The organism is Modestobacter sp. VKM Ac-2983, assembly GCF_026967885.1.
Lineage (GTDB): Bacteria > Actinomycetota > Actinomycetes > Mycobacteriales > Geodermatophilaceae > Modestobacter.
Genome location: NZ_JAPVBK010000001.1, coordinates 657,652 through 715,322 on the forward strand (window position 1 = coordinate 657,652; position 57,671 = coordinate 715,322).

At 74.2% G+C, this 57,671-nt stretch carries 45 protein-coding genes and 2 tRNA genes (2 of these 47 only partly in view); 37 read left to right on the forward strand and 10 right to left on the reverse strand.

Annotated elements, in window-relative coordinates:
* Positions 1 to 75 carry the 5' end (the start) of a dolichyl-phosphate-mannose--protein mannosyltransferase gene (locus O2W18_RS03075; RefSeq protein WP_269186099.1) on the reverse strand. 1,449 nt of this gene lie to the left of the window's left edge, so only the first 75 of its 1,524 coding nucleotides appear in the window; its start codon is at positions 73 to 75; its stop codon lies off the left edge, out of view.
* Positions 76 to 129: 54 nt separating this feature from the next.
* Here O2W18_RS03075 and rsmI point away from each other — a divergent pair, with 54 nt between their 5' ends.
* Complete coding sequence (gene rsmI, locus O2W18_RS03080; RefSeq protein ID WP_269186100.1) at positions 130 to 969, forward strand: 16S rRNA (cytidine(1402)-2'-O)-methyltransferase; 840 nt, start codon at positions 130 to 132, stop codon at positions 967 to 969.
* A gap of 94 nt (positions 970 to 1,063) precedes the next feature.
* Here the strand turns inward: rsmI and O2W18_RS03085 are convergent, their stop codons facing one another.
* Complete coding sequence (locus O2W18_RS03085) at positions 1,064 to 1,942, reverse strand: endonuclease domain-containing protein (protein WP_269186101.1); 879 nt, start codon at positions 1,940 to 1,942, stop codon at positions 1,064 to 1,066.
* Between the two features lie 128 nt (positions 1,943 to 2,070).
* A complete protein-coding gene (locus O2W18_RS03090; protein ID WP_269186102.1) occupies positions 2,071 to 3,180 on the reverse strand; it encodes a magnesium and cobalt transport protein CorA in 1,110 nt (369 codons plus the stop codon).
* A gap of 153 nt (positions 3,181 to 3,333) precedes the next feature.
* Between O2W18_RS03090 and O2W18_RS03095 the strand changes: the two genes are divergently transcribed.
* The 20 genes from O2W18_RS03095 to O2W18_RS03190 all read left to right on the forward strand — a co-directional run bounded on the left by O2W18_RS03095 (position 3,334) and on the right by O2W18_RS03190 (position 30,125).
* On the forward strand, positions 3,334 to 3,978 hold the full coding sequence (locus tag O2W18_RS03095) for a hypothetical protein (protein WP_269186103.1): 645 nt from the start codon (positions 3,334 to 3,336) through the stop codon (positions 3,976 to 3,978).
* Between the two features lie 46 nt (positions 3,979 to 4,024).
* Entirely contained in the window at positions 4,025 to 5,845 is a 1,821-nt protein-coding gene (gene metG, locus O2W18_RS03100; RefSeq protein WP_269186104.1) for a methionine--tRNA ligase, read from the forward strand.
* A complete protein-coding gene (locus tag O2W18_RS03105; RefSeq protein ID WP_269186105.1) occupies positions 5,842 to 6,711 on the forward strand; it encodes a TatD family hydrolase in 870 nt (289 codons plus the stop codon). Before metG ends, O2W18_RS03105 begins: the two co-directional genes overlap by 4 nt.
* 87 nt (positions 6,712 to 6,798) lie before the next feature.
* A complete protein-coding gene (locus tag O2W18_RS03110; protein ID WP_269186106.1) occupies positions 6,799 to 7,632 on the forward strand; it encodes a hypothetical protein in 834 nt (277 codons plus the stop codon).
* A gap of 345 nt (positions 7,633 to 7,977) precedes the next feature.
* Entirely contained in the window at positions 7,978 to 9,078 is a 1,101-nt protein-coding gene (locus O2W18_RS03115; RefSeq protein WP_269186107.1) for a resuscitation-promoting factor, read from the forward strand.
* A 118-nt stretch (positions 9,079 to 9,196) separates the two neighbouring features.
* Positions 9,197 to 10,051, forward strand: a complete 855-nt coding sequence (rsmA, locus tag O2W18_RS03120; protein ID WP_269186108.1) for a 16S rRNA (adenine(1518)-N(6)/adenine(1519)-N(6))-dimethyltransferase RsmA — start codon at positions 9,197 to 9,199, stop codon at positions 10,049 to 10,051.
* 68 nt (positions 10,052 to 10,119) lie between these two features.
* Complete coding sequence (locus O2W18_RS03125) at positions 10,120 to 11,088, forward strand: 4-(cytidine 5'-diphospho)-2-C-methyl-D-erythritol kinase (RefSeq protein WP_269186109.1); 969 nt, start codon at positions 10,120 to 10,122, stop codon at positions 11,086 to 11,088.
* A 158-nt stretch (positions 11,089 to 11,246) separates the two neighbouring features.
* Positions 11,247 to 11,322: transfer RNA gene (locus tag O2W18_RS03130), tRNA-Gln, on the forward strand.
* Between the two features lie 51 nt (positions 11,323 to 11,373).
* A complete protein-coding gene (gene glmU / locus O2W18_RS03135; RefSeq protein WP_269186110.1) occupies positions 11,374 to 12,852 on the forward strand; it encodes a bifunctional UDP-N-acetylglucosamine diphosphorylase/glucosamine-1-phosphate N-acetyltransferase GlmU in 1,479 nt (492 codons plus the stop codon).
* 50 nt (positions 12,853 to 12,902) lie between these two features.
* Positions 12,903 to 13,883, forward strand: a complete 981-nt coding sequence (locus O2W18_RS03140) for a ribose-phosphate diphosphokinase (RefSeq protein WP_269186111.1) — start codon at positions 12,903 to 12,905, stop codon at positions 13,881 to 13,883.
* Between the two features lie 410 nt (positions 13,884 to 14,293).
* Positions 14,294 to 14,989 (forward strand): 50S ribosomal protein L25/general stress protein Ctc, encoded by a 696-nt coding sequence (locus tag O2W18_RS03145; protein ID WP_269186112.1) that lies wholly within the window; start codon positions 14,294 to 14,296, stop codon positions 14,987 to 14,989.
* A 95-nt stretch (positions 14,990 to 15,084) separates the two neighbouring features.
* Positions 15,085 to 15,672, forward strand: coding sequence for an aminoacyl-tRNA hydrolase (pth, locus tag O2W18_RS03150; RefSeq protein ID WP_269186113.1), 588 nt, complete (start codon positions 15,085 to 15,087; stop codon positions 15,670 to 15,672).
* Between the two features lie 222 nt (positions 15,673 to 15,894).
* Positions 15,895 to 17,400 carry a sugar transferase gene (locus O2W18_RS03155; RefSeq protein ID WP_269186114.1) on the forward strand — a complete coding sequence of 502 codons (1,506 nt, stop codon included), beginning with the start codon at positions 15,895 to 15,897 and terminating at the stop codon, positions 17,398 to 17,400.
* Positions 17,401 to 17,672: 272 nt separating this feature from the next.
* Positions 17,673 to 18,941, forward strand: a complete 1,269-nt coding sequence (locus O2W18_RS03160) for a glycosyltransferase (protein WP_269186115.1) — start codon at positions 17,673 to 17,675, stop codon at positions 18,939 to 18,941.
* 5 nt (positions 18,942 to 18,946) lie between these two features.
* Positions 18,947 to 19,696, forward strand: coding sequence for a CDP-alcohol phosphatidyltransferase family protein (locus O2W18_RS03165; protein WP_269186732.1), 750 nt, complete (start codon positions 18,947 to 18,949; stop codon positions 19,694 to 19,696).
* Positions 19,693 to 20,403 carry a hypothetical protein gene (locus O2W18_RS03170; RefSeq protein WP_269186116.1) on the forward strand — a complete coding sequence of 237 codons (711 nt, stop codon included), beginning with the start codon at positions 19,693 to 19,695 and terminating at the stop codon, positions 20,401 to 20,403. The genes O2W18_RS03165 and O2W18_RS03170 overlap by 4 nt, the downstream gene beginning before the upstream one ends.
* 262 nt (positions 20,404 to 20,665) lie before the next feature.
* A complete protein-coding gene (locus O2W18_RS03175) occupies positions 20,666 to 25,270 on the forward strand; it encodes a PKD domain-containing protein (RefSeq protein ID WP_269186117.1) in 4,605 nt (1,534 codons plus the stop codon).
* Between the two features lie 192 nt (positions 25,271 to 25,462).
* Positions 25,463 to 26,932: a lipopolysaccharide biosynthesis protein gene (locus O2W18_RS03180; RefSeq protein WP_269186118.1), complete on the forward strand. Its 1,470-nt coding sequence runs from the start codon at positions 25,463 to 25,465 to the stop codon at positions 26,930 to 26,932.
* Entirely contained in the window at positions 26,929 to 29,103 is a 2,175-nt protein-coding gene (locus O2W18_RS03185; protein WP_269186119.1) for a glycosyltransferase, read from the forward strand. The genes O2W18_RS03180 and O2W18_RS03185 overlap by 4 nt, the downstream gene beginning before the upstream one ends.
* Positions 29,100 to 30,125, forward strand: a complete 1,026-nt coding sequence (locus tag O2W18_RS03190) for a glycosyltransferase family 2 protein (RefSeq protein ID WP_269186120.1) — start codon at positions 29,100 to 29,102, stop codon at positions 30,123 to 30,125. The genes O2W18_RS03185 and O2W18_RS03190 overlap by 4 nt, the downstream gene beginning before the upstream one ends.
* 21 nt (positions 30,126 to 30,146) lie before the next feature.
* On the opposite strand, the gene O2W18_RS03195 is transcribed toward O2W18_RS03190, so the two are convergent.
* Entirely contained in the window at positions 30,147 to 31,169 is a 1,023-nt protein-coding gene (locus tag O2W18_RS03195; RefSeq protein ID WP_269186121.1) for a glycosyltransferase, read from the reverse strand.
* A gap of 164 nt (positions 31,170 to 31,333) precedes the next feature.
* On the opposite strand from O2W18_RS03195, the gene O2W18_RS03200 reads away from it, so the two are divergent.
* The gene (locus O2W18_RS03200) at positions 31,334 to 32,428 is read left to right on the forward strand and encodes a glycosyltransferase family 4 protein (protein WP_269186122.1); all 1,095 of its coding nucleotides are present in this window, start codon (positions 31,334 to 31,336) and stop codon (positions 32,426 to 32,428) included.
* Positions 32,429 to 32,444: 16 nt separating this feature from the next.
* Here O2W18_RS03200 and O2W18_RS03205 read toward each other — a convergent pair whose 3' ends face one another.
* Both O2W18_RS03205 and O2W18_RS03210 read right to left on the reverse strand, forming a co-directional pair.
* Complete coding sequence (locus O2W18_RS03205) at positions 32,445 to 34,442, reverse strand: acyltransferase family protein (RefSeq protein WP_269186123.1); 1,998 nt, start codon at positions 34,440 to 34,442, stop codon at positions 32,445 to 32,447.
* A gap of 182 nt (positions 34,443 to 34,624) precedes the next feature.
* On the reverse strand, positions 34,625 to 37,021 hold the full coding sequence (locus tag O2W18_RS03210; RefSeq protein ID WP_269186124.1) for a hypothetical protein: 2,397 nt from the start codon (positions 37,019 to 37,021) through the stop codon (positions 34,625 to 34,627).
* A 245-nt stretch (positions 37,022 to 37,266) separates the two neighbouring features.
* Between O2W18_RS03210 and O2W18_RS03215 the strand changes: the two genes are divergently transcribed.
* The 7 genes from O2W18_RS03215 (at position 37,267) to O2W18_RS03245 (ending at position 47,066) form a co-directional block, all read left to right on the forward strand.
* Positions 37,267 to 38,829: a polysaccharide biosynthesis tyrosine autokinase gene (locus tag O2W18_RS03215; protein ID WP_269186125.1), complete on the forward strand. Its 1,563-nt coding sequence runs from the start codon at positions 37,267 to 37,269 to the stop codon at positions 38,827 to 38,829.
* Complete coding sequence (locus O2W18_RS03220) at positions 38,826 to 39,404, forward strand: arsenate reductase/protein-tyrosine-phosphatase family protein (RefSeq protein ID WP_269186126.1); 579 nt, start codon at positions 38,826 to 38,828, stop codon at positions 39,402 to 39,404. Before O2W18_RS03215 ends, O2W18_RS03220 begins: the two co-directional genes overlap by 4 nt.
* 180 nt (positions 39,405 to 39,584) lie before the next feature.
* Entirely contained in the window at positions 39,585 to 40,043 is a 459-nt protein-coding gene (locus O2W18_RS03225) for an adenylyltransferase/cytidyltransferase family protein (protein ID WP_269186127.1), read from the forward strand.
* Between the two features lie 115 nt (positions 40,044 to 40,158).
* On the forward strand, positions 40,159 to 43,704 hold the full coding sequence (mfd, locus tag O2W18_RS03230) for a transcription-repair coupling factor (RefSeq protein ID WP_269186128.1): 3,546 nt from the start codon (positions 40,159 to 40,161) through the stop codon (positions 43,702 to 43,704).
* 46 nt (positions 43,705 to 43,750) lie between these two features.
* Positions 43,751 to 44,743: a peptidylprolyl isomerase gene (locus O2W18_RS03235; protein ID WP_269186129.1), complete on the forward strand. Its 993-nt coding sequence runs from the start codon at positions 43,751 to 43,753 to the stop codon at positions 44,741 to 44,743.
* Between the two features lie 4 nt (positions 44,744 to 44,747).
* The gene (locus O2W18_RS03240) at positions 44,748 to 45,665 is read left to right on the forward strand and encodes a MazG family protein (protein ID WP_269186130.1); all 918 of its coding nucleotides are present in this window, start codon (positions 44,748 to 44,750) and stop codon (positions 45,663 to 45,665) included.
* A gap of 117 nt (positions 45,666 to 45,782) precedes the next feature.
* Positions 45,783 to 47,066 (forward strand): mechanosensitive ion channel family protein, encoded by a 1,284-nt coding sequence (locus O2W18_RS03245; protein WP_269186131.1) that lies wholly within the window; start codon positions 45,783 to 45,785, stop codon positions 47,064 to 47,066.
* A 16-nt stretch (positions 47,067 to 47,082) separates the two neighbouring features.
* Here the strand turns inward: O2W18_RS03245 and O2W18_RS03250 are convergent, their stop codons facing one another.
* Entirely contained in the window at positions 47,083 to 48,045 is a 963-nt protein-coding gene (locus O2W18_RS03250) for a hypothetical protein (RefSeq protein ID WP_269186132.1), read from the reverse strand.
* A gap of 96 nt (positions 48,046 to 48,141) precedes the next feature.
* Between O2W18_RS03250 and eno the strand changes: the two genes are divergently transcribed.
* Genes eno through O2W18_RS03270 form a run of 4 tightly spaced genes read left to right on the forward strand, consistent with a single transcriptional unit; the run spans position 48,142 to position 51,493 of the window.
* On the forward strand, positions 48,142 to 49,425 hold the full coding sequence (gene eno, locus O2W18_RS03255; RefSeq protein WP_269186133.1) for a phosphopyruvate hydratase: 1,284 nt from the start codon (positions 48,142 to 48,144) through the stop codon (positions 49,423 to 49,425).
* Positions 49,426 to 49,438: 13 nt separating this feature from the next.
* Positions 49,439 to 50,002, forward strand: a complete 564-nt coding sequence (locus O2W18_RS03260; RefSeq protein ID WP_269186134.1) for an FtsB family cell division protein — start codon at positions 49,439 to 49,441, stop codon at positions 50,000 to 50,002.
* A 4-nt stretch (positions 50,003 to 50,006) separates the two neighbouring features.
* Positions 50,007 to 50,546 (forward strand): DUF501 domain-containing protein, encoded by a 540-nt coding sequence (locus O2W18_RS03265; protein ID WP_269186135.1) that lies wholly within the window; start codon positions 50,007 to 50,009, stop codon positions 50,544 to 50,546.
* Positions 50,543 to 51,493, forward strand: coding sequence for a Ppx/GppA phosphatase family protein (locus O2W18_RS03270; protein WP_269186136.1), 951 nt, complete (start codon positions 50,543 to 50,545; stop codon positions 51,491 to 51,493). Before O2W18_RS03265 ends, O2W18_RS03270 begins: the two co-directional genes overlap by 4 nt.
* 145 nt (positions 51,494 to 51,638) lie before the next feature.
* Here the strand turns inward: O2W18_RS03270 and O2W18_RS03275 are convergent, their stop codons facing one another.
* A complete protein-coding gene (locus tag O2W18_RS03275) occupies positions 51,639 to 51,944 on the reverse strand; it encodes a DUF4235 domain-containing protein (RefSeq protein ID WP_164700481.1) in 306 nt (101 codons plus the stop codon).
* Positions 51,945 to 52,006: 62 nt separating this feature from the next.
* Between O2W18_RS03275 and O2W18_RS03280 the strand changes: the two genes are divergently transcribed.
* From O2W18_RS03280 to O2W18_RS03295, 4 genes are all read left to right on the forward strand, one after another.
* Positions 52,007 to 52,768 carry a uracil-DNA glycosylase gene (locus tag O2W18_RS03280; protein ID WP_269186137.1) on the forward strand — a complete coding sequence of 254 codons (762 nt, stop codon included), beginning with the start codon at positions 52,007 to 52,009 and terminating at the stop codon, positions 52,766 to 52,768.
* A gap of 49 nt (positions 52,769 to 52,817) precedes the next feature.
* Entirely contained in the window at positions 52,818 to 54,212 is a 1,395-nt protein-coding gene (locus O2W18_RS03285; RefSeq protein ID WP_269186138.1) for an NAD(P)/FAD-dependent oxidoreductase, read from the forward strand.
* Positions 54,213 to 54,250: 38 nt separating this feature from the next.
* Positions 54,251 to 54,324 (forward strand) — tRNA-Leu (locus O2W18_RS03290).
* Positions 54,325 to 54,443: 119 nt separating this feature from the next.
* Complete coding sequence (locus tag O2W18_RS03295) at positions 54,444 to 55,256, forward strand: Bax inhibitor-1/YccA family protein (RefSeq protein WP_269186139.1); 813 nt, start codon at positions 54,444 to 54,446, stop codon at positions 55,254 to 55,256.
* Between the two features lie 172 nt (positions 55,257 to 55,428).
* Here O2W18_RS03295 and O2W18_RS03300 read toward each other — a convergent pair whose 3' ends face one another.
* Together O2W18_RS03300 and O2W18_RS03305 are read right to left on the reverse strand one after the other, a co-directional pair.
* Positions 55,429 to 56,649, reverse strand: coding sequence for an acetyl-CoA C-acetyltransferase (locus tag O2W18_RS03300; protein ID WP_269186140.1), 1,221 nt, complete (start codon positions 56,647 to 56,649; stop codon positions 55,429 to 55,431).
* Between the two features lie 103 nt (positions 56,650 to 56,752).
* On the reverse strand, positions 56,753 to 57,671 hold the 3' portion of the coding sequence (locus O2W18_RS03305; protein ID WP_269186141.1) for an SGNH/GDSL hydrolase family protein. The gene runs 101 nt beyond the window's last position; only the last 919 of its 1,020 coding nucleotides appear in the window; the start codon falls outside the window, past its right edge; it ends in the stop codon at positions 56,753 to 56,755.

Here is a 57,671-nt window from a genome sequence, read left to right on the forward strand (position 1 = left end):
GGGGAGCGGCGGGAACCGGCGGGGAGCGGGTGCCTGGACCGCAGACTCCGTGCGTTCCGGGACCAGCACCGCCATGCCGGCCAGGGTATGTGGCGGAGCTGGGCGGGCCGGCGTGACAGGCTCGGCCGCATGACCGGACGACTCGTGCTGGGCGGCGCGCCGCTGGGACAACCCGGCGACGTCGGCCCGCGGCTGCGGCAGGCGATGGCCGACGCCGACGTCCTGGCGGTGGAGGACACCCGGCGGCTGCACCGGCTGGCCAAGGACCTCGAGGTCACCCTCAGCGGCAAGGTGGTCACCTTCCACGAGACGGTCGAGCGGTCGCGGCTGCCCGGGCTGGTCGCGGCGATGACCGAGGGCCGCACCGTGCTGCTGATCACCGACGCGGGGATGCCGTCGGTGTCCGACCCCGGCTACACGCTGGTGCGGGCGGCGATCGAGGCGGGCATCGAGGTGACCTCGGTGCCCGGGCCGTCCGCCGTCGTCACGGCGCTGGCCGTCTCCGGGCTGCCGTGCGACCGCTTCACCTTCGAGGGGTTTCTGCCGCGCAAGGGCGGGGAACGGCGGTCGGCGCTCGCGGCGCTGGCGGCCGAGCCGCGCACGATGGTGTTCTACGAGTCGCCGCACCGGCTGGCCGACGCCCTGACCGACGCGGCCGGGACCCTCGGCGCCGACCGGCCCGCCGCGGTCTGCCGGGAGCTGACCAAGACCCACGAGGAGGTCCGCCGCGGCTCGCTGGCGTCGCTGGCCGAGTGGGCGGCCGAGGGGGTGCGCGGCGAGATCACCCTGGTGGTCGCCGGCGCGATCGCCGGCCCGGCCACCCTGACGCCGTCCGAACTCGCCGCCGAGGTCGCCGCCGAGGAGGCCGCCGGCGCCGACCGCAAGGAGGCGATCCGCACGGTCGTGGCCCGAACCGGCCTCCCGAGGCGCACCGTCTACGACGCAGTAATAGCCGCCAAGACCCCCTGACCCCCGTACCCCCCGGACCCCCCGGACCCCCCGGACCTCCCGGACCTCCCGCCGTTGGTCACGGAGTGCTGTCTCCCGGCGGTCGAGACGACGCTCAGCGCCCAACGGCGAGGGCGGCGGCGATCCGGGCGATCAGGCGGTCGGGGCTGTCCAGGTCCCTTGCGGTGACGAAGACCACCTGCCAGCCGGCCTCACGCAGTCGGTTGAGGCGTTCGCGGTCGCGGGCGAACTGACCGGGCTCGGCGTGCCAGAGCCCGTCGTACTCCAGCGCCAGCCGCTGGGCCGGCCAGCCGAAGTCGACCCGGGCGATGAACCGGCCCGCGTCCACGATCCGGTGCTGGGCCACCGGCGCGGGGAGTTGGCTGCGGCCGATGAGCAACCGCACCCGGGTCTCCTGCGGCGACTCGGCCAGCCCATCGGCCAGAGCACAGGCGCGCCGGGCCCGCCTGCTCCCGGGCCCGAGTGCGGCGCCGGCGAGCCAGCGCACCTCGGCCAGGTCGGCTCCGCCCGCCACCACCATCTGGTCCACCGCCGCGACGCCGTCGTCGAGGGGGAGGGTGCCGGCCAGTTCGACCGCGGTCTGCTCGGGGCTGGCGACCCACAGCCGGTCGTGGCGCAGCACGCGCTTGGCGTCCACGTCTGCTCGCCGGACCCGGAGTCCGGGGACCCGGACCTGGTTCGCCGGCGTCGGCAGCGTGATCTCGACGTCGTCGTCCGGACCGGCCAGCGCGACGCCCCAGACGACGGCCGCGCTGCGCCCGGTGACGACGGCGTCCGGCCAGCGCAGCGCCGCTCCCCGGACCCGCAGGCCGTGCGACCAGGGCACGTCCCGGTGGACGTACACGTCCGGCCAGATCCGCCGCCAGACCTGGCTGCGCAGCTGCCCCTGGGTGAGCAGCCCTCCCCGGACGGCATCGGACCCGAGGAAGGCAGCAGCGCGCAGGGGCGCAGGGACGGTGGCAGGTACAGGCACGGCCAGCACCGTGCCCGAAACGGCGCGCCCAGACCGCCGTCGTCCACAGGTCACTGCACCGTTGGTCACCGAGCGCTGCCTCAACGGGGTGCAGGCGGCGCTCAGTGACCAACGGCGAAGCGGGGTCGCTAGAGCCAGCCGGTGCGTTTGAAGCCGCGGTGGAGGGCGACGCAGGCTGCCAGCATGAGGAGCAGCACCGCGGGATAGCCCCAGCGCTCGTCGAGCTCGGGCATGTACTCGAAGTTCATCCCGTAGACGCCCGCGATGGCGGTGGGCAGCGCGATGATGCCGGCCCACGCCGAGATCTTGCGCATGTCCTCGTTGTCGGCCAGGGACGTGCGGGCCAGCGACGCCTGCAGGATCGAGGTCAGCAGCTCGTCCAGGCCGGTCACCTGGTCACGCACCCGCAGCGCGTGGTCCTGGACGTCCCGGAAGTAGGAGCGCATCGCCTCGGGCACCAGCTCGTTGGGCCGGTCGACCAGCGTGGCCAACGGCAGCTCCAGCGGCAGTACCGCCCGGCGCAGCTGCATCAGCTCCCGCTTGAGCTGGTAGATGCGGCCGCTGTCGTCGGTGCGGCTCGGGCTGAACACCGAGGCCTCCACCTCCTCGACGTCCTCCTCGACCGCGTTGGCGACGTCGAGGAAGTCGTCCACGACGTGGTCGGCGATCGCGTAGAGGACGGCGGAGGGCCCGTTGCAGAGCAGGTCCGGCTGCTCCTCCAGGTGGGTGCGGAGCTGCCCGAGCTCGCCGTGCGTGCCGTGCCGCACCGTGATCACGTGGTCGCGGCCGACGAAGACCATGATCTCGCCGGTGATCAGCACCTCGCTGGTGGCGGTCAGCTGGTCGTGCTCCAGGTAGCTGGCCGTCTTGAGCACCATGAACATCGCCTCGTCGTAGCGCTCCAGCTTGGGCCGCTGGTGGGCGTAGACGGCGTCCTCGACGGCGAGCGGGTGCAGGCCGTAGTGCTCCCCGATCGCGGTGAGCTCCGCCTCGGAGGGCTCGTAGAGCCCCAGCCAGACGAAACCGCCCTGGTCACGGGCCACCTGCAACGCCTCGGACGGCGCGACGTCCAGCCGTTCGCCGCGCACGTAGACGGCGCAGTCGACGACCGGGTCGTCGGTGTCCCGCTCGGGCTGCTTCTCGCGGGGCGCCCCCGCCGGGCGGGGGCGCAGCGTCTGCGGGAGTTCGGCGGGCATCCCGGGGGCGCGCTTGCTGGTCCTGCTGTCGGTGTCGGTCACCGGTCCTCCCTCGGGTCTGTCGGGGTCCAGCATCCCCGCCCCCGCCGGCGCGCCTCTCACCCCGGCGGGTGAGACCCGGCCGGCGGCCCCTGCGGCCGGCCGCCGGGACGCCCGACCTGATCAGGGACACCCGTTCCCGGTCAGGAGACCCCCGTGCCCAGCGCCGTCCTCGACGCCCCCCGCCCCACCCCTGCCGCTGCCCGTCCGGTGCGGCTGCCGGCGACCGTGGTCGCAGCCGGTGGGCTCTCCGTGCTGGAGGCGCTCGGTCTGCTCGCCTTGGGGCTGACCAGCCTGGAGGGCGTCTTCGGCTCCGGGGTGCGCCCCTCCGGCTGGCTCGTGGCCGGCACCCTGCTGCTGCTCGCCGGCTGGGTGGTGCTGTGCGCCGGCGGTGGGGCCGGCCTGGTGGACGGCGCCGGCCGGCTGCTGCTGGTCGCCGTCGCCAGCGCGGAGATCGCCCTGCTGGCCGTGCTCTGCGCGGTCGGGCTGGTCGGTGCGGGCGGGACCTGGTTGGTCGCGATCGGCCCGCTCGGCGGTCTGCCGGTGCCCGCGCTGGCGCTGCTGGCCCTCGCCGTCCCCACCGGGAAGCTGTTGCTCGCCACGTCGCCGTCCGCGGTGGCCTGGGTGGCCGCCGGGGGGCGCCCCCGCCCGGCCCGCCGGGCTGCTGCGGTCGAGCACCGCGCGCTGCGGGGCGTCACCCTGGCCGGCATCGGGCTGGCCCTCACCGCCGTCGCGCTGGTGGGCGTGCCCGCCGGCGACGTCCCTGCGCCGAGCACGGTCGCGGTCACCGACGCCCCCTGAGGACGCGCCGGTCAACCGGGTCGACGCCGGTCACTACCCTCAGGCCGTGACAGATCGGCACATCCTCACCGCCGTCGCCTGGCCCTACGCCAACGGCCCGCGGCACATCGGGCACGTCTCCGGGTTCGGCGTCCCCTCCGACGTCTTCAGCCGGTTCCACCGGATGTCCGGTGACCAGGTGTTGATGGTGAGCGGCACCGACGAGCACGGGACGCCGATCACGGTCGCCGCCGACGCCGAGGGGATCACCCCGCGGCAGATCGCCGACCGCAACAACCGGGTCATCGTCGACGACCTGGCCAGCCTCGGGCTGAGCTACGACCTCTTCACCCGGACGACGACGGCCAACCACCGCGCAGTGAGCCAGGAGATCTTCCTCGGGCTGCTGAAGAACGGCTACGTCTTCCCGCAGACCACGCTCGGCGCGATCAGCCCGTCGACCGGCCGCACGCTGCCCGACCGCTACATCGAGGGCACCTGCCCGATCTGCGGCTACGACGGCGCCCGCGGCGACCAGTGCGACAACTGCGGCAACCAGCTGGACCCGATCGACCTGGTGAACCCGGTCAGCCGGATCAACGGCGAGACGCCGAAGTTCGTCGAGGAGGAGCACTACTTCCTGGACCTGCCGGCGTTCACCCGGGCGCTCGGCGACTGGCTGGGCACCCGGAAGAGCTGGCGGCCCAACGTCCTGAACTTCAGCGTCAACCTGCTCGCCGACCTCAAGCCGCGCAGCTACACCCGGGACATCGACTGGGGTGTGCCGGTGCCGCTGGACGGCTGGCGGGACCGGCCGGACAAGCGCATCTACGTCTGGTTCGACGCCGTCGTGGGCTACCTGTCGGCGTCGATCGAGTGGGCCCGCCGCTCCGGTGACCCGGAGGCCTGGCGGCAGTGGTGGCAGGCGCCGGACTCCGACGCCTACTACTTCATGGGCAAGGACAACATCGTCTTCCACTCCGAGATCTGGCCGGCCCAGCTGCTCGGCTACAACGGGGCGGGCGACAAGGGCGGGACGCCGGGCTCCTACGGGCGGCTGAACCTGCCCACCGAGGTGGTGTCGAGCGAGTTCCTGACCATGGAGGGGCGGAAGTTCTCCTCCTCGCGCAACGTGGTCATCTACGTCCGCGACTTCCTGTCCCGCTACGACCCCGACGCGCTGCGCTACTTCATCGCGGTCGCCGGCCCGGAGAACCAGGACACCGACTTCACCTGGGCGGAGTTCCGGCGCCGCAACAACGACGAGCTGGTCGCCGGGTGGGGCAACCTGGTCAACCGCTCGATCTCGATGGCCGCCAAGAACGTCGGCGCCGTCCCGACGCCGGGCGAGCTGACCGACGCCGACCGGGCGCTGCTGGCCACGACCTCCGGGGCCTTCGCGCCGATCGGTGACCTGCTGTCGCGCAACCGGCAGAAGGCGGCCGCCACCGAGGCGATGCGGGTGGTCACCGAGGCCAACCGGTACCTGTCGGACCAGGCGCCGTGGAAGCTCAAGGAGGACCCGGCCCGCCGGGACACCGTGCTGCACACCGCGCTGCAGGCGATCAAGGACTGCAACGCCCTGCTGACGCCGTTCCTCCCGCACTCGGCGCAGCAGGTGCACGAGCTCCTGGGGGGCACCGGCGTCTGGTCGGTGGCACCGCAGGTGGTCGAGACCGAGGACCTGGACGACGGTTCGCCGTACCCGATCATCACCGGTGACTACGCGAGCGGCCAGGCCGTCTGGGCGTCCACCCCGCTGCCGCCGCCGGGCACGCCCCTGGCCCCGCCGAAGCCGGTGTTCACCAAGCTGGACGAGTCGATCGTCGCCGACGAGGTCCGGCGCCTGGAGGAGGGCGGCACGAGCGGGACGGACGGCGAGGCGTGAGCCGGTCGGCGTCCTCGCGGGCGAACCGGCGGGGGGAGCCGCCGCCGTCGCCGGAACCGCTGCCGTCCCCGGCGGTCGACAGCCACACCCACTTCGACATCGCCGTCGGTGGTGAGGACCGGGAGCCCACCGACGCGGAGGTCGACGAGGCGATCGCCGCCGCCGTCGCCGTCGGCGTCCCGCGGCTGGTGCAGGTCGGGGTGGACGTGGCGTCCTCGCGCTGGTCGGCCGAGCTCGCCGCACGGCACCCGAACGTGCTGGCGGCGGTGGCGCTGCACCCGAACGAGGCGGGCGCCGGCGCGGCGACCGAGGCGTCGCTGGCCGAGATCGACCGGCTCGCAGCGCTGCCCCGGGTGCGGGCGGTGGGGGAGACCGGCCTGGACCGCTACCGCACCGGCCCCGAGGGCTGGGCCGCCCAGGAGGCGTCCTTCCGGGCGCACATCGACATCGCCAAGCGGCATGGCACCGCGCTGGTCATCCACGACCGCGACGCCCACGACGAGGTGCTCCGGGTGCTGGACGACGAAGGTGCCCCCGAGCACACCGTCTTCCACTGCTTCTCCGGCGACGCCGGGTTCGCCCGGGCCTGCATCGAGCGCGGCCACGTGCTGTCCTTCGCCGGCACGGTGACCTTCTCCAGTGCCGGTGCGCTCCGCGAGGCGGCGGCGCTGACCCCGCTGGACCAGCTGCTGGTGGAGACCGACGCCCCCTTCCTGACCCCGGCCCCACTGCGGGGGCGCCCCAACTCCGCCCGGCTGGTGCCGCACACCGTCCGGGCGCTGGCCGAGATCACCGGCACCGAGCTCGACCAGCTGTGCGGCGTCCTCACCGCCACTGCGGAGCGCGTCTTCGGCCCCTGGGGCTGACCACCCGCCCGACGCCGGGAGCGACTCACAGGAAGTGGGCAGCCGCTCGTGGTGGCGTTGTCGTCGCAGAGGACGACAATCGACTCCGTGGGCCGCCTCATCGCCATCGTCCTCTTCATCGCCTTGATGGTCCCGGCCGCCATGCTGGCCCGGGGCTGGTCACTCGCGTCCGGTCGCCGGGCCGTCGCCTCCGCCGGGGTCGAGTTCGTCCCGGCGACCCCCGAGGCGACCGCCCAGCTGGCCCGCCAGGCCACCCACGCCCACCGGGTGCGACTCCTCGGGCTGCTGCTCGGGGTGGCGCTGGTGGTCACCACGGTGGTGCTGTTCGCCGAGGCATCGGTCTTCCTCTGGGTGCCTGCGCTCGCCGTGGGCCTGCTCGGCGGGGTGCTGCTGGCCGAGGCGACCCGGCCGCGGCCGCGCTGGGCGACGTCCAGCCCGGCCCGTCGGCCGCGGCGGAGCGAGCAGATCTCGCTGGGGCTGCTGTGGACCATGCGCGCCGCGGTCGCGGGGGTGGTGCTCACCGCGCTGCTGCAGCTCGACGACCTGACGTCCCCGGTCGTGTCCGTTGCGACGGCGGTGCCGCTGGCCGGTTGGCTGCTGGCCGAGACGGCGCTCCTCCGGGTGCTGCTGCGCCCGCTGCCCGCCGGGGGCGCCGACGTGCCGGTCGACGAGGCGCAGCGCACCTGGACCGCGCACCTGTCGGTCGCCGCGGCCAGCGTGCTGGCCCTGCTCCCGCTGGGGGCGCTGCTGCTCCGCGCCGCGATCGACCTGGGCGACCAGGTGAGCTCCGACGGCGCCGGGCTGCTCCCGGTGGCGCTGGTCGCGGGCGGCTTCTCCGCGATCATCGCGGGCCTGGTGGTGGCCGGCTTCCTGCTGACCTGGCTGCGACCGGTGCGGCAGACCTCCCACGCCCTGGCCTGATGCCGCCTGGCCCCGGTGGGCGTGTGTCGTTGCCCACCCGAGCTGAGCGAGCGATCCACCCCGTGCGCGGCGCGTCGTTCACGGCCTGTGTCGGCGCGCCTGCGGAGGGCTGGGTCGACATGGTGATTCCCTGCTCTTGCACCGTTCTCTTCCGTCAGGCGTTCGTTATCGTGCCGTGACCGACAAGCCGGGGTGGGGAACACCCGGGCGCTCGTTCCTGCCCGGGTGACCGTTCCCGGGCCGGAGCTCGTCGGGCCGCACGACGACGGACGCCGCCCTCCGGGTGGGGTCCGTCGGCTGTTGCCCACGTTCCCCTGCCCGGGCCCCGTGACCCGTGGATGTGTTGTGCACCGATCGCTGAAGTCGATTCTCTTCACCCTGGTCCTGCTGGGCCTGGTGGGCGGTTCCGCTGCCTACTTCGCTGCGCAGAAGACGGTGACCCTGACCGTCGACGGCCAGTCGCGCGAGGTGCGCACCTACGCCGGCACGGCCGCTGAGGTGCTGGCCGACGAGGGGCTGCGCCCGGCGTCTCAGGACGTCGTCCTGCCCGACCCGGAGGACGCCATCGGCGACGGCGCCACCATCGTGCTCAACCGCGCCCGGCCGCTGGCCCTGACCGTCGACGGGGTGCGCACCGACGTCTACACGACGGCCCTCTCGGTCGACGACGCGCTCGACGAGCTCGGGTACCGCACCGACGAACTGGTGCTCTCCGCCAGCCGCAGCCAGCGTCTGCCGCTGGACGGCATGGACCTCGCCATCACGACCAACAAGGACGTCACGCTGATCGCGGACGGCCAGCAGCGCGTGGTGACCACCACCGCGGCCACCGCCGGTGACCTGCTGGCCGAGCAGGGCATCGCACTGTCCGCCACCGACCGCACCTCGATCTACCCGGCGCAGCCGCTGCTGGACGCGATGGTGCTGCGGGTCACCCGGGTCGCCGTCACCGACGTGACCGAGGTGCAGCCGCTGGACTACGCGACGGTCGAGACCCCGGACCCGAACGCCGTCCAGGGGCAGCGCACCGTCACCCAGAAGGGGGTCGAGGGCGAGCAGACGATCACCTGGCGGGTCACCGTCACCGACGGGGTGGAGACCGCGCGGGAGCAGCTCGGCGTCGTGGTCAGCACCCCCGCGGTCGACCAGCAGGTGGCGGTCGGCACCAAGGCGAAGCCGGCTGCGCCGGCGCCCGTGGTCAGCGCCGACGGACTGAACTGGGCGGCCCTGGCCGCGTGCGAGTCCGGTGGCCGGCCCACCGCGGTGAGCGGCACCGGCAAGTACCGCGGCATGTACCAGTTCTCCACGAGCACCTGGGCCGCCGTCGGAGGCAGCGGGGATCCGGCCGCGGCGTCGGCGGACGAGCAGACCATGCGGGCGCAGATGCTGTACGCCCGTTCCGGTGCGGGGCAGTGGCCGCACTGCGGTCCCCGTCTCTTCGGCTGATGGAGGTGGGAGGGCCCCGTCGCCCCCCGGCCCTCGCGAGCTCGGGTCGGGACCCTGCGACGGGGCCGGAGCCCCGCCGCTCGCAGGCTCGCGGCGGGCCCCTGCAGCGAGGCCGGAGGTGACGGCCTTGCTCGGTGCCTCCGCGATCCGCGAGCTGGCCCAGCAGCTGGACCTGCGACCGACCAAGGCCCTCGGGCAGAACTTCCTGCACGACGCGAACACGATCCGCAAGATCGTCCGGACGGCCGACCTGCAGGACGACGACGTCGTCTGCGAGGTCGGCCCGGGCCTGGGGTCGCTCACCCTGGGGCTGCTCCCGGCCTGTGCGCACGTGACCGCCGTGGAGATCGACCCCCGGCTGGCCGACCAGCTGCCGGTGACCGTGTCCCAGCGGGCCCCGGACGTGGCCGGGCGGCTGACCGTCGTGACGGCGGACGCCCTGCGGGTGCAGGAGCTGCCCGGCCCGCCGCCCACGGCGCTGGTGGCCAACCTGCCGTACAACATCGCCGTCCCCGTGCTGCTTCACCTGCTGGAGCTGCTGCCCACGATCCGCACCTCGCTGGTGCTGGTGCAGGCCGAGGTCGCCGACCGGCTCGCCGCCGCACCGGGCACACCCGCCTACGGGGTGCCCAGCGTCAAGGCCGCCTGGTACGCCGACGTCCGCCGGGCCGGCAACGTGCCTCGGCCGGTCTTCTGGCCGGTCCCCAACGTCGACTCCGGGCTGGTCGCGCTGACCCGCCGCCCGGCCCCGGCCGGCGACCGGGCGGCCACCTTCGCCGTCATCGACGCGGCCTTCGCCACCCGGCGCAAGGGCCTGCGCGCGGCGCTGGCCCGCTGGGCCGGCAGCCCCGCCGCCGCCGAGGTCCGGCTGCGCGCGGCCGGCATCGAGCCGACCACCCGGGGGGAGCAGTTGTCGGTCACCGACTTCGCCCGGCTCGCGGCGACCGACCCGGTCGACCCGGAGGGGCAGTAGCGCGTGCCGCGGCCGGCAGGCAGGCTGGGCCCGGTGGACGACGGTGGACCGGCGGGCAGGATGACCGGGTGAGCAACGCGACCGCGGGCGGGCCCGGCCGGCTCGCCGGCAACGGCGCCGTCACGGCTCGCGCGCCGGCGAAGGTGAACGTGCACCTCGGGGTCGGGCCGCTGCGGGCCGACGGCTTCCACGAGCTGCAGACGGTCTTCCTCGCCGTGTCGCTGTTCGACACGGTCACCGTGCGCCGCGCCGACGGACTGTCCCTCACCGTCCGCGGTGAGGGTGCCGGGGACGCCGCCGGCCCGGCGAGCGTGCCCACCGACCAGCGGAACCTGGTCTGGCAGGCCGCCGAGCTGCTGGCCCGGCACGCCGGGGTGCGCCCCGACGCCCACCTGGAGGTGGACAAGTCGATCCCGGCGGCCGCCGGGCTGGCCGGCGGCAGCGCGGATGCGGCGGCGACGCTGGTCGCGCTCGACGCGTTGTGGGGGACCCGGGCGACCCGTGGCGACCTGGCCACGCTCGCCGCCCAGCTGGGCAGTGACGTGCCCTTCAGCCTGCTCGGCGGGGTGGCGCTGGGCACCGGACGCGGTGAGCGGCTCTCGCCCGTGCTGGCCCGCCGGCGCTGGGACTGGGTGCTGGGCATCGCCGGGGAGGGGCTGTCGACCCCCACGGTGTACGGCGAGCTGGACGCCCAGCGGGCGGCCGGGGTGCTCCCGGACGGCGAGCGGATGTCCTCCACCGAGCCGGTGCTCGCTGCCCTGCGCAGCGGTCCGGCGTCGGCGCTGGCGACCGCGTTGAGCAACGACCTCCAGGCTCCTGCGCTGCGGCTGCGTCCGGAGCTCGGCCGGGCGCTGCAGGCCGCGACCGAGGCGGGGGCCCGGGCGGCGCTGGTCAGCGGCTCCGGTCCGACGGTGGCCGCGCTGGCCGAGGACGAGGACGGCGCCGTCCGGCTGGCGGCCGACCTCGCCGGGTCCGGGGTGTTCCGGGCGGTCCAGGTCGTGCACGGGCCGGTCCACGGCGCCCGTCTGGTGGGCTGACCGAGGACCCGGTGCTCCCGTCCCCCTGGTGCCCGGGGTGCTCGTGAGCCCCATCGAGCTGTTCTCCCTGGCGCCGGCCGGGTGACCCTGGGTGCCGGCGTCAGGTCGCGGCCCTAGGCTGGCGTGCGGCCGTCGCGGTTCTCCCCGGCGGACCGCGATGGGGGATGGGGTAATCGGCAGCCCGCCGGCCTTTGGAGCCGTGCAGTCTCGGTTCGAGTCCGAGTCCCCCAGCCAGTCAGCGCCGACGCGCGCCGTCGTCCCGTCGCCACCGCGAGGAGCTCGTTCGTGACCCTGCAGGAAACCGCCGCCACAGAGGGCGCCGTCGGCGCCGTCGTCGTCCTCGCCGCCGGGCAGGGCACCCGGATGCGCTCGCGCACCCCCAAGGTGCTGCACCCGCTGGGGGGTCGCTCGCTGCTGGGCCACGTGCTGGCGGCGGCCGCCCCGTTGCGGGCCGCGCAGACCGTCGTCGTCGTCGGGTCCGGGCGGGAGGCGGTGGCCGAGCACCTGAGCGAGGTCGCACCGGGGGCGCTGCCGGTCGTGCAGGAGGAGCAGCTGGGCTCCGGGCACGCTGCGGCCGTCGCGCTCGACGCGCTGGCGGAGGTGACCGGCGCGGTGCTGATCCTCAACGGGGACGCACCGCTGCTGCGGGAGGAGACCCTGACCGCACTGGTCCGGGCGCACCAGCAGGCCGGCGACGTGCTCACCGTGCTCACCGCGGAGGTGGCCGACCCCACCGGCCTCGGTCGGATCGTCCGGGACGCCGACGGCGCGGTGCGGGCCATCGTCGAGGAGCGGGACGCCGACGACGCCCAGCGCGCGATCCGCGAGGTCAACGCCGGGGTGTACATCGGTGACGCCGCCGCCGTACGGGAGGCGCTGACCAGGGTCGGGGCCGCCAACGACCAGGGCGAGCAGTACCTCACCGACGTCCTGGGTCTGCTCGTGGCCGATGGCGCGCCGGTCGGCGGGCACCGGGCGGTCGACCCCGAGGACACGCTCGGCTGCAACGACCAGCGGGAGCTGGCCGCCCGGCGGCGCACGATGAACGACCGGGTGCTCGACGACCTGATGCGGGCCGGCGTGGTCGTGGTCGACCCGCTGACCACCTGGGTCGACGTGACCGTCGAGGTGGCGGCGGAGGTCGTCCTGCACCCGGGCACGCAGCTGCTCGGTGCGACCACCGTCGGTGCCGGCGCCGTGGTCGGCCCGGACAGCACGCTGGTCGACACCGAGGTGGGGGAGGGCGCGTCGGTCGTCCGGTCGCACGTCCAGCTGGCCGAGATCGGCCCGGCGGCGACCGTCGGCCCGTTCAGCTACCTCCGCCCGGGCACCCGGCTGGGCCGCGGGGCGAAGGTGGGCGCCTACGTCGAGACCAAGAACGTGGAGATCGGCGGGGGATCCAAGGTGCCGCACCTGTCCTACGTCGGTGACGCGACCATCGGCGAGCACAGCAACATCGGCGCGGCGACGGTGTTCGTCAACTACGACGGCGTCGCCAAGCACCGCACCACGGTGGGTGACCACGTGCGGATCGGCTCGGACACCATGCTCGTGGCGCCGGTCACCGTGGGCGACGGGGCCTACACCGCCGCCGGGTCCGTGATCACCACCGACGTCCCGCCCGGGGCGATGGCCGTCGCCCGGGCACGCCAGCGCAATGTGGGAGGCTGGGTGGCGCGGCGCCGCCCGGGCACACCCGGAGCAGAGGCCGCAGCTGCGGCTGACGACGCAGCGGCCGCAGCCACCGACACCCGAACCACCTAGTCCGCGGACCGGCCCCCGGCCGCGACGGACGACGACCAGCAGGGGCGAACATGAGCGCGATCAGGCAGACCACCAACAAGAGCCTGATGCTCTTCTCCGGCCGGGCCTACCCCGAGCTGGCGACGGAGATCGCCGGGCACCTCGGCGTCACGCCCACCCCCACCGCGTCCTACGAATTCGCCAACGGCGAGCTGTTCGTGCGGTTCGAGGAGTCGGTGCGCGGCTGCGACGCCTTCGTCGTGCAGAGCCACACCGCACCGATCAACACCTGGCTCATGGAGCAGCTGATCATGGTCGACGCGCTCAAGCGCGCCTCGGCCAAGCGGATCACCGTGGTCGCCCCGTTCTTCCCCTACGCCCGGCAGGACAAGAAGCACCGCGGCCGCGAGCCGATCTCCGCTCGCCTGGTCGCCGACATGTTCAAGACCGCCGGTGCCGACCGGCTGATGACCGTCGACCTGCACACCGCGCAGATCCAGGGCTTCTTCGACGGCCCGGTGGACCACCTGTTCGCCATGGAGCTCCTCGTGAACGAGGTCAAGCGGAAGTGGAGCGGCCACGACCTCACCGTCGTCTCGCCCGACGCCGGCCGCGTCCGGGTGTCCGAGCGGTGGAGCGACAAGCTGGGCGGCACCCCGCTGGCCTTCATCCACAAGACCCGTGACGTCAGCCGACCCAACGAGGTCGTCGCGAACCGGGTCGTCGGTGAGGTCGAGGGTCGGGTCTGCATCCTGGTCGACGACATGATCGACACCGGCGGCACGATCGCCAAGGCCGCCGAGACCCTGTTCGAGTCCGGCGCCGCCGACGTGATCATCGCCGCCACCCACGGCGTGCTCTCCGGCCCCGCGGTCGACCGCCTGAAGAACAGCCGGGTCAGCGAGGTGATCGTCACCAACACGCTGCCCATCGAGCCCGCACGCCGGTTCGACAAGCTCACCGTGCTCTCGATCGCCCCCCTGCTCGGCCGGGCGATCAAGGAGGTCTTCGAGGACGGGTCGGTGACGAGCTTGTTCGGTGGGGACTCGTGACGTGGCGATCCTCCGGATCGCACCGCGGCCAGGAGTCGTTCCCGGCCTGAGTTGAGCCGTTGCCCGCTGCGCCGTCAGGAGCCTCCGGCCCCGTGACGGCGCAGCGGACGGACCCGGCCGTGGTCCCGGACGGGAGCCTTCGGCCCCGCGTCCGCCACCACGGACGCCCTTCGGGCGATGGGTCCGGGATCCGTCCGCTGGTGGCGTTCGGTTCTCCGCTGGTGGCTTTGGTCCGTCATCGCCCACGGCCCGTCCTGGGCCCTCAGCCACTCAGGTACGCTCGTGTGGTTGCCCGGCGAGGGAGACGGTCTGCCGTTCTCCGTGATCGACGTGCGTGTGCCCTCCAGGGGTGTGCCGCGCTCGTGCGCTGAGCACACAGACCCGATCCACCTGTTGAGGAGCACACCACCGTGGCTGAATTCCGCCTCGCCGCCGAGCACCGCACCGAGTTCGGCAAGGGCAGCGCCCGTCGTACCCGTCGTGCAGGCCGCGTCCCCGCCGTCCTGTACGGGCACGGCCAGGACGTCGTCCACCTGTCGCTGCCGGCCCGCGAGTTCGCCGCGGCGCTGCGCAACGGCGGCACCAACGTGCTGCTGACCGTCGAGCTGGACGGCAAGGACCAGCTGGCGCTGACCAAGGCGATCCAGCGGGACCCGATCACCCGCATCCACGAGCACGTCGACCTGCTGCTGGTCCGCCGCGGTGAGAAGACCACCGTCGAGGTCCGCGTCATGATCGTCGGCGAGCCCGCGCCGGACACGATCAGCAACCACCAGCTGAACAGCGTCCTCGTCGAGGCCGACGCCACCGACCTGCCGGAGGCGATCGAGGTCGACATCACCGGCCGCACCGCGGGCAACGGCATCACCGCCAGTGACCTGCCGCTGCCGGCCGGCGCGACGCTGATCACCGACCCGGAGGCGCTGGTCATCGGCTTCCTGGGTGCGCCGTCCGCCGCCGAGCTGGAGGCCGAGCTGGAAGAGGCCGAGGCCGAGGCCGGCATCGAGCGCGACGAGTCCGAGGCCGACGGCGACGTCGTCCCGGAGCCGCAGGACCAGGGCAGCGGCGAGTCGATGGACTCCGCCGAGAAGTCCAGCGACGCCTGACCGGTCCGCTGACCGAGAGCACGACCCGCAGGGGCGCCGGCACCGCCGGCGCCCCTGCGGCGTCTCCCACGCCCGCCCCCGCCCCCGCACCCCCGGTGTCGGAGGGCCCGTTCCTCGTCGTCGGGCTGGGCAACCCCGGCCCCGGCTACGCCGGCAACCGGCACAACGTCGGGGCGATGGTGCTGGCGGAGCTGGCCGCCCGGGCCGGCGTCCGGCTGTCACCCGGCAAGGGGCCCCGCGCCCGGTCGCTGTCCGGTGAGGGCCGGCTCGCCGGGCGGCGGGTGGTGCTGGCGGTGCCCTCCACCTACATGAACGAGTCCGGTGGCCCGGTCCGCGGGCTGCTCGACTACCACCACCTGCCGCCCACCGACCTGGTCGTCGTGCACGACGAGCTCGACCTCGACTTCGACGTGGTGCGGCTCAAGCGCGGCGGTGGGGAGGGCGGGCACAACGGCCTGCGTTCCATCTCCCGGTCCACCGGGACCCGTGACTACCTGCGGGTGCGGGTGGGGATCGGCCGGCCGCCCGGTCGGCAGGACCCCGCCGACTACGTCCTCAAGGACTTCTCCGCGACCGAGCGCAAGACCCTCGAGCTGCTCGTCGGTGAGGCGGCCGACGCCACCGAGCTGCTGCTCGAGCGCGGCCTGGAGGCGGCGCAGAACGTCGTCCACCCCCGCAGCTGAGCGCCGTCCGGGCGCGCCGTCGCCCGGACGGGTGGCAGCGGGCTCGGTCCCGGCCCCATCGGGTGAAGGGGCGCCGTCCGCATTGCCTCCGTTGCTCACCGTCTGTGATGGTTGCTGAGCGTCACCAGTTCAGCGGTTCGGCCGGGTCCGACCCGGGACCGTCCAGCTCCTGCGTGTCGCCAGCGAACTGTGCGTGATCACTGCGGAGAACCTGGGGGGCCCATGCTGCTCGAGCGTGCGGAACTGACCGACACCATCGGTCACGCACCGTCGGGGACGACCCCGTCGACCCCGGCCGCGGGGCAGCTGCCGGCCACCGGTGCTCGCGCCCGGGGCACGGCCCGCTGGGTCCGGCGGCACCGCGCCGGCCTGGTCGTGGGCGAGGTGCTGATCGCGGCGTCGGCAGCGGCCGTGGTGCTGCTCACCCACGACGGGCCGGTGGTGGGCAGCGTCCTGTTCTGGGCCGGGTTGAGCCTCGTGGTCGCCTGGCCGCTGCTGCTCACCGTCACCGGCGCCTACGAGGGACGCTGGTTCGGGCTGGGCAGCGACGAGTTCCGTCGGGTCGGCCGGGCCGGGATGCTGCTGCTGGCCGGGATGGGCTTCCTCAGCTACGCCGCCCAGCTCGACCTCAGCCGCGCGCTGGTGGTCCTCGCCGTCCCGGCGCTCACCGGCGCGACACTGGTCCAGCGGTACGCCGCCCGGCGCCTGCTGCACCGCCGGCGGATGGCCGGGCGTTGCGTCAAGCGCGTCGTGGTCGTCGGACGCGGGGGAGCGGTCCTGGATCTCGTCGACCGGTTGCACCGCACCCGGCACGCCGGTCTGGACGTCGTCGGCGTGTGCGTGACACCGGGCGACCGGAGTCGGGTGGCGCGGGTGGCCGGCCTGCCGGTCGCGGGCCTGGACGACGTCGTCGAGCTCGCCGACCGGGTCGGGGCCGACACGATCGCCGTCACCTCCGCCAGCGAGACGGCGTCCCAGTACCTGCGGGCACTGTCCTGGCAGCTCGAGGGCACCGGCCTGGAGCTGCTCGTGGCCCCCGGGCTGGTCGAGGTGGCCGGCCCGCGGCTGCACATCCGGCCCTTCGACGGGCTGCCCCTCCTCTCGGTCGAGCAGCCCCGGTTCGAGGGCTGGCGCCGGGTGGTGAAGGGCGCTCTCGACCGGTCGGTCGCCTCGCTCGCCCTGCTGTTCCTCACGCCGGTCCTGGTCGCGCTCGCCCTGGCGATCCGGCTGTCGGGCCCCGGCCCGGTCCTCTACCAGCAGCAGCGGGTGGGGCTCGGCGGGCGGCACTTCACGATGCTCAAGTTCCGCAGCATGGTGGTCGGGGCCGACCAACAGGTCTCGGGGTTGTCCGACGGGAACGAGGCCGACGGCCTGCTGTTCAAGATCCGGCAGGACCCGCGGGTGACGCCGGTCGGTCGCTGGATGCGCCGGCTCTCCCTCGACGAGCTGCCCCAGCTGGTCAACGTGCTCACCGGGGACATGTCCCTGGTGGGGCCGCGCCCGCCGCTGCCCGCCGAGGTCGCGCGCTACGACACCTCGGTCAGTCGCCGGCTGCTGGTGAAGCCGGGCCTCACCGGGCTGTGGCAGATCTCCGGGCGCAGCGACCTGCCGTGGGAGGAAGCCGTCCGGCTGGACCTCCGCTACGTGGAGAACTGGTCGCTCGCCCTGGACGTGCAGATCCTCTGGAAGACCGCACGCGCGGTCGTCTCCGCCTCCGGCGCGTACTGAGACCAGCCCGTCCGCGCTGCGCGACGGACGGCCACGCACGAGGTCGGGGGGTCCTCCCTCCGGGTGAGCACATCACTTCGAAAGGCGACGCCACACCGCGATCCGGGCAGGGTCGGTGCGGGACGGCCAGCACGGCACGCCCAGCACGCGCAGGTCGGTCGGTCCCCGCGCCCTCGCCCCGAGGTCCGCACCGACTCGGAGGAACGGAGCCAGCGGACATGCCACCCACGAGGTCGCGCGGACTCAGGATCGCCCTGGTCGGGACGCGTGGCGTGCCGGCGCGGTACGGCGGCTTCGAGACCGCCGTCGAGGAGGTCGGCCGGCGCCTGGCGGAGGCCGGTCACGACGTCGTCGTCTACTGCCGCACCACCACCGGTGGACCTCGGCCGGCGACGCACCTGGGGATGCGGCTCGTGCACCTGCCGGCGCTGCGCCGCCGGTCGCTGGAGACGCTGAGCCACACCGGTCTGTCGGTCGCGCACCTGCTCACCCACCGGGTCGACGCCGCGATCGTGTTCAACGCGGCCAACGCGCCCTGGCTGCCGCTGCTGCGGGCCGCCCGCATCCCGGTCGCCACGCACGTCGACGGGCTGGAGTGGAAGCGCGCCAAGTGGGGCGGGATCGGCAAGCGGTACTACCGCGTCGTCGAGGCGCTGTCGGTCCGCTGGTCCGACGCGCTGATCGCCGACGCGCAGGGCATCGCCGACTACTACCGCGACGAGTTCGCGGCCCCGACCGAGCAGATCGCCTACGGCGCCCCGAAGACCGACGGCGCCGGCTCCGACCGGCTGGCGGCCGTCGACCTGACACCGGGTGGCTACCACCTCGTCGTCGCCCGCTTCGAGCCGGAGAACCACGTCGACGTGATCGTCGACGGCTACCGGCGCAGCGACGCAGAGCTGCCACTGGTGGTGGTCGGTTCGGCGCCCTACGCCGACGACTACACCCGCCGCGTGCACGCGCTCGCCGACGGCCGGGTGCGGTTCCTCGGTGGGGTCTGGGACCAGGAACTCCTCGACCAGCTGTACGTCAACTGCGCGACGTACCTGCACGGGCACTCCGTGGGCGGGACCAACCCCTCCCTGTTGCGGGCGCTCGGGGCAGGAGCGGCGACGATCGCCTACGACGTCTCCTTCAACCGGGAGGTGCTGGAGTCCAGCGGTCGCTACTTCCGGACGCCGGGCGACGTCACCACCGCGCTGCACGAGGCGGAGGACGAGCCCGAGAAGCTCCGCCGCCGGGGCAAGCGCGCGCGCCTGCTCGCCGCCCGCTACGACTGGGACCACGTCGCCTCCCGCTACGAGGAGCTGTGCCGTTCCCTCGCCGCCCGGGCGTTCCCGCGGTCCCGCCCGAGCGGCCGGCGGCTGCGGCTCGGCCCGGCTGCCGGTACCCGGACCAGCGACTGGCCCCTGGTCCAGCCCGCCTCGGCCGCCCAGGGGGTCGGCGCCCCGCCACCTCGCCGGGCAGCCGGCCGGCCGGCTGCCCGGCCCGCAGCGGCCGGATCGAGCCACGTCCCGCCGGCGCGGACGGCGCAGTCGTGACGACGATGCCGGCCTCCGTGGCCCGTCCGGAGGGCACGGTCGCCGACACGGTCCGCCGGCTGGCCGGCGCGCAGAAGGGCGCCCAGGGCGCCCCCGCCTACTCCCGGTTCGTGAACCGGAAGCTGGGGCGGGTGCTCGCGGCCCTGGCCTTCCACGCCCGGCTCACCCCGAACGCGGTCACCGGCATCAGCGCCGTCTGCACCTTCACCGGCATCGCCGTCCTGGCCCTGGTGCCGCCGTCCTGGCCGACGGGCCTGACCGTCGCGCTCCTGCTGGTCCTCGGGTACGCCTTCGACTCCGCCGACGGCCAGCTGGCCCGGCTGCGGGGCGGCGGATCCCCGGCCGGGGAGTGGCTGGACCACATGGTCGATGCACTCAAGATCGCCAGCCTCCACCTCGCGCTGCTGATCGGCTGGTACCGGTTCGAGTACGTGGAGCGCGGCTCCTGGTTGCTGCTCCCGCTGGCCTTCTCGGTCGTGTCGGTGGTGCTGTTCTTCGCCACTCTGCTCAATGACGCCCTGCGGGCCCAGCACGGCGCTCGGACCCGGGCGGTGGCGACCGGGGAGCGGCCCAGCGTGCTGCGCTCGCTGCTGGTCGCCCCCACCGACTACGGCGTGCTCTGCCTGGTCTTCCTGCTGCTCGGCACGCCCAGGGTGTTCCCCTGGGCCTACGCCCTGCTGGCAGCGGGCACGGCGGGCTACCTGGCCCTGGCCTGCGTCAGGTGGTTCCGGGAGATGGGGAGGTTGACCCGATGAGCAGTTCCCCGACCGACGAGGTCGACCCGTCCGGCTGGGCTTCCCCCCGCCGGCGACGGCTCGTCCTCGCCGGGGCGATCCTGGTCGTCGTCGCGCTCGTGCTGGTGGGCGTGCTCATCGGCGGGGGTGACGACCGCCGCGCCGAGGCGGCCGCGGAGACCTCGGCCGGCCAGTCGAGCGCCGGTGCCATCCCGAGTTCGGCAGCCGGTCCCTCGTCGGCCGATCCGGTGCCGCCGACGGTCAGCTCCGCTCCGACTGACAACGCCCCGGTCGCCACCGCTCCGACGGAGGGTGGCGATGAACTCCCGCCCAGCCTGGCGCCGGTCGGTCTGTCCGACTCGGCAACCGTCGGCGGCGGCCTGACCGCCGCGCTCACCGCCGTCCGTGCGATCGAGGGCGAGGGCACGGGTCCGGGCAACGTCGCCGGGCCCGCCCTGGCGGTGACGGTCCGGCTCACCAACGGGACGGCCGATCGGATCACCCTGGACGGCGCCGTCGTCTCCCTCGCGTACACCGACGACGCACGTCCTGCCTCGCCCCTGGACGACCCGTCCGCCGCACCGCTGTCCGGTGTGCTGGAACCCGGGTCGTCGGCCGAGGGGGTCTACGTCTTCTCCGTCCCTGCCGATCGACGTGAGGTGGTGACGGTGGCGATCGGGTACGAGCCCGGGGCTCCCTACCTGGTCTTCACCGGCTCGGTCGCCTGACCCCAGAGCCACGTCCCGCCGACCGCCCATCGCCGACCGTCCCGACACGGTCGCCGGCGGTCGCCGGTCGTCACGCCGCTGCGCACTGGTCCCGACACCCACGATGAGTGACTGAGCGTCATGGCGTTACGCCGGTCGGGTGCGAACGTGCAGGTAAAGCACCCGATCAGGCGACGGGTCGTCCCTGGTTGACCGTCCATCGTCACGCTTAGTATCGGTTGGCCCGACCGGGCACTGACTCAGCGCGAGCGGGGACGACGAGATGCACGCAACACCGAGGACGCCCAGCCGGGTGTGGATCGCCGGACTGCTGAGCAGCCTGCTCTTCGCAGGAGTGCTCGGCGGCCTGCTGCCCGTCGGGGTGGCCCACGCCGACACCGCGCCGCTGGACCCCGCCTCCGCAGCCACCCCCGCGACGGTTGCCGCCGACGCGCTGCCCACCGTCCAGATCAACGGTGTCGCCTGGTCGCAGGTCGTCGTCGGCAACACCGTCTACGTCGCCGGGGACTTCTCCACCGCGCGCCCGGCCGGTGCGCCGGCCGGCACTCAGGAGACGGTCCGCAACAACCTGCTGGCCTACGACGTCCGGACCGGGGAGCTCATCACCTCCTTCGTCCCCGACCTCAACGGCAAGGCGCTGGTGGTGACCGCCTCCCCGGACGGCTCGCGCATCTACGTCGGTGGCGACTTCGACAAGGCCAACGGCCAGACCCGCTACCGGGTGGCTGCCTACAGCACCGCCACCGGTGAGCTCATCTCGAACTTCCGCCCGAGCTTCAACGCCCGGGTGTACGCACTGGCGGCCACCGACGAGGCCGTCTACGCCGGTGGGTCCTTCACGGCCGTCGGCTCGACCAGCCGTGAGCGGCTGGCGGCGGTGGCCGCGTCCAACGGCGCGCTCCTGCCGTGGGCGCCGGTGCCCGGCGTCGGCTCGACGGACGGGAACGACCTCCCCCGGATCCGGACCTCGACCGGGCAGTACGTGGACAACCCGCAGAACGCGAAGACGAGCAACATCGTCCTGGCGCTCGTGGTGACCGGCGGCGGCGATCAGGTCGTCGCCGCCGGTCGCTTCGACACCCTCAACGGCACCCGGTCGACCGGCGTCGGTGCGCTGGACCCGGTGACCGGCGCAACGCGGCCGTTCGCGATCGGTCAGCTCCTCACCAATCAGGGCGTCAACTCCGCGATCTACAGCCTCAGCACCGACGGTGCCAACGTCTACGGCACCGGCTACGACTACTACGGCCCGGGCAACCTCGAGGGCTCCTTCGGCGCGACCGCCGACGGTGGCGTCGTGCAGTCGATCAACGACTGCCACGGTGACAGCTACTCCAGCTTCCCGGCCAACGGGGCGCTCTACGTGGCGTCCCACGCCCACGTCTGCAGCAACATCGGGGGCTTCCCCGAGACCACGCCGCAGACCAAGCAGTACGCGACCGCAGTGACCACGGCCGCCGTCGGCACCGTGGGCTCGGGGACCATCGACGCCGCGCGCACCCTCATGGGCAAGCCGGCGGCGTCCTTGCTGTCCTGGTTCCCGACGTTCACCGCTGGGACCTACACCGGGCAGTCCCAGGCGGGGTGGTCGGTCAGCGGGAACGACCAGTACATCGTCTACGGCGGCGAGTTCCCGAAGGTCAACGGGACCGCTCAGCAGGGGCTGGTCCGGTTCGCGGTCCCGTCGATCGCGCCCAACCGTGTCGGCCCGGCTTCCGCAGGGCTCACCCCGGCCGTCGTGGCCCTGTCGGCCGGCACCGCTCGGGTCAGCTGGACGACGAGCCACGACCGGGACAACGAGAACCTGTCCTACCGGGTCTACCGCGATGGTGACATGACCGACCCGGTCCACGAGGTCACCCGGGCGTCCACCTTCTGGAGCACCTCGTCGCTCGCCTTCGTCGACACCGGCCTCAGCGGCGGGGAGCACACCTACCGCGTCAGCGTCACCGACCCGATGGGCAACCGGGTCACGTCCGGGTGGGTGCCGGTCGAGGTGGCTGCGGGCGGCCCGTCGGAGCCGCGGCCGTACGCACAGACGGTCGTCGCCGACGGTGCCCAGGACTACTGGCCCCTCGGCGAGCGCTCCGGTTCCATCGCCTACGACCACGCCGGAGGTTCCGACCTGGCAGTGGGCTCCGGGGTGTCCCTGGACCAGCCGGGCGCGCTGAGCGGTGACCCGGACACCTCCTTCGGGTTCGGCGGCCAGGGCCTGGCCGCGACCACCATGGCGATCCCCGGACCCGACACCTTCACCGTCGAGGCCTGGTTCACGACCACCTCCCGCAGCGGTGGGAAGGTCGTCGGGTTCGGCAACCGGAACACCGGTGACAGCACCAGTTACGACCGGCACGTCTACCTGGACGGCGCGGGGCGGGTCGTCTTCGGGGTGTACCCGGGGAGCCAGCAGACGATCAGCAGCTCGGCCGGCTACAACGACGGTGCCTGGCACCACGTCGTGGCCTCGCTCAGCCCGGCTGGCATGGCCCTGTACCTCGACGGCCAGGCGATCGGCACCAACCCGGCGGTCACGACGGGGGAGCCCTACCGCGGCTACTGGCGGATCGGCGGCGACAGCAGCTGGGGCGGGACCGGCAAGTACCTGACCGGGCAGATCGACGAGGTGGCCATCTACCCGTCGGCGCTGTCGGCCGACGTGGTGACCAGCCACCACACGCTGGGGGCGACAGGCAAGGCGATCAACGTCGCCCCGGTCGCGTCGTTCACCTCCTCGGCGACCTTCCTGGAGGCCGCCTTCGACGCCTCGGCCTCGGCCGACCGGGACGGCGACGTCGTGTCCTACGAATGGGAGCTCGGCGACGGCGCGACGGCGACCGGGCCCACCACGACGCACACCTACTCGGCTGCCGGCACCTACCCGGTCACGCTGACGGTCACCGACGACGACGGTGCCCGGTCGGTGGAGACCGGCACCGTCACGGTGACCGCCCAGCCGGCGAACGTGGGGCCGTCGGCGGTGTTCAGTTCGTCGGTGGCGGGCCTGGTGGCGTCCTTCGACGGTGCGGGGTCGGCTGATCCTGATGGGGCGGTGGCCTCGTACGCCTGGGACTTCGGTGACGGTGCTACCGGCGCGGGTGCGGCGGTGGAGCACACCTATGCCGAGGCGGGTGCCTACCAGGTCGTGCTGACGGTGACCGATGACGGCGGTGCCACCGGCAGGGTCGAGCAGTCGGTGACGGTGTCGGCCCCGGCGGAGCCGTCGGTCCCCGAGGACCCCGAGGTCCCGGCGGGGGAGCCGCTGGCGGTGGACGGTTTCGAGCGGACGGTGGCCAGTGGTCTGGGTCAGGCGGAGACCGGGGGAGCGTGGTGGGTCTCCGGTGGGGTGACGTCGGTGTCGGAGGGCGCGGCGAGCCTGGAGGTGCCCAAGGCCGGTGGCTCGAGCTCGGTGTGGCTGAACTCGGTGTCGGTGCAGGACGTGGCGCTGGAGACGACGTTCTCGCTGGAGCAGGCGCCGACCGGTGGCGGCACGTACGCCTATGTCACTGCGCGGCGGACGCCGGCGAACTTCTACCGGGGTGTGCTGAAGTTCCTGGCCGATGGTCGGGTGACGGTCGGGGTGTCTCGGGTGGTGGCCAACAAGGAGACGACGTTGCGGTCGGTGACCGTTCCGGGGCTGACCTACGTGCCGGGCACGGTGCTGCGGGTGCGGTTGGACGTCAGTGGCAGCGGCACGACCACGCTGGACGCCAAGGTGTGGGTGGACGGCACGGCTGAGCCGGCCGACTGGCAGGTCAGCGCCACCGACGACACCGCGGAGCTGCAGGCGGCCGGTGGGGTGGGGGTCTCGACCTACGTGTCGGGTTCGGCCACCGCCGTCCCGGTGCGGATGCGCGTCGACGACTTCTGGGCCGGCCCCGCCGGCACCGCACCCGCCGCAGGGGAGACCCCGGCGGAGCCGGCGAACGTGGGGCCGTCGGCGGTGTTCAGTTCGTCGGTGGCGGGCCTGGTGGCGTCCTTCGACGGTGCGGGGTCGGCTGATCCTGATGGGGCGGTGGCCTCGTACGCCTGGGACTTCGGTGACGGTGCTACCGGCGCGGGTGCGGCGGTGGAGCACACCTATGCCGAGGCGGGTGCCTACCAGGTCGTGCTGACGGTGACCGATGACGGCGGTGCCACCGGCAGGGTCGAGCAGTCGGTGACGGTGTCGGCCCCGGCGGAGCCGTCGGTCCCCGAGGACCCCGAGGTCCCGGCGGGGGAGCCGCTGGCGGTGGACGGTTTCGAGCGGACGGTGGCCAGTGGTCTGGGTCAGGCGGAGACCGGGGGAGCGTGGTGGGTCTCCGGTGGGGTGACGTCGGTGTCGGAGGGCGCGGCGAGCCTGGAGGTGCCCAAGGCCGGTGGCTCGAGCTCGGTGTGGCTGAACTCGGTGTCGGTGCAGGACGTGGCGCTGGAGACGACGTTCTCGCTGGAGCAGGCGCCGACCGGTGGCGGCACGTACGCCTATGTCACTGCGCGGCGGACGCCGGCGAACTTCTACCGGGGTGTGCTGAAGTTCCTGGCCGATGGTCGGGTGACGGTCGGGGTGTCTCGGGTGGTGGCCAACAAGGAGACGACGTTGCGGTCGGTGACCGTTCCGGGGCTGACCTACGTGCCGGGCACGGTGCTGCGGGTGCGGTTGGACGTCAGTGGCAGCGGCACGACCACGCTGGACGCCAAGGTGTGGGTGGACGGCACGGCTGAGCCGGCCGACTGGCAGGTCAGCGCCACCGACGACACCGCGGAGCTGCAGGCGGCCGGTGGGGTGGGGGTCTCGACCTACGTGTCGGGTTCGGCCACCGCCGTCCCGGTGCGGATGCGCGTCGACGACTTCTGGGCCGGCCCCGCCGGCACCGCACCCGCCGCGGCGTGACGACGCCGGGGCCGACCCTCGCGGTCTGCCCCGGCCGGGACGGCACCCCTCTTCGGATGAGGTCACCCACCGGAGGGGGGTCGCTGGCGCCCGGAGCTGGCAGCCTGGACGGGCGCGCGGCCACCGACCCGCGGCGCGGCCGCGAGGGCACACGCCCGGCGAGGACGACGACGATGGGGGAGGGCGGCCTGCGTGAGTCAGCTGCAGACGCCCGAGCCGCGACCGCAGCTCACCGCAGCGGCTGCACGACCCGACGAGACCGGGGACGAGCGCAGCGTCTGGGCCGGCATCGTCCGCAGCGGTGGCACGCGGCTGCTGGTGCTCCCGGTCTCGGCACTGCTCGGCATCGTGGTGACCCGGCTGGTCATCGACAACTACGGTGAGGCGGCCTTCGCCCAGTACGGGCTGCTCGTCGGCCTCGGGGCACTGCTGCCGTTCGCCGACCTGGGGATGTCGGCTGCGGTGATGAACGCCGTCGCCGCCGCCCGGGCCCCGGGGAGCGACGACCACGTCCGGGCGGTCCTGCTCACTGCCGTCCGAGTGCTGATCGGATCGGCCGCGGTGCTCTCGACCGTGGCCGTGGCCGTCACGCTGCTGGGCCTCTGGCCCGCCCTGCTGGGGCCGGCCCTGCTGCCGGACACCGGTCCGCTGGCTGCGATGGGGTGTCTGCTGCTGCTGGCGCTGGCCATGCCGATGGGCATCGGTCAGCGGGTCCTGTCCGGACTCGGGCGCAACCACGTGTCCATCGCCCTGTTCGGCCTGCAGACGCCGCTGGTCCTGCTCGTGCTCGTCGGGTTCCTGTGGCTGGGTGTCCCGGCCGGCTCGGCGATGGCGGTCGTCCCGTACGGCACGACCTTCGTCCTCGCGGTCGTGTGCACGATCGTGGCGGTCCGGGCGATCCGACCGGCGGCACGCGACGTCCTGCGCCGGGTACGGCACGTCCGCACCCAGCACGGTGCCCGGGTCTTCGACGTCGCCTGGCCGATGCTGGTGCAGATGATCGCGCTGCCGATCGCGATGCAGACCGACCGGATCGTGCTGAGCCACCGCGCGGGAGTCGGCGAGCTCGCCGAGTACAACCTCGCCGCCCAGATGTTCCTGCCGATCTGGGCCGTGGTGAGCTCTGCCGGGGTCACGTTGTGGCCGGTGTTCGCCCGCGCCCGGGCCCGCGGCATCCGTCGCTCGCCCCTGCCGATGGCCTGGGCCTTCGGTGGGCTCGCCGCCGGGATGGCAGCGCTGGTCGCAGCGGCCTCGCCCTTCCTCGCCGACCTGGCCTCTGGCGGCAGGATCGAACTCGGTGGCCTGCTGGTCGGGAGCTTCGCGGTGCTGATGGTCCTCCAGGGCGCCAAGTACCCCCTGGGCATGTTCATGACCGATGCCCGCGGGCTCCGCTTCCAGGCGCTGATGATCGTGGCGATGCTCCCGCTGAACGTCGGGCTGTCGTGGTGGCTGGCCGGCCCGCTCGGAGCGGCTGGTCCGGTGCTCGGATCGATCGCCGGGGTGGCCGCCTCCCAGGTGCTGGGCAATCTCCTGTACGTCCGCCGGACACTGCGGGCCGCTGAGCGCGATGCAGCCACGGTCCGGCCGGCGCACGAGGCGGCAGCGGCTGCCGACGGGCCCGAGCGCGTGCCCGCCCCCGACGAGGAGGCGCGGTCGCGGTGACGGACGGGTCTGAGAACAGGACGCCGCTGGGCAACGTCCCGGCGGGTGCCGACGTGCGTGTGGCCGAGCAGACCCCGAACCCGTCCGGGCCGCTGGGCATCGTGGTCGTCAACTACGGGTCCCACGACCTGCTCACGACCCACCTGGGCGCGATGGACCTCGGCGGGATGCCGGTCCACGTCGTCCTGGTGGACAACTACTCCACCGCCGCCGAACGGGAGATCGTCGCTGCGCTGGCGGGTGACCGCGGTTGGACCTTCGTCGGCCTCCCCGACAACCGCGGTTTCGGCGCCGGTGTCAACGCCGGTGTCCGGGCCGCGCGAGCAGCGGGCTGCGTCACCTTCCTGTTGCTCAACCCGGATGCATCGGTCTCGCCCGCGGTGGTCGGAGAACTGCGACGGCACAGCCTCCGGGAGCCCATGGCGCTGATCAGCCCCCGGATCGTCGCCCCGGACGGGACGGTGTTCTTCGACGGTGCCGAGCTGTTCACCGACAGCGGCCGGTTGCGTGGCCGGCGCACCGGGACGACGACGTCCGGGCCGGGGAGGGCGCGGCCGAGAGGGCCCGCGGTGGAGTGGGTGACCGGCGCGTGTGTGGTGGTCCACGACCAGCTGCTGCGCCGCGCCGGCGAACTGGACGAGTCCTTCTTCCTCTACTGGGAGGACGTGGAGTTCAGCCACCGCTGTCGCGCGGCCGGGGGCACTCTCCTGGTGCGCTCGGACCTGGAGGCGGTGCACGACGCGGGCGGTACGCAGGGGCCGACGCAGGGCCGGGCCAAGTCCGCGGTCTACTACCGCTACAACTGCCGCAACCGGCTGCTGTTCGCCGCCCGGTGGTCCTCCCGCCGCGAGCTGCTGCGCTGGATGTGGGCGACGCCGGCCGTGAGCTGGGAGATCCTGCTGCGTGGGGGACGGCGCCAGCTGCTCCAGCAGCCGGCGCTGGCGCTGGCTGCGGTCCGCGGGGCCGCGAGCGGTCTGGCCCTGGCTGCGGCCGCGCTGCTCCCGGGCCGGCGGCGCACTGCCCGTCCGGGCCCCTCGGTGCTGGTGGTGCACCCGGGCGCAGAGCTCTACGGTTCCGACCGCATGCTCGTGGAGTCGGTCGCGGGACTCGTCGACCGCGGCGAGCGGGTCACGGTCGCGCTGCCGGGCGGCGGGCCACTGGTCGGCGCACTGGTGGCGACGGGTGCGACCGTCGTCCGCTGCCGGATGCCGGTCCTGCGCAAGAGCGCGACCACCCCGCGGGGCGCTGCAGCGCTGCTGGTGGACGCCGCGGTCGGGATCCTGCCTGCCTGGCGGCTGCTGCGGCGCACCGGCGCCGGGCCGGTGTACGTCAACACCCTCACCATCCCGCTGTGGCCGATGCTGGCGCGGCTGGCCGGCCGGCACGTCACGCTGCACGTCCACGAGGCCGAGGACGGTGCGCCCGCGCCGGTGCGCCGGGCCCTGGCGCTGCCCGCGGTGTTCGCCCAGCGAGTGCTGGTGAACAGCCGGTACAGCCGCGACGTGCTCGCCGCCTCGTTGCCGCGCACCGCGAGCCGGGCCGTCGTCGTGCCCAACGGGGTCGTCGGCCCCGAGACCCCCGTTCCGCCCCGTCCCCGGCTGTCTGCGCCGGTCCGGCTGCTGTTCGTCGGGCGGCTGTCACCGCGCAAGGGCCCCCAGGTCGCCCTCGCCGTGCTCGCCGAACTGACCCGGCGCGGCGTGGACGCCCGGCTCACGCTGGCCGGCTCGACGTTCCCCGGGTACGAGTGGTTCGAGGCCGACCTCCGCGCCCGGGTGGAGAGCGCGGGGCTGGGCTCGCGGGTCGACTTCCTGGGCTTCGTCCCGGACGTGCAGGCGGCCCTGAGCGACTCCGACGTCGTCCTGGTCCCGTCGGTGTTGCCGGAGCCGTTCGGGAACACCGCGGTCGAAGCGGTCCTGGCCGCCCGGCCGGTGGTCGTGAGCGCCGCCGGTGGGCTGCCCGAGGCGATCGACGGCCACCCGTCCGCGCAGGGGGCGCCGCCGGGCGACGTCACCGCCTGGGCCGATGCGGTGCAGCGGGTGATCGGTGCCTGGCCGCGTTTCGCCGCTGCCGCCCGGATCGACGCCGTCGAGGCCCGCTCGCGCCACGCGCCGGCCCGCTACCGCGCCGAGGTCGCACGCCAGATCACGATCCCTGGAGAGGAACGCCGATGACTGCGTCGCCGCGCTGGGACACCCCCGCTGACCTCACCCGCCCAACCGACCGGCGGGGCGTGCCCGGCAGCCGGGTCGAGGTGGTGATCGGCGTGCTGACCTTCCGTCGGCCGGACGACCTGGCCGCCCTGCTCCCCGTCCTGCTCGAGCAGGCTGCTGAGGCCGACCGCCCGGATCGTCGCGTGGGCGTCCTGGTCGTCGACAACGACCCGCAGGCCAGCGCCGGAGGCGTCGTCGACGAGCTCGGCTCCCCCCTGGTGCGGTACGTCGTGGAGCCGACCCCGGGGATCGCGGCGGCACGCAACCGCGTCCTGGACGAGGCCGACGGGTGCACCTTCGTCGTCTTCATCGACGACGACGAGCGCCCCCGGCCCGGGTGGCTCGCGCACCTGCTCCGCACCCAGCAGGAGACCGGGGCGGCCGCTGTGGCGGGTGCCGTGGTCTCGGCCTTCGAGGGCCCCTTGGACCCCTGGGTGCGCGACGGGGCGTTCTTCAGCCGGCGGAGGCTGGCGACGGGGACGGCGATCGACGTCGCAGCGACCAACAACCTGCTCCTGGACGTCGCCGCGGTCCGCGCGGCCGGGCTCCGCTTCGATGCGGCGTTCGGGTTGAGCGGGGGCAGCGACACGCTGTTCACGCGCCTGCTGGCTGCCTCGGGGGCCCGACTCGTCTGGTGCGACGACGCGGTGGTCACCGACTCCGTGCCCAGTTCACGGATGACCCGGGGATGGGTGCTGCGCCGGGCGTTCCGGTCCGGCAACTCGGCCAGCCGGGTCGACCTGGTCCTGGCCGGGAGCGCCCCTGCGCGGAGCCGGGCCCGCCTGCGTGGCGCGCGCCGAGGGGTTCCGCGGCTCGCCGCCGGCCTGGCGCGCTGGCTGCTCGGGTGCGTCGTCGGGTCAGCTGCGCACCGGGCACGCGGGCTGCGGACGGCCTGCCGGGGGGCCGGGATGCTCACCGGGTCGTTCGGCGTCGTCTACCACGAGTACCGCCGAGCCGGGGCCGTCCCGGTCGCCGGCTCCTGACCTGCGCGGTGGACTCGCCGCTCATCCGGTGGGCGTCGTCCGTCCCAGGGCGCGCCGGTAGGCGGCACCGTGGTCCTGACCGGCCCGGCTCCACTCCCGACGGCTCAGGTCCGGCCGTGCGCCGGCCGGGATGCGCTGCACGTCCGACAGGGCCTGCAGCAGCAACGGGCCGTTGAGCTCACCGCGGTAGCGGAGCACCCAGTCGGCACCGACCTCGGTGGCCAGCTGCTCGTTCACCTCGTTGTCCGGCACGAGCACCGGCCGGTCCAGGGAGAGGGCCATGAGCGCGGCTCCGGAGTTGTGCATCTCCCGGTACGGGAGGACGACGAGGCTGGCCCGGCCGACCGCCGCCACGAGCTCCTCGTCGCTGAGGAAGTCCAGTGACAACTCGACCCGGACGTCGTCGGCGGCTGCGGCCCGCAGCTCGTCGGCCAGCTCCGTCGTCATCGGTCGACCGGCGACGGCCAGCCGCGCCTGGGGTGCCTGTTCGGCGGTCGCGCCGAACGCCCGGATGAGAGCTGCCACGTTCTTGTACGGCCGGATGAACCCCGCGTAACACGCCCGGTGCGGCTCGGCGGGGGGACTCGGGCGGGCCGCGAACCAGTCCCGGTAGTGACCGTGCAGGACGGTGACCGTCGCGGCTCCCGACGGCGCCGGCGTCTGCTCGTTGAGGTGCACCCGGACGGTGGTGCGGCGCGCCAGCAGCCCGAGCAGGAACCGTTGCGTGCGGCTGAGGCCCTCCTGGGGCCGCAGGTTGTGGACGGTGGCGACCACCGGCGTCGACCGGGTCCAGAGCCGGAGCAGCAGCAGGGCGAAGGCGGCCTGGCGGGCGACCGTCCTGGTCCGGTCGCGACCGGACACCAGGATGTCCGGCCAGTGCACGTGGAAGACGTCGTAGCGGCTCCGCAGCGCGCGTCGCCAGGTGAACGTCAGCACCTGCAGGTCCGGCTGCTCGGTCAGACTGCGCCGCAGCATGACCACGTAGGGGTTGGTCGTGGGGCGCGGTTCCGGGAACGACTGCAGCACGCAGATCGGTGTGCTCACGCGGACACTCCCACCACCCGAGGCCTGCTGTCGGCGCAGCCCCGACCGCCGGCACCGCGGCGCCGACTCTAACGCCGGGGTCCGCGATGGACGCGGCCCTCCGCCCGGCGCGCCCGCGACAGGGCCGCCACGCCGGGTCGCCTGCGCGCCTACGATCACCCACCGTGCGGAAGACCAGGCATCGGCGGGCCCGCGTGTACGACTCGGTGCGCAGCGCGCACCTGGAGCGTGCACACGCCCTGGCCCCGGCCTCGGTCCTGCACCGGAGGTGGCGCTACGACTTCGACCCCGCCCTGACCACCGGGCTGGACCTGGTCCGCGGCGGCACCCTGTCGATGGCGGTCACCATCGCCCGGTCCGGGCTGCTGGCCGTGGAGGTCAACGAGCCGTTGCTCCGCCACGTCCTGTGGAGGACGGCGGTGGCCGTGACCGCGGCCCGGCTGGCCGCCCGGGTCCGCAGGAGCGAGGTGCTGATCGTCTCGTATGCGATCGAGAACCGGGACAACTACGCCCCCGAGCCCACCGCCCGCCTGCGCCGGCGGGTCCGCACCCGGGTGGACTGGGTGCTGAGCCGCTACACGGCCCGGCAGCTCGACCGGATCGCGTACGGCACCAGTGCGTCGGCCGAGCTGTACGCGTCGTTGCTGGGGACCGAGCTGGCCACCTGCTCGAGCACCGTCGTGCCGGCGTTGCCGGCTGCGTGCACCTGCGCTGCAGCGGAGGAGCGGGACGCCGACCAGGTCGTCTTCGTCGGCGCCTTCTCCGCACGCAAGGGGCTCGCGGAGCTGGTGGCCGCCTGGCCGGAGGTGGTCCGCGAGCTGCCCACGGCACGGCTCTCGTTGGTCGGGCAGGGGGCGATGGAGGACCTGGCCCGGGAGCTCGCGGAGCGGGTGCCCGGAGTCGACGTGGTGGTCGCGCCGGCACGGGAGGAGATCCACCGCGTGCTGCGGAGGGCGACCGTGCTGGTGTTGCTCTCCCAGCGGACGCCGACGTGGCGGGAGCAGGTCGGGCTGCCGATCGTCGAGGGGATGTCGCACGGCTGCACCGTGGTGACCACGGAGGAGACCGGGCTCGCGGACTGGCTGGCCGGTCACGGGCACGAGGTCGTCGCCGCCGGTGCGTCGACGGCCGACGTCGCCGCGGCGATCAGCGGTGCCCTGCGGCGCCGCCGCTCGGCCGTGTCGGTGCTGGCAGAGCTCCCGGGCGTCGACGGCCGGCTGGCCGCCGACCGGTGGCTCTTCCGTCCCGGCCCGGACTGACCTCTCCGGCGGCGCGCTATCCCTCCAGGTGGCGCCCCAGGACCGTGCTCAGCGAACGCGCGTAGACCGACGTGATGTGGTTCGAGTCGCGGTACACGAGGACGCCGCCGATCACCGCAGGGCACCGACCGTCGAAGCAGAAGCTGTCCCGCAGGTCGACGACGGTGGCGCCGGTCCGCTCGGCGGCCCTCACCAGGGCGTCGTCCGGGAGAGCCCGCGCCTCGCTGATGGTGCAGGTCTCGCCGCCGGCCACGCAGCTCGGCGGGTCCGACAGGCCGGCCTTCTCCGGTTCGGGGGTGTCGGCCAACGCGTACACCCGGGTCCCGGCGGCGATCAGCGGTTCCCACGCCGCCGCGAAGCCACGTACGGCGTCCGCCGTGTCCGCGTGCGACCCGTAGCCGAGTCCTGACCTGGCGGAGGTGATGACCACGTCGGGGGACTCCGACCTGAGCCGTTCGGCCACCTCCCGGTTGAACGCCTGGCAGTTGGCCGAGCCCAGGCCGACGGCGTAGGCGCACCCGGACTTGACGTAGGTCACGAGACGCCAGCCCCGATCCTGGGCTATCCGGCTGAGAGCCGGCATCCACTGGTTGGCGTGCGAGTCGCCGACGAGAGCGACCCGGGTCGACGACGGGGCGTCGGAGCCGTACTCGCAGCGGATGACCTCCGCCCGGGCGGCAGCTTGCTGGCAGGTCTGCTCGGTGGCGTCCCGGGTGGCGATCATCGGGTTCGGCACGACACCGTCCGGGGTCCGGCCGGCACAGCCGGGCTCCAGCGAGGCTGCGCCCACGCAGGGCAGGTCCGCGGCGGTGAAGCGCGTCAGCTCGGCCTGGGCGCTGTCGATCCGGGCCTGGCTCACGCCGAACGCGACGCCGCCGACGCCACCGACGACCAGCATCCCGGCGACCGCGCCCACCAGCACCTGGCGCGTCCCGCGCGGGACTGCGGCTCGGGACGCGTCGCGCCGGGGGCCACCTCCGCGGAACGGGTCCTCCACGTACTTCTTCGACAGCCAGGCGATCGGTATGGCCGCGGCCACGACCGCGACCCGGAGCGGGATGGGCAGTTCGTAGCTCGGGCCTCCGACGAGCACCGGCACGAGCACGATGAGCGGCCAGTGCCACAGATAGACCGAGTAGGAGATGTCGCCGATGAACTGGACGGGTCGGAGATCGCCGATCCGCGACGGGGAATGGCGACCGGGCACGTCCCCCGACATGATGACGGCAATGGCGCCCAGCACCGGGAAGAGGGCGATGAACCCGGGGAACGGGGTCTCGCCGGACAACAGGACGGCGGAGCCGGCGATCGCGGCGAGACCGGTCCAGCTCAGCGCCGACCTCGCCCACGCGGGGGCCCGCAGGACCGGCACGGTCAGTGCGACCAGCCCGCCCAGCCCGAACTCCCACGCCCGCGTCGGCGTGACGAAGTAGGCCCACGAGGGGCTCTGCTGAGTCTGGTGGACCGAGTAGGCCAGCGAGAGCACCGTGATCGTCGCGACGACCCCGATGACGGCCCCCCGTGCCCGTCCGTGCCGTGCGCCCAGCACGCTGGCGGCCAGGAGCAGGAGCGGCCACAGCGCGTAGAACTGCTCTTCGACGGAGAGTGACCAGAAGTGCTGGACCGGGCTGGCGTGCGACCCCGCCGCGAGGTAGTCCACCGAGGTGGAGGCCAGCGTCCAGTTCTCCACGTAGAAGGCGGCGCTGACCAGTTCGCGGCCGATCGTGTTCCAGAGCGTCTGCGGGACCGCCACCAGGGTGACCACGCCGACCACGAGGAGCACGGTCAGTGAGGCCGGCAGCAGTCGCCGGATGCGGCGCGCGTAGAACCCGAGGAGGGAGAACGGCGCGTCGGCGGCCAGGCCGCGGCTGATGTGGAGGGTGATGAGGAAGCCCGAGACGACGAAGAAGACGTCGACGCCGACGTAACCGCCCGGCAGGAGACGCGGCTCGAGGTGGTAGACGACGACCAGCGTCACGGCGACCGCGCGCAAGGCCTGCAGTTCCCGTCTCACCCGGTGGCCGTCAACGGATCTGTCGACGTCTCCGGGGATCGGCACGGGGGAAAGGTAATGGGGAGTTCGCCCTTTCCACGGTGTGCGCCGGTGGACACCACTCTCCCGAGGGAATGGTGTCCAGCGGTCTCGCGGCGTGCCCGTCCAGGTGCATCGCCACGGGCGCCGGCGTGGCTCCGTGGCTACACCCGTACGGGTACCGGATCGACCTCGGCGGCCCGGTCCGTGGAGCTCGGCCGGAGGACGGTGCCCGGGCCCCGGACGGCGCGGTCCGCGGTCCTCCGCAGCGGCAGGACCAGGCCGAGCGCCAGCGCGACGTCGGGCAGGTTGGCCGGGAGCGGACCGAAGGCCAGGTACCAGAGGCTCATCAGCAGGAGGAAGCACGTCAGCCCCGACGCCTCCCGCCGGCTCAGCAGCTGGGCGGAGCTCCGGATCAGCAGGGCGGCCATGACCAGCCCCAGGAGCAGCCCGACCGGACCCGCGTTCGACCAGAGATCGGCCACGATCGAGTGCAGCTCGAACCGGCCGGCGAACATGTAGTTCTCGATGTACCCCTCGCCGCTGGGGATGTGGGTCACGGCGAAGCCCGCCTTGGCCAGGGCGATGTCGGCGGCGCTGGGCACGGTGCCGAGCCCGAAGCCCAGAGGGTGCTGGTGCATGAGCGCCCAGGTCGCGGTCCACTCCGGGCGGCCCCCGAGCAGCAGCGTCCCGGTCTGCTCGATCTGGGTGATGGTGCGGGCCTGGACCGCGGCGCCCAGCGCGCCGGAGACCAACAGCTGGCGCATCAGGCTGTACGCGCCGACCGCCATGATCGCGAGCAGGCCCGCGGTCGCCAGCGGCCTGACCTGTCGTCCGGTCGTCGGCCGGGCCTGCCACAGGACGAGGGCGCCGGCCATGACGCAGAAACCGAAGGCGCTGCGTGCGTCGTGCGCGATGTCGAGCAGGGCGAGACCGGCCAGGGCGGCGATCGTCACCCCCGGGCGTCGATGGGCACTGGCCAGGGCGAGCACCGTGATGGTCAGGGGCAGGGAGAGCTCGAACTTGTAGGCGTTGTCCGATGCAGACGCGTCCATGAGCCCGCTCGCCAACTGGCCGAGGCCGTAGGCGACGCCGACGGCCGGGAAGGGCAGCACGGTGCGGGCCCAGAGGACCAGGCCGATGGCACCGACGGCTGCCAGCACCTGGAAGCTGGTCTCGGCCGCCTCCCGCGGGGCGAAGTCGTGGTCCACGCTGGACCAGCCGGCCAGCAGCAGGCCGGACAGGAGGGCCAGCCCGGTCAGTGTGGCGATCACCATCGCGCCGCGGGACCGCCGGAGGACCCCGATCCACACCGGCAGCAGCAGGACTGCTGCGAGCAGGGTCGTGTTCGTCGCCGCAGGGAGGTCGTGGGCGAGGCCGGTGGCCAGCAGAGCGACCACGGCGGTGACCCGGGTCGAGCGGACGACCCCGTTGCGGGGCACGCCGGCCACCGAGCGGGCCGGTGCCCGGAGGTCCTCTCCGCGGAGCACGGCAGCCGCACGGGCGAGCCGGCCGGCGCGGGGAGCAGGCCGGCGGTCGAGCACGATGCCCAGGAGCGGCACCGGAGAGGCCGACACCGCGGCCACCACCCGCTCCAGCTGGCGGCGGGTGGTCCGGCGGCTGTCCGTGGCCACCAGCACCCCAGCGAGGTCCGTACCGCTGCGCGCGAACCCGGCGACCGTCGGGACGGGCACGATCCTGGCTGTGCCACCGCGGACGGCGGCCCGGTCCAGGTCGCGAGCCAGCTCGGTCGATCCCGGCCCGGTCCCGACGAGGGCGACGCGAGTGTCGGTGCCCGGTGGGAGGTCCGGCAGCGCACGGAGCAGCCCGGCGACCCGCTCCAGACTGGCCGCTCGCTCGTCGCGCCTGGTCCTCCGGTCGACCGGCCACCTCCGGGCCCGGCGGTGGACCTCGGCGAGGACGGGCAGCCCGGTCGTCGCGGAGACGTCGCCGGCGGTGCGCACCCGCGGGCGGAGGGCCTCGGCCAGGCCCAAGGCGAGCACGGCGGTCCCGCCGCCCAGCACGATCCCGAGGGCGGTCAGGCGGCGGGTGTCCGGAGACGCTCGGTACCGGGGTTCTCTCGCCGGGGAGATGGTGGTGACGTCGAGGACGGACCCCCCCGACCCGGCGTACAGGGTCGGGGTGAGCTCCTCCAGTTCCGCACCCACCCGTGTCGCGATGCGCGCGGCCCGGGCCGGGTCGGCCGCGTCCACGCCGATCTGCAGCACCGACGTGTCCGGGAGGACCTCGACGTCGACGGCGCGGGCGAGCTCACCGGGTCCGGCGGTCAGCTCGAGGTCGTCGATCACCGACTGCAGGATGGCGGGCGAGGTGGCCGCCGCCGCGAGCGAGGGGAGCAGTTGATCGTCGACCAGCGAGCTGTAGCCGAGGGTGTTGGGGGTCTCGGCGCGGTTCACGGAGACGAAGACGGCAGCCTCGGCGTGGAAGACGGGCGGGGCGACGGACGCCAGGAGGAAGGACGCCCCGCCGCCGACGGCTGCCGCCGCCAGGACGCTCGCCCAGCAGCGGTACACAGCGCTGACATAGTCCTTCGGCTGCACCGAGCGACCTCCTCTCCCTCGGCCGCGATCTTCCCTGTCCGAGCGCCCCGGACAGGTGCGTCGGCCGAAAGAGGGGCGGCGGGTGACCCGATGGGGTGAGCGCCCCCGTCCGGCCGGGCGACGCGGCCGCCGGGCGGACGAGACTCGCGGGGTCCGTAGCTGAGCTCGGACCGAGGTGGCCACCCGGATGACCGCGGTGCGCACCAGTCGACGGCTCGCGTCCACCGCGGGATGGGGGGACGGCAATGGGATCCCGGAGTCTGACCGAGATCGTGCGGGCCGGGTGGCGGGTCATCGCTGCTCTGACGGTGGTCGGCGTACTGGCCGGGCTCTGCTGGTCGCTGGCAGCCGAGCGCACCTACCGGGCCACCGCGAGCGTCTTCTTCTCCCTGCAGTACGGGGACTCCGCGGCCGACCTGGTCCAGGGGTCGACGTACACGCAGGACCAGGTGACGTCCTACGCCCGGCTGGCGACGACCCCGGTCGTCCTCCAGCCGGTCATCGACCGGCTGGAGCTGGCGACGACGGCACCCGCACTGGCTCGGCAGGTGGAGGCGTCCGCGCCGGTCGACACGGTGATCGTCGAGGTCACCGCCACCGGCTCCTCGCCGGCGGAGAGCGCTCGGATCGCCGACGCGGTCGTCGGCACGCTGTCGGACACCGTGGAGCGGCTCGCCCCCGAGGGGGCCGACGGCGAGCCGACCGTGCGGGCCACGACCGTGGCCCCGGCCGAGGTGCCGCGCTCGGCCGCCACGCCCAACACGCCGCTGGACCTGGCCACCGGGCTGGCCGTCGGGTTCCTGGCGGGACTGGGCTGGGTCTGGGCGAGGAACGCCCTGGACAACCGGGTCCGCGACGCCGCCACCCTGGCCGAGCTCACCGAGCACCCGGTGATCGGGACCATCGGCGCGTACGACGGCCGCACGAGGCGCCGGGTCGTGATGGAGACCGAGCCGCGTGGGCCCCAGGCCGAGGGCTTCCGGCAGTTGCGCACCAACCTGCAGTTCCTCGACCTCCCGGCGCTGACCGGCGGGGAGACGGGGAGCGGTGGTCGTGTCCTCGTCGTCACGTCCTCGTTGGAGGCCGAGGGCAAGTCCACGGTGGCGGCCAACCTCGCGGCGGCGCTGGCCGAGACCGGTGCCCGGGTGCTCCTCGTCGATGCCGATCTCCGCCGTCCGTCCGTGCCGGAGATGCTCGGGCTGGAGGGCTCGGCGGGTCTCACCACGGTGCTGCTGGGTCGGGCGGCGCCGGCCGAGGTCGTGCAGGACTGGGGGATGTCCGGCCTGCAGGTGCTCACCTCGGGTCCGCTGCCCCCCAATCCGGCCGAGCTGCTCGGGTCGCCGGCCATGACCGGGCTGCTGCGCGTGCTGCGGACGGACTACGACCACGTCGTCCTGGACACCGCGCCCCTGCTGCCCGTCGCCGACGGGGCGATCCTCTCGCGCGCGGCCGACGGTGCCGTGCTGGTGGTCAACGCGACCAGGGCACGCCGGCCCCAGGTGGTGGAGAGCCTCCAGGTCCTGGAGCGGGTCGGTGCCACGGTGCTCGGTCTGGTGCTCAACCAGGTGGACCGGGACGAGCGGGTGTACGAGTACCGGGAGGCCGCGGACGCCGACCTGCTGGTGGCTCCGGTCCCCCTGCACGGCACTGCGGCCGCGCCGGCTCCCCGGTCCGCGGAGGCGACGCTGGGCGGCCCGACCGGAGCTGCCGCGGGTGGCCGTGAGCCTGCGTTGGTCGGCACGGGCGGTGTTCGACCACCGGCGCGTGGGCTGGCCGGCGCGCGTCGCCGGATGAGCGGCCGACGGTGACGGTGGACGTCCGGGCCGGGAGTGCCTCGTTCACGGTGCTGCTCGTGTGCACGGCCAACATCTGCCGGTCCCCGGCCGCCGAGGCGCTGCTCCGTGTGGGGCTGGCCGCGGCCACCGACGTCGAGGTGGCCAGCGCCGGCCTGACCGCTCGGGTGGGCAGCGCGATCGCGCCGGAGATGGCACGCACGCTGCCGGTGCCCGTCACCGGCTTCCAGGCTCGGCAGGTGACCCCGGAGGTGGTGCGCGGCTCGGACCTCGTCCTCACCATGACGCGGGAGCAGCGTGCTCAGCTCGTGGCCCTGGTGCCCGCCGCGGTCCGGCGGACGTTCACCCTCAAGGAGTTCACGGCCCTGACCGTGCTGGCTGCCGGTCGCGGGCGGGTCACCGGTGCGTCGACGCGTCAGCGGCTGCACGCCGGGACGACCGAGGCGCCGCGGTTCCGCAGTGCCCGTGCTGCGGGGCCCGATGACGACATCGCCGACCCGTACGGCGGGCGTCCCGCGGACTACGCGCGGGCCACCAGGGAGATCGAGCAGGCGGTCGCCACGTTGGTGTCCGTCGTCGGCCTGTCGTAGTCGGGCCGCCCCGGCGAGCGGCGCGGAGGAGCCTCTCGTGTCACCGTGTGTGAGCACGAACGGGTGGCTTGGCCTGCGCATGTGTCGCCTCATCGGGTGTTGTTCGGCGCAGCTCTCACTTTCCGTGACGTCGGGCCCTTAGCGTCACGAGGGCATCAGCGGCACGGTGGAGGAGAGCTCATGACGGTGATCGGCTACGCCCCCGGGGCTTACGACCTGTTCCACATCGGGCACCTCAACGTCCTCAGGCACGCCGCGGAGCACTGCGACCGGCTCGTCGTCGGCGTCGTGTCGGACGAGATGCTGCTGCAGGCCAAGGGCCGGCTCCCGGTGGTCCCGCTGGCCGAGCGGATGGAGATCGTGCGCAACCTGCGCTTCGTCGACGACGTGCACGCCGAGGTGGTGCCGGAGAAGATCGACACCTGGCGCGAGGTGCGGTTCGACGTCCTCTTCAAGGGGGACGACTGGCGGGGCACCGCCAAGGGCCGGAAGCTCGAGCGCGAGTTCGCCGCGGTCGGTGTGGAGGTGCAGTACTTCCCGTACACGGTGCACACCTCCAGCACGATCCTGCGCAAGGCGCTGGCCGCCATCGACGCCCAGGAGCCGGTGGGCCGCAGGGCCCGCGCCCTGAGCTCCTGAGCGACGCCGCGCCCCGCCGCCACCAGGACTAACCTGGACGACGGCCCCCGCGCGCACCCGGCGCGCTCTGCTCTGCAGCGGACGTGGTGCGGCCCCAGGAACTGGAGTGACCCCCGTGAGCTTGCGCGGCGTGCTCGACGTCGTCCTGTCCGACGCCGGCGTTGCCTCGGTGGTGGGCAGGGCCGGCACGGCCGACCTGACCGTCACCGCCCCGCCGCCGGTCCAGCCGCTGGTGGCGGCGGCCCTGGCGGCCCCGGCACCCGGCGCCGACGTGCCGGTGCTGGTGGTCACCGCGGGGGAGCGGGACGCCGACGCGCTGGCCGCGGTGCTGCGCTGCTTCCTCCCCGACCGGCGGGTGGAGGTCTTCCCCGCCTGGGAGACGCTGCCGCACGAACGGCTCAGCCCCCGCCCCGACACCGTCGGCCGCCGGCTGGCCGTGCTGCGCGACCTGACCCACCCCGGCGAGAACGGCACCGTCGACGTCCTGGTCGCCCCGGTGCGCAGCGTGCTGCAGCCGCTGGCCCCGGGCCTGGGCGACCTGGTGCCGGTGGAGCTGGCACCGGGTCAGAGCGCCGACCTCGACGCCGTCTCCCAGGCGCTCTCGGACGCCGCCTACACCCGGGTGGAGCTGGTCGAGAAGCGCGGGGAGTTCGCCGTCCGCGGTGGCCTGCTCGACGTCTTCCCGCCCACCGAACCGCACCCGGTGCGGGTGGAGTTCTGGGGTGACGAGGTCGACGAGCTGCGGTACTTCTCCGCCGCCGACCAGCGGTCGCTGGACGAGCGGCCCGACCGGCTGTGGGCCGCGCCGTGCCGGGAGCTGCTGCTGACCGCAGAGGTCCGGGCCCGCGCCGTCCAGCTGGCGGCCGAGCACCCGGAGCTGGCCGAGGTGGCCGGCAAGCTCGCCGAGGGCATCGCCGTGGAGGGGATGGAGTCGCTGATCCCGGCCCTCATCGGTGGACACCAGATGCAGCTGCTGACCGACCTGGTGGCACCGGGCACCCACGTGCTGGTCTGCGACCCCGAGCGGGTGCGCAGCCGGTCCGCCGACCTGGTGCGCACCGCCGAGGAGTTCCTCGCCGCCTCCTGGCAGACCGCGGCCGAGGCCGGCCAGGCGCCGATCGACCTGGGCGCCTCCTCCTTCCAGGACCTCGCCGACGTCCAGGCGGCCGCGCGGACCAGGGGCCTGCCCTGGTGGACGACGGGCGCCTTCACCCTCTCCCCGGACGACGACGACCAGCACGTCACCCTGGACGCCACCGGGGTCGAGCGCTTCCACGGCGACCAGGCCCGCGCCTTCGACCAGCTGCGCAGCTGGGGCCGCGACGGCTGGCGGGTCGCCCTCACCTTCGCCGGCCCCGGCCCCGCCCAGCGTGCGGCCGACCAGCTCACCGAGGCCGACCTGGGTGCCCGGCTGGTGCCCGGCATCGAGACCGCGCCGACCGCGGGGCCGACGCTGATCACCCAGGGCAACCTCGAGGCCGGCTTCACCTTCCCGGCCGTGGGACTGGCGCTGCTCACCGAGGGCGACCTCACCGGCCAGCGCGGCACCTCGATGAAGGACGCCACCAAGATGCCGGCCCGCCGGCGCAACGCCGTCGACCTGGTGCAGCTCCAGCCGGGTGACCTGGTGGTGCACGAGCAGCACGGCGTCGGCCGCTACGTGGAGATGGTGAGCCGCACCGTGCACGGCGGGCAGCGTGACTACCTGATCGTCGAGTACGCGCCCGGCAAGCGGAACCAGCCGCCGGACCGGCTGTTCGTGCCCACCGACTCCCTGGACCAGCTGACCCGCTACGTCGGTGGCGAGGCGCCCGCGCTCTCCAAGCTCGGCGGTGCGGACTGGCAGAAGACGAAGAACCAGGCCCGCAAGGCGGTCAAGCAGATCGCCGCGGAGCTCATCCGGCTGTACTCCGCGCGGATGGCGTCCAAGGGCCACGCCTTCGGGCCCGACACCGTCTGGCAGCGCGAGCTGGAGGACGCCTTCCCGTTCACCGAGACGCCCGACCAGCTGGCCGCGATCGACGAGGTCAAGGCGGACATGGCCCAGCCGGTGCCGATGGACCGGATCATCTGCGGAGACGTCGGCTACGGGAAGACCGAGATCGCGGTCCGCGCGGCGTTCAAGGCCGTGCAGGACGGCAAGCAGGTCGGCGTCCTGGTGCCGACGACGCTGCTGGCCAACCAGCACTTCAAGACCTTCTCCGAGCGGTTCGCCCAGTTCCCGGTGACGGTGGCGGTGCTCTCCCGGTTCCAGTCGAAGACCGAGTCCGACGAGGTGCTGCGCAAGCTGGCCGACGGCGAGATCGACGTCCTGGTCGGCACCCACCGGCTGCTGCAGCCCACCACCCGGTTCAAGGACCTGGGGCTGGTCATCGTCGACGAGGAGCAGCGCTTCGGCGTCGAGCACAAGGAGTACCTGAAGAGCGTGCGGACGGCGGTCGACGTGCTGTCGATGTCGGCCACCCCCATCCCGCGCACCCTGGAGATGAGCCTCACCGGCATCCGCGAGATGTCCACGATCCTCACCCCGCCGGAGGAGCGGCACCCGGTGCTGACCTACGTCGGCGCCTGGGAGGACAAGCAGATGGCCGCGGCGATCCGCCGCGAGCTGCTCCGCGACGGCCAGGTGTTCGTGATCCACAACCGGGTGCAGTCGATCGACAAGGCGGCGGCGAAGATCCGCAACCTGGTGCCCGAGGCCCGGGTGGCGGTCGGCCACGGCCAGATGAAGGAGCACGAGCTCGAGCGGATCATGGTCGGCTTCTGGGAGAAGGAGTACGACGTCCTGGTCGCCACCACGATCGTCGAGTCCGGGCTGGACATCCCCAACGCCAACACCCTGATCGTCGACCGGGCCGACACCTTCGGCCTCTCCCAGCTGCACCAGATCCGCGGCCGGGTCGGCCGTGGCCGGGAGCGGGCCTACGCCTACTTCACCTACGACCCGTCCCGGCCGCTCACCGAGACCTCGGTCGACCGGCTGACCACCATCGCGCACAACACCGACCTCGGCGCCGGCATGGCGGTGGCGATGAAGGACCTGGAGATCCGCGGCTCGGGCAACCTGCTCGGCGGCGAGCAGTCCGGGCACATCGCCGGGGTCGGCTTCGACCTCTACGTCCGGCTGGTCGGCGAGGCGGTCAGCGACTACCGGGCCCAGGCGACGGGGGAGTCCCCGGCGGTGGAGCCGGCCGAGGTCCGGGTCGACCTGCCGGTCGACGCGCACCTGCCGCACGACTACGTGCCCGGCGAGCGGCTGCGGATGGAGGCCTACCGGAAGGTGGCCTCGGTGCAGGACGACGACCAGGCGCAGGCCGTGCTCGACGAGCTCACCGACCGCTACGGCGCGGCCCCGGCCCCGGTGCTCAACCTGCTGGCGGTGGCCCGGTTCCGCGCGGCCATGCGACACCTCGGGGTCACCGAGGTGTCGATGCAGGGGCGCAACGTCCGGGTCGGGCCGGTGGAGCTGCGCGAGTCCCAGGTGATGAAGCTGTCCCGGCTCGCCGAGGGGGCCACCTACAAGGACGCCGTCCGCACGGTGTCGATCAAGGTGCCGGTGGGTCCGGACCGCCGCACCCCGTTGCGCGACGTCGCCCTGCTGGAGAAGCTGCACGCGCTCCTCACGTCGGTCCTGGAGCAACCGGTCGCCGTCGCCTCCTGAGCGCGGGCTGCGGCGTGGGTCACACCCGGTGTGGGACGCTCGCGCCGTGCCGCGCCGCAGACTCCTCGCCGTCCTGCTCGTCGGTGTCGCCGGGGTGGGTGGCCTCGCCGGGTGCCGCACGTCCCCGGACGTCGCCGCCTACGTCGGCGAGGAGCAGGTGACCGTCGCCGAGCTGGACGAGGCCGTCGACACCCGGCTCGCCGACCCGGCCATCGCCGCCTACGCCGCTGCCGACGAGGTCGGCTACATGCGGCAGGTGCTGTCCCTGCAGGTGGGCGGGGAGCTGCACGAGGAGGTCGCCCGGCGCTGGGACGTCGAGGTGTCCGACGCCGACGTGCGGGAGCGGATCACCGAGCTGCTGGGTGGCGCCGACCCGGAGGCGGTCTTCGCGCAGGTGGCGCAGCAGCAGGGCGTCAACGAGGCCGACGTGGTGCAGAACGTCCGCCAGCAGATGATCCGCGAGCGCGCCGCGGTCGCGGCCGGGCTCGCCGAGCTCTCCGAGGCGGCGCTGCGCGAGCGCTACGAGGAGGTGCGGGCGGGGCTCGCGCAGGTCGAGCTCGGCCTGGTGACCGTGCCCGACCAGGCCACCGCCGACGCCGTGCTGGCCCAGTTGACCGCCGACCCGGCCGGCTACCCGGCCCTGGCCGCCCGGTACGCCGGGCCCAACACGCTGCCGCAGATCGAACCTCGCGCGCCGGCCGACCTGCCGGATGTGCTGGCCGCGCCGATCGCGGCGACGCCCGCCGGGCAGGGGTTCACCCTGGCGCTGCCGGAGGCCGGCGGGGTGGTGGTCGGCTTCGTCCGCGACGTCTCCGTCCCGACGTTCGAGGAGCTGCGCCCGCAGCTGGCAGCGGCGGCTGCGGCCGAGGCGGCGGAGGCGGGCATCGCGCTGGTGACCGAGGTGCGCGAGGACCTCGACCTGGTGGTCAACCCGCGCTTCGGCGTGCTGGAGGCGGGCCAGGTCGTCGCCGCCGACGGCGGTGTGGTGCAGCTGCTGGAGGACGCCCGCGAGGAGGCCGCCGGGGTTGCCGGAGACTGAGCGGGTGCCTGTCGCGCTCCTCGTCACCGTCAGCCCCCGCCTGCCCGGACTGCTCGCCCCCGCCGGTTGGCGGGCCGTCACCGCCGCCCCGGAGGTGCTCGCCCTGCCCGGCGCCGGCACCACCGCGGCGGTGCTGCGGGCCGAGGGGATCGCGGTCACCGACGTCCCCCACCCGGATGCGGCGGCTGCGGCCGGCCCCGGCGCCGTCCTGCTGGCCACCCCGGAGGAGGCCGCCGGCTGGGAGGGCGTCCCGCGGGTGGCGGGCGCGCCGGAGCCGCCCGGCGCACGGCTGCTGGACGTCGTCGGCGTGATGGACCGGCTGCGCTCGCCCGGCGGCTGTCCCTGGGACGCCGAGCAGACGCACGCCTCGCTCCGCGGCTACCTGCTGGAGGAGGCGCACGAGGCCTACGACGCGATCGTCGACGACGACCCGGTCGCGATGCGCGAGGAGCTCGGTGACGTGCTCCTCCAGGTGGCCTTCCACGCCCGGGTCGCCGCCGAGGCGGAGCCGGGCCGGCGCTTCGACGTCGACGACGTGGCCGGTGACCTGGTCGACAAGCTCGTCCGCCGGCACCCGCACGTCTTCTCCGACGCCGGCCCCCGGGACGTCGCCGCGGTGGAGCGGGGCTGGGACGAGATCAAGAAGACCGAGAAGCAGCGTCGCTCGCCGACCGAGGGGGTGTCGCGCTCGCAGCCGGCCGGCTCGTGGGGGGCGGCGCTGGCCGGGCGGGCCGCGCGGGCCGGGCTGCCCACCCCGCCGGCCGCCGAGCTGACCGCCGCGGACCCCGCCGAGCTCGGGGAGCAGCTGCTCGGGCTGGTCGTCGCCGCCCGGCAGCGCGGGTGGGACGCCGAGGACGCGCTGCGCACCGCCGTCCGCCGCTATGCCGACGAGCTCGACGCGGCCGCCCACGCGCGCGGCTGACCTGCCCCGTCCGGGTCACCGGGCGACGCGGGTGCCCGGCCCGGCCCCTAGCGTGGACGGCGACCGGCCGAGGGGGTGGCCGGTCGCCCGCCCCGCCGACGAAGGAGCTCCTGCCGCGTGCCGCTGACCGCGTTCCCGACCACCCCGTCCCCGCTCGCCGCCGACGGCGTCGTCTCGGGTGTGCTGCCCCGGAGCACCTGGCTGCTGCTGCTGGTGGTCGCCGGGGCCGCGCTGGTGGCCTGGCTGGTCGCCGTCGCGATCGGGGCGCTGGTGCGCCGGCTCGCCGGGTCCTCGCCGGTGGCGGCCGACCTCTCCCGGCGGGGGCGCCGGCCGCTGCGGGTGCTCCTCGTGCTGCTCGCGGTCACGCTGGTGCTGGACGCCGCACCCGGCGTGGGCGACTGGCGCGACGTCGTCGTCCGGGTCCTCGGGCTGGCGCTCATCGCCGTGGTGGCCTGGCTGATCGCGGTCGCCGCGTTCGTCGTCGAGGACCTGGCGCTGACCCGCTACGACGTCGACGTCGACGACAACCGGCACGCCCGGCGGGTGCGCACCCAGGTCACGCTGATCCGCCGGCTGACCGTGGCGGTGATCGCGGTGCTGGCGATCGCCGGGATGCTGCTGACCTTCCCGGCGGCCCGCGCGGCCGGCACCAGCATCCTGGCCAGCGCCGGGGTGCTGTCGGTGGTGGCCGGGCTCGCCGCCCAGACCTCGCTGGCCAACGTGTTCGCCGGGATGCAGCTGGCGTTCACCGACGCGATCCGGGTCGACGACGTCGTGGTGGTCGAGGACGAGTGGGGCCGGATCGAGGAGATCACGCTCACCTACGTCGTGGTGCACGTCTGGGACGACCGGCGGCTGGTGCTGCCCTCCACCCACTTCACGACGACGCCCTTCCAGAACTGGACCCGCAAGGAGTCCGCCGTCCTCGGGTCGGTCGAGCTGGACGTCGACTGGACGGTGCCCCTGGAGGGGATGCGCGCCGAGCTCGACCGGCTCGTGGTGGGCAACGAGCTGTGGGACGAGCGGGTGGTGGTGCTCCAGGTGACCGACGCCGTCGGGGCCGTGGTGCGGGTCCGGGTGCTGGTCAGCGCCAAGGACGGCCCGACCCTGTTCGACCTGCGCTGCCACGTGCGCGAGGGCCTGGTCGTGTGGCTGCAGCGCGAGCACCCCACCGCGCTGCCGAAGGTGCGCAACGAGGGCGTCGCCGGCCCGGACACCGCACCGACGCGGCGGCCGGCCGTGGTCGACGGCGGCACCCGGCCGGCCGGTCCGCAGTCCGGCCTGTTCACCGGGAGCCAGGAGGCGCGGGAACGCTCCCGGGCCTTCACCGGCCCGAGCGAGGCCGAGCTGGCCGAGCGGGCCCGGGCCGACGAGGAGTCCCGCGAGCAGCCGCTCGCCTGACGATCGGGGTCCTCCCTCAGCCCTGGCGGGTGGCCTGCGGGTCCGAGCCCAGCAGCTGGGGGACCCAGAACAGCACCGCCGCCGACAGCGCGGTCGCCACGGCGAAGCCCGCCAGACCGCTGCTGTCGACGTAGGCCCAGAGCAGGCCCAGCACCGGGGCGAGGAAGGGCAGGACGCCATCCGCCCGCGCCTGCCGGGCGAGCCCCACCTCGCCGGCCTCGGGGACGACGGGCGCCTGCCGCACGCCACCGCTCGGCTCCTGGCTGCGCAGCCGCCCCGACGGCCACACCTCGGCGCCGTCGAGCACCGGCAGCACGAGGCGGGCCCGGGCCGGGTCGCCGCGCACCTCGACCCGGCTGCCCGGGGGCAGCCGGTCCAGCTCCGGGGCCCAGTGCGTGGGCAGCCAGCGCCGCCCGGCCGGCGTCTCCAGCTCCAGCCAGCTGCGCATCAGCAGCCCCTGGTTCCCGACGACGTGGGTGGCGGTCACCGTGCTGGCCGGCCTGGAGCGCAGCCGCGGGCGGCTGAGCAGGCGGGCCAGGGTCAGCGCGGCCACGGCGACCAGCACCACGACCGTGGCGGCCAGGCCGAAGACGACGTCCCCGACGGCGGCGTGGGCGGCGTCCCCGTCGGTGTACACGCGGACCGGGTCGCCCGCGGGGGCGGCCGACGGGTGCTGCACCGTCAGCTCGGCACCGACCGGCACGTCGAGCGGTTCGTCGAGCACCAGGGTGCCGCTGCGCTCCCGGCCGGCGTCGTCGCGGAAGGAGACGTCCAGCCCGCGGCCCTCGGGCCCGGTGCCGGCAGCGGTGACCGTCGCGGTCGCGGTGCGGTCGGCGGCGGCCAGCGGGGCCTGCACGTCGGACAGGCGCAGCGCCAGCGCGACCAGCACGGCGACCCCCACCACCAGCACCGGGACCAGTCCGAGGAGCAGCTGCCGGACGGCGCGCCGGTGCCGGCGGAGCGGGCGCGGGGGAGTCATCGCCGGCCATCGTCCCAGGCGTCCCCCGGCCGCCGTCCCGACCGCTCCGGGCGCGGGTGTGCCGCAGGACCCCGGGAGCTGGCTAGGCTGCAGCCCGTGGCCAGCATCGATGCAGTAGGCGCGCGGGAGATCCTCGACTCGCGCGGAAACCCCACCGTGGAGGTCGAGGTCGCACTCGACGACGGGACGATCACCCGGGCCGCCGTGCCCAGCGGCGCCTCGACCGGCGCCTTCGAGGCGGTGGAGCTCCGGGACGGCGGGACCCGCTACGGCGGCAAGGGCGTGACCCAGGCCGTCGACGGCGTCCTGGACGTCATCGGCCCGGAGCTCGTCGGCTACGACGCCGCTGAGCAGCGGCTGCTCGACCAGCGGCTGATCGAGCTCGACGGCACCCCGGACAAGTCCCGGCTCGGCGCGAACGCGATCCTCGGCGTCTCCCTCGCCGTCGCGAAGGCGGCCGCGGAGTCCTCGGGCCTGCCGCTGTTCCGCTACGTCGGCGGCCCCTCGGCGCACCTGCTGCCGGTGCCGATGATGAACATCCTCAACGGTGGCGCGCACGCCGACAGCAACGTCGACGTGCAGGAGTTCATGATCGCCCCGATCGGCGCGGCGAGCTTCGCCGAGGCGCTGCAGATCGGCACCGAGACCTACCACGCGCTGAAGTCGGTGCTGAAGAAGCGCGGCCTGGCCACCGGCCTGGGTGACGAGGGCGGCTTCGCCCCGTCGCTGCCCAGCAACCGGGACGCCCTCGACCTCATCGTCGAGGCCGTGCAGGCCGCCGGGTACACCGTCGGCACCGACATCGCCTTCGCCCTGGACGTCGCCGCCACCGAGTTCCACACCGACGGCGGCTACGACTTCGAGGGGCAGACCCGGTCGGCCGAGTACCTCGTCGACTACTACAAGGGCCTGGTCGACGCCTACCCGATCGTCTCCATCGAGGACCCCCTCGACGAGGAGGACTGGGACGGCTGGGTGTCGATGACCCGGGAGCTGGGCGACCGCGTGCAGATCGTCGGCGACGACCTGTTCGTCACCAACCCGACCCGGCTCGCCGACGGCATCGCCCGCGGTGCGGCGAACGCGCTGCTGGTGAAGGTGAACCAGATCGGCACGCTCACCGAGACCCTGGACGCGGTCAACCTGGCCCACCGCAACGGCTACCGCTGCATGATGAGCCACCGCTCCGGCGAGACCGAGGACACCACGATCGCCGACCTCGCCGTCGCCACCGACTGCGGGCAGATCAAGACCGGTGCCCCGGCCCGCAGCGAGCGCGTGGCCAAGTACAACCAGCTGCTGCGGATCGAGGAGGAGCTGGACGACGCCGCGCGTTACGCCGGCGCCGCCGCCTTCCCGCGCCTGGCTGCGCGCAGCTGAGTCCGAGCACGACGTGAGCACCGCCCGCACCCGCCGCGCCCGGCCCGGTGGCACCCGCCGCCGGAGCTCGTCGCGGCCGGTGCGGGCCGGTGCCCGCGGCGCGGCCGACAACCGGCCGGGCCGCCGCACCACCCGGCGGCCGGCCCGGAGCACCGCCCCCCGCCGCGGCCCGCGGTTCACCGGCCGCGCCGTGCTGCTCGGTGCGCTGGTGCTGCTGCTGGCCCTGACCCTCGCCGGCCCGCTGCGCCAGTACGTGGCCGGGCGGCAGGAGCTGGCGGAGCTGGCCGCCGAGCAGCTGGCGCTGGACCAGCGCGCCGCCGACCTGGAGGCGCAGCTGGACCGCCAGGCCGACCCCGCCTACATCGCCCAGCAGGCCCGGGAGCGGCTGACCATGGTGCTGCCCGGCGACCGGCTGGTCGTCGTCGGTGACGCCGGCGATCCCGGGGACACCGCCCAGCCCCCGGCCGGCAGCACCGCGCGGGACGCGCCCGTGCCCTGGTACGAGGGCCTGCTCAGCTCCCTCGCCGCAGCCGACGGCGACCCCCCGGTGACCGATCCGGGCGCTCCCGCAGACTAGGGACGTGCACAGCCCCGACCCCGCGCCGGTCTCGCCGCCGGTCACCACCGCCGAGCGCGCCGTCATCGCCCGTCAGCTGGGACGGCCGCCACGCGCCCTCGTCGGCGTCGCGCACCGCTGCCCGTGCGGCCAACCCGACGTCGTCGAGACCGCGCCCCGGCTGGAGGACGGCACGCCGTTCCCCACGCTGTACTACCTGACCTGCCCGCGGGCGACCGCCGCCGCCAGCCGGCTGGAGTCGGCCGGGAGGATGCGGGACTGGCAGGCGGAGCTGGCCACGGACCCGGAGCTGGCGGCGGGGTACCGGGCGGCGCACGAGTCGTTCCTGGCCACCCGCGACTCCCGCGACGTGCTGCCCACCCGGGCCAGTGCCGGGGGGATGCCCGACCGGGTCAAGTGCCTGCACGCCCTGGCCGGTCACGCCCTGGCCGCCGGGCCGGGGGTCAACCCGATCGGTGACCGGGCGGTCGCGGAGATGGGGGAGTGGTGGGCGGCCGGTCCGTGCGCCCAGCCGTCCCCGCAGGACCCGGAGGACGTCCGATGACCCGGGTCGCCGCCATCGACTGCGGTACCAACTCGATCCGGCTGCTGGTCGCCGACGTGCCCGTCGAGGGGCCGCACACCGACCTGCTCCGGCGGATGGAGGTCGTGCGGCTGGGGCAGGGCGTGGACGCGACCGGGCGGTTGGCGCCCGAGGCGATCGAGCGCACCCGCCTGGTGCTCGCCGAGTACGCCGCCCAGGCCCGGGAGCTGGGCGCCGAGCGGGTGCGGATGGTGGCCACCAGCGCCAGCCGGGACGCCGCGAACCGCGAGGACTTCGAGGCGATGGTGACCGCCACCCTGGGCCAGCTGCCCGACGTGGTCACCGGCACGGAGGAGGCCGAGCTGTCCTTCCTCGGGGCCACCGCCTCGCTGGCCGCCGCCGCGCAGGCCCACGGCGCTGCGGCCCCGCGACCGCCGTACCTGGTCGTCGACATCGGCGGCGGTTCGACGGAGTTCGTGCTCGGGGACGCCGGCGGGGTGCGGGCCGCCCGGTCGGTGGACGTGGGCTGTGTCCGGCTGACCGAGCGGCACCTGCGCAGCGACCCGCCGCCTCCCGACGAGGTGCAGGCCGCCGAGGGCGACGTGCGCGCGGCCCTGGAGCTCGTCGCCGCCGCCGTACCGGTCGGTGAGGCCGCGACCCTGGTCGGGCTGGCCGGCTCGGTGACCACGGTCGCCGCCCTGGCGCTCGGCCTGCCCGCCTACGACCCGGTCGCCATCCACGGGTCACGGATCCCCGTGGGCGCCGTCCGCTCGGTCGCCGCCGGTCTGCTGACCGCAACCCGGGCCCGGCGGGCCGCCTCGCCGGTGATGCACCCCGGCCGGGTCGACGTGATCGGCGCCGGCGCACTCGTGCTGCGGGTGGTCATGGACGCGTTCGAGCTCGACGAGGTCGTCGTCAGCGAGCACGACATCCTCGACGGCATCGCCCTCCGCCTCGCGCGGCCCTGACGCCGCGGGACGGGGCCCCCAGGCCACGTCCCGTTGGCCCCCTTGCAGGGCCCCGCCGCGAGCTTGCGAGCGGTGGGCAGCGGCCCCCTCCAGGGCACCGCCCTGAGCTTGCGAAGGGTGGGGAGGAGGGGGTCCTTCTGCTTCGTCAGGCGGCGCTGTCGGCGTTGACGCCCGGCGGCAGGCTGCCGGTGATCTTCTCGTAGACGGTGGCGGCACCGGCGGCGGCGACCAGCCGGCCGGCGGCGTAGAGCGCGCCGGAGACCGCGGCCCAGGCCAGCGCGTCGGGCCAGCTGACGCCGGGTGCGGCCGGGTTCTTCGGCGGCGGGTAGCCGCGCACCTTCTCCCACGTCGTGTCGGCGAGCTTCTTGACCACGATCCCGGCCGGGATGGCCATCGCAGGGCCGAGCAGCTTGTACAGCAACGGGGTCTTCACCTTCTGCTTCTTCGCCACCCCCCGATCATGCCGTGGGGGCGGCCGGCGCGCGCTTCGCAGCCGCATGCTGTGCTGTCCGGGTGGCACGCGACGCCGACGGCTTCCCCGTCACCCGCAGCCCGGCCGGGGTCGTCCGCGCCGCCGCAGGCAGCCGAGAGCTCGAGGTGCTGGACGAACGCATCTCCGGCTGCCGGGCCTGCCCGCGGCTGGTGACCTGGCGCGAGGAGGTGGCCCGGGTGAAACGGGCCTCCTTCCGGGCGGAGGAGTACTGGGGGCGCCCCGTCCCCGGGCTGGGGCCCGCCGACGCGCGGATCGGCGTCGTCGGCCTGGCCCCGGCCGCGCACGGCGGGAACCGCACCGGGCGGGTCTTCACCGGCGACCGCAGCGGCGACTGGATCTTCGCCGCGCTGTGGCGGGCCGGCCTGGCCAACCAGCCGACCTCGGTCGCCAGGGACGACGGGCTGGAGCTCACCGACGTCCGGGTGTGCGCTGCGGTGCGGTGCGCGCCGCCGGCCAACGCGCCGACCCCGGAGGAGCGGGACACCTGCTCGCCCTGGCTGGCCCGGGAGCTGGCGCTGCTGCCCCGGCTGCGGGTGATCGTGGTGCTCGGCGGGTTCGGGTGGACCGCGCTGTGGCCGGTGCTGGCCGGTGCCGGGGTGCCGCTGCCCCGGCCGCGGCCGGCGTTCGGGCACGGCGTGGAGGTGTCGCTGGCCGGCCACAGCGGCCCGCTCACCCTGCTCGGGAGCTACCACGTCAGCCAGCAGAACACCTTCACCGGCAGGCTCACCGAACCGATGCTGGACGCGGTGCTCGGCCGGGCGAAGGAGCTGGCCGCAGACTGACGTCGCCGGGAGGGGTTTGCCGCGGCGCCTGCGGGCCTACGGTGAGGCCATGGCCCAGCGACCGGTGATCCTGATCGTGGGCGGCGGCTACGTCGGCCTCTACACCGCCCTGCGGTTGCAGAAGAAGCTCCGCCGCGGCCGGGCGGAGATCATCGTGGTCGACCCCCAGCCGCACATGACCTACCAGCCCTTCCTGCCCGAGGCGGCGGCCGGCTCCGTGGAGCCCCGGCACGTCGTCGTCCCGCTGCGGCGCACGCTGGAGCAGTGCCGGGTGATCACCGGTGCGGTGGCCGGGCTCAGCCACGCCGACCGGACCGCGACGGTGACACCGGCTGAGGGCGACTCCTTCGAGCTGCGCTACGACGTGCTGGTGATGGCCGCCGGCTCGGTCGCCCGGACCCTGCCCATCCCCGGTCTCGCCGAGCACGGCATCGGCTTCAAGAACGTCGGCGAGGCCATCTACCTGCGCAACCACGTGCTGGCCCGGCTGGACGCCGCGAGCTCCACCGACGACCCGCAGGTGCGCCGGCGGGCGCTCACCTTCACCTTCGTCGGCGGGGGCTACGCGGGGATCGAGGCGTTCGCCGAGCTGGAGGACATGGCCCGCTACGCGCTCGAGCGCTACTACCCCCGGCTGTCCCCGGCGGACATGCGCTGGGTCCTGGTCGAGGCGACCGGCCGGATCCTGCCCGAGGTCGACGCGGACATGGGTGCCTGGACCGTGCAGCAGCTGCAGGCACGGGGGATGGAGGTCAAGCTCAACACGACGCTGGACTCCGTCTCCGACGACGGCGTCGTGCGCACCGGCGACGGCGACGAGTTCGCCAGCGACACCCTGGTCTGGACGGCGGGCACCAAGCCGCACCCGATGCTCGCCCGGACCGACCTGCCCCTGGACGAGCGCGGCCGGGTGCGCTGCCGGGCCACGCTGCAGGTCGACGGCCTGGACGGCGCGGTGCTGGACGGCGCGTGGGCCGCCGGCGACCTCGCCGCGGTGCCGGACCTCACCAAGGACGAGCCCGGCGCCACCACCGCCCCGAACGCCCAGCACGCGGTGCGCCAGGCCAAGCGGCTGGCCGACAACATCGTGGCCGTGCTGGACGGTGAGGAGCCGGTGGAGTACCGGCACGCCTACGCCGGTTCGGTGGCCAGCCTCGGGCTGCACAAGGGGGTGGCCCAGGTCTACGGGGTCAAGCTCAAGGGCCGACCGGCCTGGCTCATGCACCGGGCGTACCACGTCAGCCGGGTGCCCACCCTGAACCGCAAGGTCCGGGTGATCGCCGACTGGGCGCTGGCCTCGGTGTTCCGGCGTGAGGTCATCGCACTGGGCCAGCTGCAGAACCCGCGGCGGGAGTTCGTCGCCGCGGCCACCGGCGGCCAGGCCCCGGCGATCCCGCCGCCGAGCGCGGCAGACCGGGACCAGTCGGGCCCCCGGGCCAGCTAAGGTCCCCGGCGGGTCTTGCGAGCCCCAGTAGTCCAATCGCCCCCGTGGCCCAATCGGCAGAGGCAGGCCCCTTAAAAGGGTCCCGGTGTCGGTTCGAACCCGACCGGGGGCACCCGTCCGGGTGGTCCGGGGCCAACGGGAACTACCGGCACTGACCTGGCGTTACACCAGACAGCGTGGGGCGGACGAACTGAGCCCCACGGCCCGACCAGTCACCTCGAGGAGATGACGATGCCCAGCAGCAACCCGGCCTTCCGGGGCCTCCCGGCAGCCGGCAACGGCCCGTCCGCCGGCCGGGGCTCCGCCCCGCAGCAGACGTACGGCGGGGCACCCACCCAGCACGACCCGTACGCCGCTCCGTCGCCGTACGCCGCCACCGATCGCGCCTACATGACGATGGACGACGTCGTCACCAAGACCGGCCTCAGCTTCCTCGTGACGGTGCTCTCCGCGGCCGCCACCTGGGCCGTGCTGCCGGACGACCTCGCCCTGGGCCTGACGCTGCCGGCCGTCCTGGTCGCCCTCGTGCTCGGCCTGGTGATCGCGTTCAAGCAGATCGCCAACCCGGTCGCGACGCTGACGTACGGCGCTCTCTACGGCGTCGCGCTCGGTGCGATCAGCGAGATGTTCAACGACCAGTACAGCGGCATCGTGTCGCAGGCGCTCATCGGCACCTTCGGTGTCTTCGCCGGCATGCTGGTGGTCTACAAGACCGGCGCCATCCGGGTCACCCCGAAGCTCACCCGGTGGATCGTGGGCGCGCTCTTCGGCGTCCTGGCGCTCGTCATCGTCAACCTGGTCGCCAGCTTCTTCATCCCGGGCGGCCTGGGCCTGCGCGACGGTGGCCCGCTGGCCATCATCTTCAGCATCGTCGTCATCGGCGTCGCCGCGTTCACGCTGCTGCTGGACTTCGACATGGCCGACGAGGCGATCCGCCGCGGCGTCGAGCCGAAGTTCGCCTGGTACATCGCCTTCGGCCTGCTCGTCACGGTCATCTGGCTGTACATCGAGATCCTGCGGCTGCTCAGCTACTTCCGCGAGTGATCGCAGGACCCCGTTCCGGGGTCTGACGCACGACGACCGTGGCCCGGTCCCCGCGAGGGGGCCGGGCCACGGTCGTCTGTGGGGGACCCTGCTCAGTTGATCATCGGCATCTGGCGGTGCTCGGCGGCGTGTCGAGGAGCCAGATGCCGATGATCAACATGTCGTCATGCGCTCAGGAGAGGCGCTCGAGCACCATGGCCATGCCCTGGCCGCCGCCGACGCACATCGTCTCCAGGCCGAACTGGCCGTCCCGGGCGCGGAGCCCGTTGAGCAGCGTGCCGGTGATCCGGGCGCCGGTCATGCCGAAGGGGTGCCCGACGGCGATCGCGCCGCCGTGCACGTTCAGCTTGTCGATGTCGATGCCCAGGTCGCGGTAGCTGGGGATGACCTGGGCGGCGAAGGCCTCGTTGATCTCGACGAGGTCCATGTCCGAGATGGACATGCCCGCCCGGGCCAGCGCCTGCTCCGAGGCCGCGACCGGGCCGTAGCCCATGATCTCCGGCGACAGCCCGGTGACGCCGGTGGAGACGACCCGGGCCAGCGGGGTGATGCCGAGGTCCTGCGCCTTGCGGTCGCTCATGATCACCAGGGCGGCCGCGCCGTCGTTGAGCGGGCAGGCGTTGCCCGCGGTCACCCGGCCGTCGGGGCGGAACACCGGCTTCAGCCCGGCCAGGCCCTCCAGCGTGGTGCCGGCGCGCGGGCCGTCGTCCTTGCTGACCACGGTGCCGTCGGGCGTGGTGACCGGGGTGATCTCCCGCTCCCAGAAGCCGTTGGCGATCGCCTGCTCGGCCAGGTTCTGGCTGCGCACGGCGAACTCGTCCATCTCCTGGCGGGAGACGTCCTTGAGCAGCGCCAGGTTCTCCGCGGTCTGGCCCATGGCGATGTAGGCGTTGGGGAGCTCGCCGTCCTCGCGCGGGTCCTGCCAGCTCTCCGCGCCGCTCTCGGCCGTCTTGGCGACCCGGGCCTCGGCGTCGGCGAAGCGCGGGTTGTGGGTGTCCGGGATGGCGTCGGAGTTGCCCTTGGTGAAGCGGGACACCAGCTCGACGCCGGCGGAGATGAACACGTCGCCCTCGCCGGCCTTGATCGCGTGCAGCGCCATCCGGGTGGTCTGCAGCGAGGAGGAGCAGTACCGGGTGATCGTCGTCCCGGGCAGGTGGTCCATCCCCAGCAGGACGGCGACGACCCGGCCCATGTTGAAGCCCTGCTCACCGCCGGGCAGGCCGCAGCCCAGCATCAGGTCGTCGATGTCGGTCGGGTCGAGCTGCGGCACCTGGTCCAGCGCGGCCCGGGTGATCGTCGCGGCCAGGTCGTCCGGGCGGAGGTCCTTCAGCGACCCCTTGAACGCGCGGCCGATGGGGGATCGGGCGACGGCGACGATGACAGCTTCGGGCATGGGTCCTCCACGATGAGGCGCGCCACCTCGAGGGCGGCAACGGACGTCAGATGCCTCCCGAACCTACCCCCGGGTAGCTCCGCCACCCGCGGTGGCGGGGACCTCAGTGCGGCGCTGCCTCGAGGGCGGACTCGTCCGCACGCTCCGGCGTCGAGATGTCCGGGGGGCGCCGCCGGCGGAGCCGGGCCCACGGGCCGCGGGGACCGGACTCGTTCCCGCGGACGGCGGTCGGCTGCACCTCGGTGCCGGACCGGCCGGCGGCGCGGGCCGCGGCCTGGGCGACCGGCCGGACGGTGTCCCGGCGCAGCCGCAGGCCGCGGTCGGCCGCCGCCGGCCAGACGCCGATCGAGTCGGCGATCGAGGGGAGCAGCGAGGCGGCCGCTGCGGCGTAACCGGCCGCGGACGGGTGGAACTCGTCGTGGCTGAACAGCGTCCGGTCGCTGGCGAACGAGGGACCGAGGACCGAGCCGAGGGAGACGGTGCGTCCGCCCTCGGCCACCACGGCGATCGTCTGGGCGGCGGCCAGCTGGCGGCTCCAGCGCCGGGCCAGCACCCGCAGCGGCTGGGCGATCGGCCGGATGGTGCCCAGGTCGGGGCAGGTGCCGACGACGACCTGGCAGTCGGCGGCGATCAGCCGGCGCACGGCCTCGGCGAGCGCCCGCACCGAGTCCGCGGGCCGGGCCCGGCTGGTGACGTCGTTGGCGCCGATCATGATCAGGGCGACGTCCGGCCGTTCGAGCAGCGCCTGGTCGACCTGGGCGGCGAGGTCCTTGGACACGGCCCCGGACCGGGCGAACTTGGCCAGCCGGACCGGCCGCTCGGCCAGCTCGGCCAGCGCGGCGGCGATCAGCACACCAGGGGTCTCCCCGGCCTTGTCCACCCCGAGCCCCACGGCGCTGGAGTCGCCGAGCACCGCGAGCACGATCGGCTTGCCGCGGCCACGGCCGTACAGGCCGTTGCCGGTGGGCGGGTCGGCCTCGGACGGGTTGGCCTTGACCCGTCGCCGGGCGGCCCTGGCCTCC

Coding starts and splice junctions, on each gene's coding strand:
- O2W18_RS03165 (WP_269186732.1), top strand. CDS start 18,947: ATGCCGGCCTCCGTGGCCCGTCCGGAGGGCACGGTCGCCGACACGGTC.
- O2W18_RS03140 (WP_269186111.1), top strand. CDS start 12,903: ATGAGCGCGATCAGGCAGACCACCAACAAGAGCCTGATGCTCTTCTCC.
- O2W18_RS03295 (WP_269186139.1), top strand. CDS start 54,444: ATGCCCAGCAGCAACCCGGCCTTCCGGGGCCTCCCGGCAGCCGGCAAC.
- O2W18_RS03285 (WP_269186138.1), top strand. CDS start 52,818: ATGGCCCAGCGACCGGTGATCCTGATCGTGGGCGGCGGCTACGTCGGC.
- O2W18_RS03175 (WP_269186117.1), top strand. CDS start 20,666: ATGCACGCAACACCGAGGACGCCCAGCCGGGTGTGGATCGCCGGACTG.
- O2W18_RS03190 (WP_269186120.1), top strand. CDS start 29,100: ATGACTGCGTCGCCGCGCTGGGACACCCCCGCTGACCTCACCCGCCCA.
- O2W18_RS03170 (WP_269186116.1), top strand. CDS start 19,693: ATGAGCAGTTCCCCGACCGACGAGGTCGACCCGTCCGGCTGGGCTTCC.
- O2W18_RS03215 (WP_269186125.1), top strand. CDS start 37,267: ATGGGATCCCGGAGTCTGACCGAGATCGTGCGGGCCGGGTGGCGGGTC.
- O2W18_RS03155 (WP_269186114.1), top strand. CDS start 15,895: ATGCTGCTCGAGCGTGCGGAACTGACCGACACCATCGGTCACGCACCG.
- O2W18_RS03300 (WP_269186140.1), bottom strand. CDS start 56,649: ATGCCCGAAGCTGTCATCGTCGCCGTCGCCCGATCCCCCATCGGCCGC.
- O2W18_RS03250 (WP_269186132.1), bottom strand. CDS start 48,045: ATGACTCCCCCGCGCCCGCTCCGCCGGCACCGGCGCGCCGTCCGGCAG.
- rsmI (WP_269186100.1), top strand. CDS start 130: ATGACCGGACGACTCGTGCTGGGCGGCGCGCCGCTGGGACAACCCGGC.
- O2W18_RS03270 (WP_269186136.1), top strand. CDS start 50,543: ATGACCCGGGTCGCCGCCATCGACTGCGGTACCAACTCGATCCGGCTG.
- O2W18_RS03225 (WP_269186127.1), top strand. CDS start 39,585: ATGACGGTGATCGGCTACGCCCCCGGGGCTTACGACCTGTTCCACATC.